This is a genomic window from Iodobacter sp. BJB302 (assembly GCF_002735645.1).
GTDB lineage: Bacteria > Pseudomonadota > Gammaproteobacteria > Burkholderiales > Chitinibacteraceae > Iodobacter.
Genome location: NZ_PDZG01000037.1, coordinates 1 through 50,406, shown reverse-complemented (window position 1 = coordinate 50,406; position 50,406 = coordinate 1). Strand labels below are relative to the sequence as shown.

The following is a 50,406-nucleotide window of genomic DNA, read 5'->3' as shown; positions in this document are numbered from 1 at the left end:
GCAAGCATTTTGCTTAAAATGGCATCTTTACGAGCCTTGGGAATACGCGACATGATAAGTAACCAGCCCCCTGAGTAAGTTAGAATCCCTGAAAAGGGAGTATCTCAACTATCCTGACACAGGGGGTTCCTGCTCCCCCAAACATGAGCGAGGCAAAAAATAGTTCAATGGGTTGATTTAAACTGGGGACTAAGAAGCTTAAAATTTCAATTCCGATACTCATGCTGCTACCTCAATTTTAGTTAATTTTTCTACGCGCTTTTTGCTTTCTTCTTCAAAAATATTAGCAAAATCAATGATTAGGCTTTGTTCTTCTTCATCCAATGCTTCCCAAGTTTTTCCATTTTGAGCGCAATTAATAATAATCATTCCCACTCGGCCGCCTTCCTCAGCAAGATAGCCTTTGTCCTCTTCTTCTAACTCTTCTGGAGTTTTTTCAAGAACCTGCAAAAAACCTTCTGCTGCAAATATATAATTACTCATTTCTCGTGTTCTTTTTGCAAGCGCATCTAGCTCTGATTTAAGTTTAGGCGTGGAAATAGAAAGCTCTTTGAGCATTTCTTCTTCTTCAGAATTTAATTCAGACAGTTTTTTTGCCGTTTCAAGTCTGCGGTGCAATACTTTCTCTTTTGAATATTCTTTGTTTGAATTGGTCCATTTATGTTCAAGTTCAGACAGATTGTGCCCCCAAGCAATAACCATTTCTTCAAATACAAAGGGAATGAGTTTTTTCTGATGGCGGTCATAAATAATATTGTCCAAATAAATCACTTCTTCATCTGAAAGTACAGGCTTTTCAGCAAGCAGCTTTGCTCCTGCTTTGATTAAGAAAATATCATCTAGGCTGATTTCATCAAAATGTTGGGCTGCAGATAATGTTTTTTCTACGCTATCTAATAGCTTTTGAGTAGCACGTAGGCGTAAGTAATGTTCGAAGTCAGCAATTGAGTCTGTATCTATAATTTTTTTAATAGCGCTTTGAACTAATACATAGTCATTAAGCATAGCTGCTAATTGAATAGCTTTAGCCCCCTCGGATCCTTGTTGTACATGCTGTGCAGCCTCCTCGAAAGCTTCTTTATGTGCTTGTGCTTCTTGAGTTTCTTTCTCGCTAAAAAACGCCTCCTTAAGTTTACGAGCAAGAGAAATTGCCCAATTAATTGCTTCTTCTACTTTTTTTAGGATAGGCGAATTTTCCAGCATAAGTAATGCTGTTAAACCTTTTTCGATAGCTAAAATTGTAGCTTTAAGCCAAGGAATCGGTACTGCATTTGCAATTTTGGATAAAAGTGGTGTTATCTTTTGTATATAAGGTTTAACTATCGCCCATGTTTCTTTGACTTTAGCTACAAAGCTTTCAGCTTTATCTGCCATCCAGCTCACTGCTTCTACAGCTACTTCTTTTGTTTTTTTCCATGCCGTATTTACAATCTTAGTTGTGGTTGAAACGACACTTTTAGCTATAGAAAATAAACTCGAAATAAAGCCCATAATGATATATTCCTTTTAATTAGTTAATGCCGAGTAATTTTTTGCTGGCTATGGCATCGCCTATTGATTGGCGACGGGTACCTCCACAGGCAACTTCGGCATTTGCATTGCGTATTTGTTTGATTGCAGATTCAAGATGCTCAATTGATAGTTTTGCATCCAGGCCTAATGATTCAGCTGCGAGTAATGCTTTGGGCAGTGATAAGCGCATGCAGGTGCGGATTTCTCTTCCTGAAAAGCCATCAGATAATTCACTGCAATTTTCAATTAACAGCCCCCGTTCACCTGCGATAGGGATGCCTTTTACAAGCATCCGATCCCACATTCGTTTTCGGGCTGCGAAATCAGGTAAATCAAATTTGATATGGTGGCTAATTCGGCTACGAAATGCCTCATCATAATTTTTTGCAAAATTTGTGGCAAAAATAGCGATGCCATCAAATCGTTCTAATTCGATAAGAAGTGTAGATCGCATGGCATTCACTTCGTTATCGACCCCTTGTGTTACAGAGGAGAGGCGTTTGCCAAGGAGAGTATCTGCCTCATCAAAAAAAATGACTGCACTACTTTCTCGAGCAGCTTCAAATGCAGCTTGAATATTTTTTGCAGTATCTCCCATAAATTTACTTTCTAACTCAGCAATGCCAAGTTGAATAAATGGTAAATCTAGGGTGCCTGCAAGGGCTTCGGCTGCAAGTGTTTTACCTGTGCCTGGTGGTCCATAAAAATTCAATATGGTACTCATGCCAAGTGGGTCGACCGACGAAAATCCCCAGTCACTATAAATTGTTTTATGAAAACGCAGTTTCGCTAGGCACTCATCAAATTGAGTTTTTGTTGATTCTGCAAGAATAACGTCCTTGTCTAATTTAAAATTAGCTTTCCTTGTTTGATAGTTGGACGTATTTGTTTTTTTTTGTTCTTCTTTTAATTTACCTCTGAAAGGTGCTTGAAGGCCACTTGAGTCACTCGATTCATATTTCATTTTTTTTCCATTGTGATTGTGTCTTTCACAGCATCCCTCTTAACCTTCTCAATATACTTCCCCAAGCCCACTGTCGAAATCACACCAACTACAAATACAATTGCAAATGCGGCTAAGCTTTCAAGTGAGGAGTTGTTGTTGCCCATGCTATTTCCTTTATATGTTTAAATTTGCGAAGGCTAAATATTTAAGCCGTTGTGAAATATTGTTTTACTTCATTTTCTAAAGCCAGTAGCAATTCGCTAGAACTGATGATTCATACGTGCGGAATCCAATATCTAATGAGCGGCAGTATCTGATTAGCATGGCTAATGTGGCTGCTGATAATTAAGCCGCCATTTTCTAATTGCTTGATGGTTTATTGTTGCGGCAGCAGTTTTCTACGCAAAAAGTAATAGGCCATTTGCGGGGCAACGGCAAGTAGGACTTCGGTTTTGTCGCTGCTATATCAAATGTCTTCATTACTTTCTATTTCTGCTTTTATTATTTCGGTCTGTATTTTGAATTTAGCCCTTTTTCAAGAAGCTTAACAATTTCGCAGCAAGCAAGGGTGGATTAATTATTAGCCCTTCTTGGCTAATATTTTTTTGTAAACTTCAAAACATTCGTTGATGTGGGAATTACCTAGATATTTCATTGCACCAAAGCCAATCGCTGCATTTGCCACCGAGCCAATAAAGGGAACGAATTTTAGTGCTTGTTTAGCGGCCGTACGACCGGCAACTTTTTTCATTACTTGGGTAATCAGTGTTTTGGTTATTGTTTGCCCAACTAATGCTGTACCATTCTTTTTGATTATTTGATATATAAGATGCTTAGTCGCTGGGCTGTATCCTTCAATTTGTTCTTGTGATAACCCAAATTTTCGATTAATGGCAGGAATAAGTTCAAGCATAATGGCGACATCTGCAGCGATATCAACTCCCGGCATTGGAACAGCGGAGGATACTGCGGAAAGTGATGCTCGGTTGGTGACCATTGAATGACATTCTGTTTTGATAGCTTCTAACTCTGACATCGTGAAGGCCATGCCGGTATCAGCCCTAGAAAAAGTGCTATCCCTACCATAAGCATTATTAGAATGATTGGTTGTATTTTCTGTAGAATTTACAAGCGTTAAATTTTCAATTGAAGATTCCCATACAATGTTGCATGCAGGGCAGGACAGTTTTAATGTTTTTGAGTTTAATGGAACACGGAGTTTTTGTTCGCAGCTGATACAGCCGATAATATGTTTGTTTTCATCCTTACTATCAACGCTTTTGATACCATTAAGCTTATATTTTTTAATATTATTACATGATGGGCATGAAACATTAATAAGTCCTGCGTTATAAGGAACACGCATTTTTTGATTGCATGATTCGCAATAAATAATTACTTTGTTATTTTGCACTGGGGGTTCCTTTAAATTGGGTATTTCGATTTATTTACAGCGGGTACTGTAAAAGTTCATTGACTAGTTTTTGGTGAAGCCAAGTAGGCGTTACTATTTTTAGGTGTGGGATCCAATAGCGGATCAGTGGCAAGATTTGTTGGCTATGGCCGATTTGGCTGCTGATGATAAGGCCGCCGGTTTCCATTTCTTTGACTATTTCTTGCTCTGGCAATAGTTTGCGGCGCAGGAAGTAGTAGGCGGCTTGTGGGGCGACGGTGAGTAAGACTTCGGTTTTTTCTTGGCTATACCAAATATCATCACTTAATTCTATTTCTTGCTGGATGTCTTTTTGCGGAGTGAATGTTTCTGTGCTGATGTGTAGTTGGCTGATTTTGCTGAGGGTAAATGTTTTTAGCTGCTGATTTTCGCTGGCGGCTAAATACCAAATGCCTTTGCTATTTACGAGGCGATAGGGCGCAAGGGTTCTGGCTTTGCCAGCGTATTGCAAATGGCAGAGCGATTTTTGGCGTATGGCTTGATCTAATTGATTGAAATGCTGGTCATTAGATTGCTCGTATTGATGGCCTTTAACCAAGATGCTGCTTTGCGCCAGGGTATCGAGCAGTGCGGTGAGAAAACGTTGGCTGGTATTTGGGAATAGATTTTCTACGCCCATTAATTTGGCAAAGCTGTTTAAATCTTTGCTGGTAAATTTGCCTTTGTATTCTGCCGCAAGTTGATAGCGGTCATCTTTTAGGCGATTTACAATTCCACCTAGGCGATTTAAATCGCGATAAATGGTACGCTCGCTGACATTAAATTCATTGGCTAAGTCTTGCCTGCTAAATGTTTCACCTTGGTTTAATTTTAATAAAATTGCAGCAATTCTAAATGCAAGTGTGTCGTGCTCTGTTACTTTCATTGTTTGGGTATGCTTTATTTATTTTTAATTATTTAGCGCCGCGATGTTACACAGCTTTCGGTATATGCGCCATGCTTATGGCTTATTTCATTTGGGTATTTAAGCATAGGGTACTGACAGGGTGTGGCAGTTCATTATGCTATTTGACTAAATTTCGCATTTAACTTGCAAATTAGAGTTGTTATGATTGTGTTTTTTAAGCTCAGCCGTTCGAGTTCAGACGCCGCTGGCGTAGTGGTATTTGTGGGGGGTAATAGGTTTCAATTAGCCCGTGCAAGCAGTTGCCCTAAGCCAAGAAGTTTTACCTGCAAACCCCTCATGGAGAAACGATGCGAAGCCCTGCTCAGCTTGCTCAGGATCAGTTGGAAGCCTACAACGCGAAGGATTTGGATGCTTTTTGTGCCTGCTATAGCCCTGATGTGCAGGTTTGGCATTTGCCGGCCACTGCTCCTAGTGTGCAGGGATTAGAGCAGTTTCGTGCGCGCTATGCGGCATCTTCATTCGCCAATCCGCAGCAGCGGGCGGAGGTAAGCCAGCGCATGGTGTCGGGCAATAAGGTGGTAGATCACGAGTGGGTGCACGGGCGTGGTGAGCAGCCAGAGTCGGTGATTGTGGTGTATCACTGCGCACAGGGGTTGATCGAGCAGGTGTTCTTTTTTACGGCTTGATTCGCTGCCAATATGGCGGTTGCGCTGAAATAAAAAAATGCCTCAGTTTTTTTGAACTGAGGCATTTTTGATAGCAGGCGTCAATAACGCTTACTACTCTACTGCAGGCTGTTGCCAGGGCAGCGGTACATTGATGCCATTGAGCGTGAAAGCGCCTTTTTCCAGCGAAGCTTTGGCAGAGAGCAGGCCGTTTTCGCTGCGGATCAGGTTTTGATCGGTCAGCTTATTGATTTGGCCTTCTACAAATTGCCCTGCCAGATAATCTAGATCGTCTGCTGCTACGCCGCTATCCGGGCCACCGAACATATTGCGGGCTTGCCACATCACCATGGTTTCGATCACTTTGCGTGGTACAGAGAAATCGGCTCTGGCGTGAAGCTTACTTACAAATTCGACTGGTTTATCCAAGTCTTCAGGCTTAAAGCCTTTGAGGCCTACTTCGGTGGTAAAGCGGATTGAGCCGTCAGGCAGTTTAACGTCAAACTTTTTAATAGCCAGCAGCGGGTCGTGCGTCAGCAGCGGCATACCGTGGGTTTTAACCAGCTTAACCAGCTCGGCTGAGAACTCATCGCGCTTCAGTTGTTTTTTCTGGAGGGCAGTAAATTCATCCGCCAGCTTTGCAAGCGTCGGGCCGTGTAAATGGCTGGCAGTGGCTTGCAGCTCGGCAGGACCATAAGGCTGATCGTCGAGGATTAAGCGGGCAAGGTTGATATTGGCGCCGCCGTTAATAAACTCGCCTTCTTCTGCAATATTGCCAGCGTACTTCAGGTTTTCTAATTTAAGCTTAATCGGGGTGTCTTCCGATAGCTGCATATCAAAACCTGCCAGATTGGCATTGGTTGTACCCAGCATCACGCCGGTTTTACCACGCACATGATCAAAGCCAAAGGTTAAATCATGAAAGGCAAAGGAGAGCTTGCCCTTGGCCTCCCCGGATAAACCAGGGGCATTGGCAATGAGTTTTACGCTGTTGAAATCACCACCGTAATTAAGTGTGGCATCAAAGCCTTTCCATTTGGCTTTTACGCCAGAAATAGCTTCTTCATAATCAAAGCTCGGTACTTTTACAGATATAACGCCATCGTCATTAAAGCCAATTCTGTTTTCAATATGAATCGGTTTTTGTGTGCCAAAGAATTGGGTTAAAAACTTTTGTGTTTCCGGCGAGAAAACGAATTCAGATTCAACCACTGCTTTATATGGGCGCAGATTAAAGCTGCTTAGCAGTGGGAAGGGGCCGTGCTTAATATGCTGGGTATAAGTCACTTCAAATTTAGGCAGCTCAGTGCCTGCACGCTCAATAAAAAAGCGATAAAGCTCAGGGTTAAGCAATAGCGTGGTTTTTTCGTTTGAGCTAAACCAGCCAGGCTGATATTCACGATTTTTTACAATAAAGTAGGGCAGGCTGCTTAGCCATTCATGCTGCTTTTGCAGTGTTTTTTCAGCGGCTTTTCCAGCTACATAGGCACCGCCAATATAGGCTGTGGACAGGATGGCGGCTGTGATTGCACTACCCAGTAATACTTTACGTTTCACCATTGTCTCCGACATTCAATATCGTGCCTCACGCATCAAAAAGGCGTTTCAGATGCAAGCTTGGCAGAAAAACGGGCGCTTGTGGCGCCCGTTAAGATTGGATTTTATATCCGTTGCGCGAGTTCTACAGCTTTACCAATGTAGTTGCTTGGTGTCAGCTCTTTGAGGCGGGCTTTTTCCAGCTCGGGAATTTCTAAACCATCAATAAATACAGCCAGTGCTTCGCGGGTCATACCGCTCTTGCCACGGGTAAGCTCTTTTAGCTGCTCGTAAGCATTAGGCACGGCATAACGGCGCATAACAGTCTGGATTGGCTCGGCCAGCACTTCCCAGTTGGCGTTCAAATCATCCAGCATGGCCTGACGATTGACTTCCAGTTTGTTCAGGCCTTTTAAGCAGGCACTGTAAGCCAGCAGGCTATAGCCTAAACCAACGCCCATATTACGCAATACGGTAGAGTCGGTAAGGTCACGTTGCCAGCGGCTGACTGGCAGCTTTTGCGAAAGATGAGTCAGCATCGCATTGGCCATGCCCAGATTGCCTTCGGAGTTTTCGAAGTCAATAGGGTTTACTTTATGCGGCATTGTGGAAGAGCCAATTTCGTTCTTATTGACGCGCTGTTTAAAGAAGCCCAGCGAGATATAACCCCAGATATCGCGGTTCATATCAATAAGAATGGTGTTGGTACGGGTAAACGTGTCGTACAGCTCGCTCATGTAATCATGAGATTCGATTTGCGTGCTGTAGGCGTTAAAGCTGATGCCAAGGCTTTCTACAAAACGGCGGCAGAAGTTTTCCCAATCAAAATCAGGGTAGGCCGAGATGTGGGCATTGTAGTTACCAACCGCGCCATTGATTTTGCCCAGCAGTTCAATTTTTTCGATTCGAACAAGCTGACGCTCAAGGCGGTAGGCCACATTGGCCATTTCTTTACCCATGGTGGTCGGTGTCGCTGGCTGGCCGTGGGTACGGCTCATCATTGGCGCATCGGCTAAATCGTGGGCCAGCTCTTTGAGCTTACTGACCATTTCTTTGAGCTTTGGCAGCATCACCGCGTCGCGCGCGCCTTTTAACATCAGGGCGTGGCTCAGGTTATTGATGTCTTCCGAAGTACAAGCAAAATGGATGAATTCGTTGGCGGCGCTGACTTCGGCGTTGCCCGACAAGCGTTCTTTCATCCAGTATTCCACGGCTTTTACATCGTGGTTAGTGGTGCGCTCGATGGTTTTCACTTCCAGCGCGTGCTCTGGTGAAAACTGGGCGACAACCGCATCGAGTTCAGCGATGGTGGCTGCAGAGAAAGGCTTAATCTCTTCAATGGCCGCTTCTGCGGCAAGGGCTTTTAGCCAGGCAATTTCAACGGCCACGCGGCTTTTAACCAGTGCGTATTCGCTAAAATGTGGACGTAAATCGGCGAGCTGTTTTTCATAACGACCGTCGAGCGGGGATAGGGCGGTAAGGGCTGAAAGTTCCATTCTAAGCCAAGTCTCACGTCTACAAAAATCAAGGCCCTAATTTTACCACAGCCCACGCCCGCTGCTCTTGCCAAACTGCATTGGCCAGACAAATGAAATGGTAAAAAAAACGATGCAGCCGCCGTTTTATAGCGGGGGCAGAGCCGAAATATTCATTGCCCTGGCTGGGCGGTTATTAATATCCTACTTTAATGTTAAGTATTTGATCAGTTTAGTGAAATTTTACCAAAGTATTTATCTTGTGTTGTTTGCAACGCCAGAACAAATAAGGATGACAGCAGAGGCTGAGTCTTGTAAGAATATCACTATAAATAAATCCAATAAGAGGATGGGGCGATGAATACTGAAATTACAGCAGACTGGCAAAATTGGATTGTTGAAAATCTGGCGAGGGGCTGCGTACCACAATCACTGGTCGAGGTGATGGCAGGAAAAGGTTTTGACCCGATTTTTGCCAATGCAATTGTTTTTCATTTTTCTAATTTGTCAGCGCAAGCGACAGCACCGGTGCCTGCCGCAGCTTATGTGCCTGAGCGCCCCCGCTTTCCGATGGAAGGCGGGGTGATTCAAACACATGACCGTGTCGTCCGGGTCAGTGCCAGAGTGAATAAGCCGGTTGTGGCGATTCTGGATGATGTTTTATCGCTGGATGAATGCGATGAGCTGGTGCGCTTATCCAAGAGCAAATTAAAGCGCTCGACGATTGTTGATCCGCAAACCGGGGCTGAAGAGGTGATCGATGATCGCAGCAGCTACGGTACTTTTTTTACGGTGAATGAAAATGAGTTTATTGCCCGGCTGGATCGCCGCATTGCTGAAGTCATGCACTGGCCGATTGAAAACGGCGAAGGCATGCAAATTTTAAATTACAAAATCGGCGGCGAATATAAGCCGCACTTTGATTATTTCCCTGTTGCCGATAAAGGCAGCCAGGTGCATTTAAAAAATGGCGGCCAGCGTGTATCCACTCTTGTGATGTATTTAAATGATGTGGATGAAGGCGGTGAAACGATTTTCCCTGAGCTGGGGCTTGCTGTTGCGCCTAAAAAAGGCTCGGCCGTTTATTTTGAATACTGTAATAGCCAAAGCCAGACCGACCCACTGACTTTACACGGCGGTAATCCGGTCAGAAAGGGCGAAAAGTGGATTGCCACTAAATGGATGCGCCAGGGGCGGTTTGGTTGATGCAGGCCGGGTTAGACGGTTTATTCGCGGGTTTGCGCGGATAAATCGGCGTAACCCGACATGCTCTGATGAAAAAAAACAGCAATCAGTGCGCCACACAACACTCGTCAGAGCCACCCTCGCACCATAGGTATCTACACAAATTGATGACAGTACTTCAGTGCTGCAGTCTCCCCCTTTGTCAAAGGGGGCTGAAGGGGGGGGCGAGAGGGATTTGCCTTTGGTTTTTGGCTAATTTCAGCCCAACACCAACTGCAAATCAGCCCCCCTTTTTACAAAGGGGGGAAGTGCGCTGACTTGTGTAGATACATATGCCCTAGCTCTGATCTGCCCGCCGTAAATTCAGCGTTTCACCTTGTTCGGTAATCGCTTTGAGCTGCTCCAGCCAGGGCTGAATATCAATCCCCCGTTCTGCCAGCCACGCATCGTTGTAATAAGAATGCGCGTAGCGCTCGCCACTGTCGCAAAGCAGGGTCACTATGCTGCCGCTTTGTCCTGCAGCTTTCATTTCTAAAGCCAGAGCCAGCACGCCTGATAAATTACAGCCCGTGGAGCCGCCCACTCTGCGGCCTAGTTTTTCTGACAGCCAGCGTGTTGCGGCAATAGACAGCGCATCGGGCACTTGAATCATGCTGTCTATCACAGAAGGGAGAAAAGACGCTTCAACTTTAGGGCGGCCAATGCCTTCAATTAAAGAACCGCAATGCAGGCTTAAGCTGCGGTCCTTGCTGCAAAAGGCATCAAAAAATACCGAGTTATCCGGGTCCACACAGGCAATTTTGGTGCTGTGTTGGCGATAACGCACATAGCGCCCAAGGGTGGCGGATGTGCCGCCCGTGCCACAGCTGGCAACAATCCATTGCGGAATCGGATGGGGCTCTAATGCCATCTGAGCAAAAATAGATTCGGCAATATTGTTATTGGCCCGCCAATCGGTGGCGCGCTCTGCGTAAGTAAACTGATCCATAAAGTGGCCGCCGGTTTCTGCGGCAAGCCGGAGCGATTCACTGTGTAAGGTGGTTGGATCATCAACCAGATGACAGCGCCCGCCATAAAAAGTAATAGCTGCAATTTTTTCGGGGCTGGTGGAGGCAGGCATAACCGCAATAAAGGGCAGGCCTAATAGCCGTGCAAAGTATGCTTCTGAAATTGCGGTTGAGCCGCTGGATGCTTCAATGACCGTGCTTTTGGCATGGATCCAGCCATTAGCAAGGGCATATAAAAATAATGAGCGGGCTAAGCGATGCTTTAAACTGCCCGTTGGATGGCTGGATTCATCTTTTAAATAGAAATCGATGCTAGGAAAGCCCGGTAAATCGAGCGGGATTAAATGGGTATCTGCAGAGCGGTTAAAATCGGCTTCAATCGTGCGAATAGCACGGGCAACCCAAGTGCGGCTATCAGTCATATGCGTCATTACTTTGGTGCGAAAGATATCAGAGCATTTCATGGGGGGCGCTCTGGTTCAAGCAAATAATGCGGGCTGGCCAAAGTAAATTTTAAAGGGGATGCGGGGCAGGCATAAAAAAAGGCACCAGCGGTGCCTTTTGTACTGAATTGTGAGCTTATTTTTTAGCTGGCTGACTGGCTTTCATGGCTGCTTTAGATGCCGCTGCAGCGGCAGGTTTTTCGGCCTTGGCCGGGGCTGCTGTAGCTGCTGCTTTACCGCCAACAGAAATCTCGCCTTTTACTTTGTTGTAAACACCATCTTTAATGCCGGGTACTTTTTTAAGGTCTTCAGCGCTCTTAAAGGGGCCATTTTTGCTGCGGTATTCAATAATTGCTTTTGCTTTGGCAGGGCCAAAACCATTCACCGCTTCCAGTTGTTCCTGGCTGGCAGTGTTAATATCTACCGCAGCAAGCGTCATACCGTGCAGTGCAAATGCACCGAGTAATGCGATTAGCCATTTCTTCATGAGATTCCCTTTATTTAAGATAAACAGACGGGCTCAGTGCCTCGGCGAGGCAGTGCAGCTTTAATATAGCACGCCCTGTGTGTTTTTCGTGTCAGATTAGGTTCAGCTTATGGTTGCCATCACATCAGAACAAGCCGTTGGGCATTATGAGAATTTTCCTGTTGCGTCTTTGGTTTTGCCCCGCAAATATCGTAAGGCCGTTGCGGCTGTTTATCACTTTGCCCGTCATGCCGATGATTTGGCCGATGAGGGCGATGCCACGCCTGAAGAGCGTATCAGTGCGCTGGGGCAGTGCCGTGCCGAATTAGATTTGATTGCTGCAGGGAAAACACCCGTGACGGCGCGCTATCAGGCGCTGGCGCTTGCCACGCATCAGTACCAAATCCCTGTTCAGCTTTATCACGATCTGCTGGATGCGTTTACGCAAGATGTAACCAAGCATCGCTTTGCCGATTTTGGTGAGCTGATGTATTACTGCCGCCGCTCAGCCAATCCGGTCGGGCGTATTTTGTTGTATATCTTTGGCCTGGCTACGCCGCGAAATCTGGCTTTATCAGACGGTATTTGCAGCGCCTTACAGCTGATTAATTTTTGGCAGGATGCTGAAAAAGACTGGGCCAATGGCCGTGTTTATTTTCCACAAGCTGATTTAGAACGTTTTGGGGTGAGTGAAGCGCAAATTGCTGCAGGGGAAGTGGATGCCAATTGGCGGCGCTTAATGGCGTTTCAGGTGCGGCGCAGCCAGAAAATGCTGCACGCAGGCGCGCCGCTGGGCAAAATTTTACCTGGCCGGATCGGGCTGGAGATCCGCCTGACTATCCTGGGCGGTGATGCGATTTTAGAGAAATTAAAATTACAGCCTGATGTGTTCCGTCACCGGCCCGTATTAACTTGGCAAGACTGGCCACGTTTGTTGTGGCGGGCGATCAGGGCGAAGTAGAGTTTTAAACGACACAGCTGCTATACAGAACTTTGCAAGCAAGGTGTGGGCGATGTTCAGATTGTGTTTAGTGTTTTTTTTGCTTACAGCCTGTAGAGCCGGTGAGGCCACTCAATTCTTAATCAATGGGGTAGTGATTAAGGTAAAGGACGGCGATTCGCTGGTGATCCGCGATGATCACAATCAGGAGCATCAGCTGCGTCTGGCTTTTATTGATGCGCCCGAATACAGCCAGCCCTTTGGCAACGAGGCTAGGCGTAATCTGGATAGCAGGGTATATCGCAAGCGAGTTCAGGCGCAGGTAATGGATAGCGATCGTTATCAGCGCAAAGTGGTGGTCTTGCATCAGGGAAGTACAGATATTAATAGTGAACAAATTAAGGCGGGCTTTGCCTGGCATTACCAGCACTTTGCCAAGGGAAAACAAAGTAGCGCCGATTTTGAGCGCTACCAAAGTTTAGAGCAGCAAGCCAGACTGGCCAAAATAGGGCTTTGGCAAGATCCCCGTCCCCTGCCGCCTTGGGATTATCGCAAGGCGAACAAGGGGAATTAAAAGGGGCTTACATCTCCAGCGCAATTAATTCCTGCACGGTTTGGCGGCGGCGGATTTGGGTGATTTGATCGCCATCAACCAGCACTTCGGGGATGAGTGGCCGCGAATTGTAATTGGATGACATGCTTGCGCCGTATGCGCCGGTGTCGTGAAACACCAGCAAATCGCCTATTTCACAATGTGGTAAATCTTGGGTGGTGACTTCCCCGCCTTCAATCTGGGTAAATACATCGCCAGATTCGCATAAAGGCCCTGCCACAACGGTGGGGCGAAGCGCGCCGCCGCGTGGTGTGCCATCGGGTGCATAGCTGCTGATACGGTGATAGCTGCCATACATCGCCGGGCGGGCCAGATCATTAAAACCCGCATCAACCAAGGCAAAAAAGTTGCTGCCCACTTGCTTTTGCGCGCGCAGCTCTGAAATTAAGCAACCCGATTGCGCCACTAAAAAGCGGCCGGGTTCGATTTCCATACTGATCTTGTGGCCCAAATGCGTTTCAATCTCTTGACGCGCCTTATCCCAAATATGGAAATAATGATCGGTATCGACAATCGCATCCCCTGCTTGGTAGGGAATCGATAAGCCGCCGCCGATAGAAATTGCGGATAAATCCTGAGCGCAAGTGTTTACCTGGGTAATCATGGCATCGCAGACGCTTTGCAAATGATCGTAATCGACGCCCGAGCCAATATGCATATGCAGACCAATCAGCTTGAGCTTGTATTGGGCGATCAGTGCCAGGCTGGCCGCAAGATGTTCAAACCAAATACCGTGCTTACTTTGCTCGCCACCGGTATTGGTTTTACGGCTGTGGCCGTGGCCAAACCCCGGGTTGATACGCAGCCAGACCGGATGGCCAGGGTGCGCCTGCCCCAGTTGCTCCAGCATTTGGGGCGAGCCACAGTTCACCGGGATATTGAGCTCCACCACGCGCGCCAGTGATTTTTTGTCTAAGAGATCGGCGGTAAAAACAATCGGCGCATGTTTGGCCGTGCTGTCTGGCACAAAGCCTGCCGCCAGCGCACGCTCGACTTCGCCCAGCGAAACCGAATCTACCAGTACGCCTTCTTCACGCATGAGTTTGAGTAAATGGATATTGCTGGAGGCTTTTTGCGCAAAGCGAATCACATCAAATTGGCGCAGGCGGGAAATTTGTGTCCGGATGGTTGCCGCATCATAGGCCCAGCAAGGGGTAGAAAACTGGTCGGCAATCCGGGCAATCTGGCAATTTGATATCATGGCTTGGCACAGTAAGTAGATATAATGGACTTATAATTTAGCAAGGTATTCGTTTGGAATACAGGGCATTTCATAAGTAAATGCCGGATTCAACCTGAGTTTCACTGGAAATGAACCAAGTATGCTTATGAATCCGAAAATCGACCTTTTTGACCAGAAAATACTCCAGCTTTTGCAGACGGATGCGCGGATGTCACACGCAGAAATAGGGCGGCAAGTGCACTTAAGCCAGCCTGCGGTTTCTGAGCGGATTAAAAGGCTGGAGAGCAGTAATGTGATTCGCGGCTATCGGGCTGATATTAACCCTAAGGCGCTGGGCTATCAGATTACCGCCATGATCAGGCTGTCTACCCAGCAGGGCAGGCCCTATGCGCAATTTGTGGCGGACTGCCCGGAGATTATTGATTGCTATACGGTCACCGGGGAGGATGGCGCGGTGATGCGGGTGCTGGCCACCGATGTAGAGCACTTGCAGCGCATAATTAATGATCTGAATGCTTTTGGCTCAACCTCTACTGCCATCGTTTTAACCACCCATGTGGTGGGGAAAACGATTTCTATTGTTTAGGGCAGGCACGTTTTGCTGCCCACTCTGTCAAATTGAATGGCATGGGCATCACGCAGGTACGATATGCCGCTCTGCCCGTTTATTTGGATGCAGCAGGCGCACTGGCCGTGGTGCTGGCTGGCTTTTCAGGCAGATAAAGGCCACCTTTAAAACCGCAGGCTGTAAGAGTGGTAATGGTCAATAGTAATAACAGCGCACGTATCATTTTGGCTACTAGTCAGTATTTAGTGGCAGAATCGCAATTCTAACATGCAGGGAATAGATTGAATGACCGAGTCCGAGTTTCTTGACCTCAGCGATAGCGTATTCGCAAAAATCGAAGCGGCACTGGATGAGAGCGGGCTGGATACAGATACCTTGCTCTCTGGCAATGTATTAGAAATTGAGTTTGAAGATCGCAGTAAAATTATTGTAAACCGCCACGCCGCCAACCAGGAGCTGTGGATTGCCGCGCGCTCAGGGGGCTATCACTACCGTTTGCTGGATGGCGTGTGGCAAAGCACCCGTGAGGCTGGTGAGTTTTTTGCTGATTTAAGTAAAGCAATCAGCGCCCATGCCCAGGAAGATTTTAGCTTTTGATGATTGAGCCAGCGTGGCTGTCGGGCTTGTTTGCCTCGGCTTTTTTATCGGCTACCTTGCTGCCGGGTAATTCTGAAGCAGCCCTTCTGGCCTATCTGCACTTTAATTCCCAAGGATTAATTCCTGCCTTGCTGGTGGTGACGGCCGGTAATACGCTGGGCGGATTACTTACGGTATGGATGGGCCGCCGTTTGCCTGCCGCACCCAAAGGAAAGGCCGTTGCCTGGGCAGAGCGAATTGGCCCGGTGAGTTTACTGCTGACCTGGCTGCCGGTGGTGGGTGATGTTTTATGTGGTGTAGCCGGCTGGCTGCGCTGGCCATGGCGGCAGGTTGTGCTGTGGATGTTATTAGGTAAAGCCGCACGCTATCTGGTGCTGGCGGGTGCAGCAAGCTGGCTGATAGGAGCTTAATTTGTCCCGACGTTTATTGGCATTGATTCTGGCGGCAAGCCTGGTTTCTGCACCCTTGCAGGCCGATGTGCAGTTGCCCAATTTGGGTGAGTCTTCGCAAGAAGGCTTAAGCCCTTTGCAGGAGCGCCAGATTGGTGAATCGGCCATGCGCGAGCTGCGGCGCAGCGGTGCCATGAGCGAAGACCCGGAGCTGGTTGCTTATTTGCGCCAGCTTGGCGGGCGCTTACTGGATGCCAGTGGCGAAACCGAAACCAATTTTGTTTTCTTTCCCATGCTCGATCGCAGCGTTAACGCCTTTGCTATTCCTGGTGGCCTTGTGGGCGTGCATACCGGCCTGATAGTGCTGTCCCAGCATGAATCAGAGCTTGCATCTGTGCTGTCGCACGAAATTGCTCACGTCACCCAGCATCACTTTGCCCGCCTTTTAGAAGGGCAAAAAATGGCCCCTTGGGTGACGCTGGCGGCTTTAGGCTTAGCGATTGTGGCTGCCAGTGCGGGCAAGGGCGATGTAGCGATGGCGGGCCTGATGGGCAGCCAAGCCTATATGATTCAGCGCCAGCTTGATTACACCTATATGTTTGAGCAGGAAGCAGACCGGCTTGGCATGCAGACCTTGCAAAAGGCGGGGTTTGATCAGGCGGCCATGCCGACATTTTTTGACCGCATGCAAAAAAACTCACGGCTGGGGGAGGGGAATGCTCCTGAGTTTTTACGCACCCACCCCGTGACGTATAAGCGGATCAGCGACGCGCAAGCCCGTTTAAAAGATAAGCCTTACCAGCAGTTTAAAGATTCCTTAGACTTCTTATTTGTGCGCGAAAAAGCGCGATTCTTGCAGATGGATGAGCAAGACGCGCTGAATTACTATCGAAAAACCCTGGCAGAAAAAAAATACGCTCATCTGCCATCACACCTTTATGGCCTGGCTTTGGCGCAATTAGCGGCCTTTGATGCCAATGGCGCATGGGTTTATTTGCAGCAATCCAAACAAGCCTTAGGCAAAACGCATTCCTCATTAGAATATCTGGCTGGCAGCATCCGCCTTGCACAAAAGCGCCCTGATGATGCTTTGCAAATATTTAAAGAAGCCAGCAAACGCTTCCCCGCCAGCCGGGCCCTTGTTTATGGCGAAATCGACGCGCTGATTGCCAACCAGCAATTGGGCGACGCTTTGGCCAGTGCCCAGTACGCCAGCGAGCTTTATCCTTCAGACGCATATCTCTGGCAGCGTATTTCCAAAATTCAAAATGCACGGGGGGATGCGGTACGCCAGCATCAGGCTCAGGCCGAGTACTACACCCGTCTTGGTGAATACACCGCAGCGATTGAGCAGCTGCAGCAGGCGCAAAATGCCGGTGCTGGCGATTTTTATCTTTTATCGGCGATTGAGGCGCGTTTAAAAGAGCTGAAGCAATTGCAGCTGCCGCTTAAATAAGCAGGCAGATAAAGCGCTGACGCAAAGGTTTTTCACACCAAGCGTGGCTTACCCTCTGTATGTGTAATGCAGCGGGGAGGTATTTCTGGCGGTAATTTTTTACCGGAGCCCTTATTTCAACTGCCCCACCTTAAAACGCAGTATTTCTAAATAAACTTCAGGATCGGGCGGGGTATTGTTTCTTTGGGCTTGCCACATCATTTCACCCAAGCCATCCATCATGGCGTGCAGGGCGGTGTGTTCCAGCGATAATCTTTCACAGAGTTGCTGATATAAAGCTTTAACGCCAGCGGGCTGATCGATCGAGATTTGTTCTTCAATGGCAAGGTGCATACTGATATGCAAAAAAGGATTGGTTTCGCCATATTCGGGCGGCCAGTCTTTATCTAAGTATTCTTCAGATAGAATCGGCTGGTATTCGGGGTGATGCAGCAAGATGCCCGCAATTATTTTTTCGATATCGGCCAGCGGCGCATTCGCCTGATGTTTCTGCCATGCTTGAATAAAAAAGCGGCGGGCTTCATCGCGGGATGGGTTAAATAGCATGTGTTCTCAACTAAGGATAAATAATGAGCAATATCGGTGATTTTAGCGTGCAAGGTATGGCTGGGGAAACGGTTGATTTGGCTCAGTATGCCGGTTCGGTGGTTTTGGTGGTGAATGTAGCGAGCCAATGTGGCTTTACGCCGCAGTATGAAGGCTTGCAAGCCCTTTATGAGCAATATAAAGACCGTGGTTTTGTGGTGCTGGGTTTTCCGTGTAATCAGTTTGGTGCGCAGGAGCCGGGCAGTGAAGCGGAAATCCTGGATTTTTGTACCACTAAATTCAATGTGAGCTTTCCTCTGTTTGCCAAGGTGGATGTGAATGGAGAAAACGCGGCTCCGCTCTTTACTTGGCTAAAAAGTGAAAAGCCTGGTTTGTTGGGGATTGAGGCAATCAAGTGGAATTTCAGTAAATTTTTACTGGATAAGCAAGGTAAGGTGGCAGATCGCTTTGCTCCGATGACAAAACCCGAAGAACTCAGTGCTGAGATTGAAAAGCTGCTGTAAGACTGTAATCTATTCATAATGAATTTGGCTTCACATTGATAGATAAGGGCTTTTACGGTACAATGTGGCTCAATTTTGTGCGAGCGGGATAGCTGGGGCTATCCCGTTTTGCCATCCTCAGAAATATCCGAACTCAATCTTGTGGGCGCAATGCCCAGGAGCCGCCTGTGTCAAAACCAGCCCTTCTTGCGCTTGCCGACGGCACCCTCTTTCATGGTATTTCCATCGGATGCGATGGCTCAACCATTGGTGAGGTCGTGTTCAATACGGCGATGACCGGTTATCAGGAAATCCTGACCGATCCATCGTATACCAAGCAAATGGTCACTCTGACCTACCCACATATCGGTAACTACGGCGTAAGCCCGGAAGACGTTGAGTCACATTCCGTGTTTGCCGCAGGCCTGATCATTCGTGATTTGCCACTTTTACATTCTAATTTCCGCTCTGATATGAGTCTTGGCGATTACCTCGTTAAGAATAATGTTGTGGCGATTGCAGATATTGATACGCGTAAGCTCACTCGTATTTTGCGCAGCAAAGGTGCTCAGCCAGGTTGTATTGTTACTGGTGACAATATTGATGCGGCGGCTGCTGTTGAAAAAGCCAGGTCTTTTGGCTCAATGGCAGGGCAAGATCTGGCTAAAGTGGTGAGCTGTAAAGAATCTTTTGCATGGACAACAGGTGAATGGAAGCTGGGCACGGGTTACACCGCGCAAACAAATCCAGAATTCCACGTTGTTGCCTACGATTTTGGCGTGAAGTACAACATTTTGCGCATGCTGGCTGAACGCGGCTGTAAATTAACCGTTGTGCCTGCTCAAACGCCTGCCAGCGAAGTATTGGCTCTGAAGCCCGATGGCGTGTTTTTATCGAATGGCCCGGGAGATCCTGAGCCTTGCGATTACGCGATCAGCGCGATTAAAGAAATTCTGGCGACTCATTTACCCGTGTTTGGTATTTGCCTTGGCCATCAGTTACTGGGCCTTGCCAGTGGCGCTAAAACCAGCAAGATGAAGTTTGGCCACCACGGTGCAAATCATCCTGTGCAGGATTTAGCCAGCAAGCATGTGATGATCACCAGCCAGAATCATGGCTTTCAGGTGGATGAAACCAGCTTGCCAGCCAATGTAACGGTGACACATCGCTCACTGTTTGATGGCACAGTGCAAGGGATTGCCTTGACTGACAAACCTGCGTTTTCTTTCCAGGGGCACCCGGAAGCAAGCCCGGGGCCAACCGATGTAGCTTATCTGTTCGATAAATTTATTGGTTTGATGCGAGAGCAAAAAGCAGCGGTTTAAGGGGCGTACTGTGTGGCTTCTGGCCGCACAGCCTAGCGAATAGTGGTTTGAGGGTAGAGCAATGCCAAAACGTACAGATTTAAAAAGCATCTTAATCATTGGTGCTGGCCCGATTGTGATCGGCCAGGCTTGTGAGTTCGACTATTCCGGAGCGCAGGCATGTAAGGCGCTGCGTGAAGAGGGTTACCGCGTTATTTTGGTGAACAGCAACCCTGCCACCATCATGACTGACCCGAATATGGCGGACGTGACTTACATCGAGCCAATTACCTGGCAGATGGTTGAAAAAATTATTGAGAAAGAGCGCCCGGATGCGCTGCTGCCAACCATGGGTGGCCAGACGGCTCTGAATTGCGCGCTCGATCTGTGGCGCAATGGCGTACTGGAAAAGTACAGCGTAGAAATGATTGGCGCCAAGCCGGATGCCATCGATAAAGCGGAAGATCGCGGTAAGTTTAAAGATGCAATGACCAAAATTGGCCTGTCTACGCCAAAATCGGGCATTGCTCACAATATGGAACAAGCGCTGGCTGTGCAGGCCTCGGTTGGGTTTCCTACACTGATTCGCCCTTCGTTTACCATGGGTGGATCGGGCGGCGGTATTGCTTATAACCGCGAAGAATTCCTGGAAATCTGTGATCGTGGTTTTGAAGCTTCGCCTACCAATGAGTTGCTTATCGAGCAATCGGTTCTGGGCTGGAAAGAGTACGAGATGGAAGTGGTGCGTGACCGCGCCGACAACTGCATTATCATCTGTTCAATCGAAAACTTTGACCCAATGGGTGTGCATACCGGTGATTCGATCACCGTGGCCCCCGCGCAAACGCTGACCGATAAAGAATACCAAATCATGCGTAACGCCTCTTTGGCGGTGTTGCGTGAGATTGGCGTGGATACGGGTGGTTCAAACGTTCAGTTTGCTACTAACCCAGAAAATGGCGAGATGATCGTTATTGAAATGAATCCACGCGTAAGCCGCTCTTCAGCGCTGGCCTCAAAAGCAACGGGGTTCCCGATTGCCAAAGTGGCTGCCAAGCTGGCTGTAGGCTTTACCTTGGATGAATTACAAAACGAAATCACCGGTGGCAAAACACCTGCTTCTTTCGAGCCATCGATTGATTACGTTGTGACCAAAATCCCGCGTTTTGCTTTCGAGAAATTCCCGCAAGCCAATGACAAGCTGACCACGCAAATGAAGTCGGTTGGTGAAGTGATGGCGATTGGCCGCAGCGTTCAGGAATCCATGCAAAAAGCCCTGCGTGGCTTAGAAACCGGCATGTCTGGTTTTGATGAAATGACCACTGACCGCAGCGTGATCGAAGCAGAAATTGCAACGCCAGGCCCGGAGCGTATCTGGTATGTGGCAGATGCATTCCGTGTAGGCATGAGCATGGCCGAGGTATTCAATCTGACTAAGATTGATCCTTGGTTCCTGCGTCAGATCGAAGACCTTGTTCAGGAAGAAAACGCGATTCGTGGTACGGCGCTTGAGTCAATTGACTACGCCACCATGCGCCGCTTAAAGCGCAAGGGTTTCTCGGATCGTCGCCTGGCTGCATTGCTGGATACCGATCAGGCCGCGGTGCGTAAAGCGCGTCATGCCCTGAAGATTCGCCCTGTGTACAAGCGTGTGGATACGTGTGCGGCTGAATTCTCTACCGATACTGCGTATATGTATTCCACATACGAAGAAGAGTGCGAAGCTGCGCCTACCGATAAACGCAAAATCATGATTCTGGGCGGCGGGCCAAACCGCATCGGCCAGGGGATTGAGTTTGATTATTGCTGCGTGCATGCCGCACTGGCGCTGCGTGAAGATGGTTTTGAAACCATTATGGTGAACTGTAATCCGGAAACCGTATCTACCGATTACGACACCTCGGATCGCCTGTATTTTGAGCCGCTGACACTTGAAGACGTGTTGGAAATCGTTAATATCGAAAAGCCGGAAGGCGTGATCGTGCAATACGGTGGCCAGACTCCGCTTAAATTAGCCCGTGCGCTGGAAGCAAACGGTGTGGCCATTATTGGTACTACGCCAGATATGATTGATGCCGCTGAAGATCGCGAGCGCTTCCAGAAATTATTGCAGGATTTAGGTCTGCGTCAGCCGCCTAACCGCACTGCGCGTAATGAGCGCGATGCACTGCTGCTGGCTGCTGAAATTGGCTACCCGCTGGTGGTTCGCCCTTCTTATGTATTGGGCGGTCGTGCGATGGAAATCGTGCATCAGCAGTCTGATTTAGAGCGCTATATGCGTGAGGCCGTGAAGGTATCGAATGACAGCCCGGTGCTGCTCGACCGCTTCCTTAACGACGCTATTGAAGTGGATGTGGATGCGATTTGTGATGGCACCGATGTCCTGATTGGCGGCATTATGGAGCACATCGAACAAGCTGGCGTGCACTCGGGCGACTCGGCCTGCTCTTTGCCTCCGTTTAGTTTGTCGAAAGAAATTCAGGATGAGCTACGCCGCCAGACTGTTTTGATGGCAAAAGGCCTGAATGTGGTGGGTCTGATGAATGTGCAGTTCGCTATTCAGGGCAAAGGCGATGCTGCCATCGTGTTTGTACTTGAAGTCAATCCGCGTGCATCACGCACTGTGCCTTATGTATCTAAGGCAACAAGCCTGCCATTAGCTAAAATTGCCGCACGTTGTATGGCAGGGCAGAGCCTTTCATCGCAAGGCGTGACGCGTGAGGTTATTCCTCCGTACTTCTCGGTTAAAGAAGCGGTATTTCCGTTTATTAAATTCCCGGGCGTAGATTCTATTCTTGGCCCGGAAATGAAATCGACCGGTGAAGTGATGGGTGTAGGTGATACATTTGCGGAAGCTTTTGTAAAATCGCAACTCGCTGCAGGGGTGGCATTGCCAACACAGGGTAATGTGTTTGTATCCGTGAAAGATGGTGACAAGTCAGGTGCTTTAGAGTGTGCCAGGGTGCTGACAGACCTGGGCTTTAAAGTTTTTGCGACCAAGGGTACAGCTGCAGCCATCGGTGAAGCAGGCGTTGTTGTTCAGAGTGTGAATAAAGTAACTGAAGGGCGTCCGCATATTGTGGACATGATCAAAAATGGTGAAATTTCCATGATTGTGAATACTGTCGACGAACGTCGCCAGGCCATTCAGGATTCTTACTCGATTCGCCATGAAGCCATGAAGGCCCGCTTACCCGTGTTTACAACGATTGCAGGCGCAAAAGCGGCGTGTATTGGTATGCGTGATTTGGGTGAAATGCGGGTTTATGATCTGCAGGGCTTGCATCGTACGATCAAACACTGATAATTTACGCCCTAAGGTTCGTGGATGATGTTCTACCTTAGTCAGATATCACCCGCTGGAACTTAAGTAAAAGCCGCCGTCCACTCGTGACGGCGGCTCTTCTTTTTGGATGGAGACTGTAAAGAAATGATAAAAATTCCGCTCACCGTACAAGGTGCGGTAAAACTGAAAGCCGAACTGCAAAATCTGAAGAGCGTAGAACGTCCTTCCGTGATTGCAGCGATTGCCGAGGCACGTTCGCACGGTGATTTGTCGGAAAACGCTGAATATGATGCAGCGAAAGAAAAGCAAGGCTTTGTTGAGGGCCGTATCGCTGAATTGGAAAGCAAGCTTTCCAATGCCCAGCTGATCGAGCCTGCCAGCCTTGCAGAAACTGCCGAAGGCCGCGTGGTATTTGGCGCAACGGTTGATCTTGAAGATCTTGAAACCAGCAATAAAGTGACCTACCAGATTGTGGGTGATGATGAGGCTGAAATTAAAGAATTTAAAATCTCCGTATCCAGCCCAATCGCCCGTGCTTTGATCGGTAAGTATGCCGGTGATGTTGCCGAGGTCGTTGCCCCGGGCGGGATTCGTGAGTATGAAGTACTCGACGTTAAATATATTTAAAAGCTCTGGCGCAAGCTGTACCTTGCACTGATCGTATGCCGGAAATGGCTTAAAATCTTATTGCCAGCGTGGGTGATGGTTTTTTGTCATTTTGCCGGGTACTTCAGCTTGTTATGACGTTTTCAACTGACTATTAAATCTGGGAATGCAATGGGCTTAGGTTCAGGTTTAAAAAACCTTCTCACCGTACTGTGGATTGGCGGTATGTGGACCATAGGCGTTATCGCAGCTCCTGCTTTGTTTGCAGGCTTAGATAAAGCGACTGCAGGCATGGTGGCAGGAAAGCTGTTTCATGCGATTGGTTGGGTGGGGATTGTTGCAGGTGTGTATCTGGCCATTTGGTGTGTATGGCAGATGGGTATGCGAGGATTTCAGAGCAGTAAGTTCTGGCTGGTGGTGGGGATGCTGTTTTGCACCCTGATTAATCAGTTTGCTATCTTTCCCTTAATTGCCAGTTTAAAGCCTGCTGTAAGCACGGCCGCAGAAGGCGTGTTTGGCGGGGGATTAGCGCAATGGCATACTATTTCCAGCCTGATTTATCTGTTGCAAAGTGTGTTTGGTATAATTTACATCTGGTCAGATAGTGATCGCTAGGCACAAAAGATTAGGGCGACCTGAGTCGCCCTAACGTATGTAAAACCCGTTTATTTGGCTTTTTTTGCCTTGGGTAGTACGATTCGTGGCTTGTCGCTGTTCGATGCGCGGTAAACAATTAATAGCTTACCAATGTGTTGAACGGCGGACGCGCCTAACTCAGAGCAGATCTTTTGCATGTATTCTTCACGCAGGGCACGATCATCACCCAGAACGCGGATCTTAATGAGTTCATGTGCATCTAAATTAACAGCAATTTCGCGGATTACCGCGTCTGCCAGGCCATTATTCCCGATCATCACGACTGGATCGATATGATGAGCCAAGCTTTTCAGATGGCGACGCTGATCCGATGTGAGTTCCATTGTTTCAAATCCTTGACTAAACAGGCAATTTTACCTCATGGCTCGTAGCAATTCCAGTAATGCGTGGATGAAGGAACACGTCAACGATCATTATGTTCATCAGGCGAAAAAAGAGGGCTACCGTGCGCGCGCTGCTTATAAGCTGCTTGAGATTAATGAAAAAGATAAATTATTCAAACAAGGCCTGTGGGTGGCCGATCTGGGGGCCGCACCCGGAAGCTGGTCGCAAGTCGCCAGTCAGCATGTCGGTGAATCTGGTCGCGTTTTTGCGCTAGACTTACTGGATATGACGCCGATCAGGGGCGTGGACTTCATTCAGGGGGATTTCAGAGACGAAGAAGTGCTGGCTCAGTACACAGAATTACTGGCTGGCCGTCAGGTAGACCTTGTGATTTGCGATATGGCCCCCAATATAACGGGGAACGCGGTGATGGATCAGGCTCGCAGTATGTATTTATGTGAGCTTGCTTTGGAATTTGTTCGTGAACAATTGAAACCAAACGGGTATTTTCTGGTCAAGGTATTCCAGGGTTATGGTTTTACCGAGTACATGAATGCCATGCGTGAGACATTTACTAGTGTTGTAACCCGTAACCCTAAGGCTTCGCGTGATCGCAGCAATGAAACTTATTTGCTCGGCAGGCAAAAAAAAGCCTGAAACAGCTTATTGGATTTAAGTACCTGCAGCAGGCAGTGCTAAGCTTATGCAGACTGCCAGCCATAAACGCGTGGAATTTTTTCTTTCATCCCCTTGGGGATAATCAGGAGTAGCGCCGTGAACAATCTCGGCAAGAACATCGCCATCTGGCTCGTCATTGGTCTTGTATTGATGACAGTTTTTAATCAGTTTTCCCGCAAGCAAGAGGCGAGCGGGCAAGTGGCGTATTCACAATTTATGGCCGATGTAGAGGCTGATCGTATTGCGAGCGCAGAAATCGAGGGCAACCCGATTCGTGGTCAGATTATTAAAGGCAAGCGCAACGACGGCACGGCGTTTTCTACACTGGCTCCATTTGATTTTCGTATGGTTGATACGCTGATCAAACACAACGTGAAGTTTGCGGCCAAAGCAGAAGAAGAACCCAGCTTCCTGATGAATTTATTCATCAACTGGTTCCCTATGCTGCTCCTGATCGGTGTGTGGGTCTTCTTTATGCGCCAGATGCAAGGTGGCGGTAAAGGCGGTGCATTCAGTTTTGGTAAATCTAAGGCGCGTCTTTTAGACGAAGCGACCAATGTGATTACCTTTGCCGATGTAGCGGGCTGCGATGAAGCCAAGGCTGATGTATCAGAAATCGTTGATTACCTGCGCGACCCAAGCAAATATCAGAGCTTAGGTGGCCGTATGCCACGCGGTATCCTGCTGGTAGGCCCTCCGGGAACGGGTAAGACTCTGCTGGCTAAAGCGATTGCTGGTGAAGCCAAAGTGCCTTTCTTTAGTATTTCTGGTTCAGATTTCGTGGAAATGTTTGTGGGTGTGGGTGCTGCCCGCGTTCGCGATATGTTTGAAAATGCCAAGAAAAATGCACCATGCATTATCTTTATCGATGAAATTGATGCTGTGGGTCGTCAGCGCGGTGCTGGTATGGGCGGCGGTAATGACGAGCGCGAGCAAACGTTGAACCAGATGCTGGTTGAGATGGATGGTTTTGAAGGCAATTCCGGCATTATGGTGATTGCAGCAACCAATCGTCCTGATGTGCTTGATCCTGCTTTACTGCGCCCGGGCCGTTTCGATCGCCAGGTAATGGTGTCCTTGCCGGATATCCGTGGCCGTGAGCAGATTCTTGGCGTGCATATGCGCAAAGTGCCGATCTCTAACGATGTGGATGCACAAGTGATTGCCCGTGGTACGCCTGGTTTCTCTGGTGCTGACCTTGCCAATCTGGTGAATGAAGCGGCTTTGTTTGCAGCCCGCCGTGTAAAACGCTTGGTTGATATGGATGACTTTGAGTCGGCTAAAGATAAAATCATGATGGGTGCGGAACGTCGCACCATGGTGATGAGTGAAGAAGAAAAGCAAAACACTGCTTATCACGAATCAGGCCATGCTGTTGTGGCTAAGCTTTTACCTAAGTCTGATCCCGTGCATAAAGTCACCATCATTCCACGCGGCCGTGCGCTGGGTGTAACCATGCAGCTGCCAGAAGCTGATCGCTATGCTTATGATCGTGGCTATCTGATGGACCGTATTGCCATCCTGTTTGGTGGCCGTATCGCCGAAGAATTGTTTATGAATCAGATGACCACAGGCGCATCGAATGACTTTGAGCGTGCAACTTCTTTAGCACGCGATATGGTGACTCGTTACGGCATGACTGATGCTTTAGGCCCGATGGTTTATGGTGAAAACGAAGGGGAAGTATTCTTGGGGCGCTCGGTAACGACGCACAAGAATATGTCTGAAGCGACCATGCAGCAGGTTGATGCTGAAATTCGCCGCATTATTGATGAGCAATACGGCTTAGCCCGTCGCCTGCTGGAAGATAATCGCGATAAAGTTGAAGCGATGACTGTAGCCCTGCTGGAGTGGGAAACCATCGATGCAGAGCAGATTGAAGACATCATGCAAGGGCGTACTCCAAAGCCACCTAAGGCTTTGCCTGTAAAGCCTAATGCACCCAGCGGCGGTGATCGCCCAAGTGGTGAAGCACCTGCAACTCCTGTGATTACAACTCCGGCAACAGAAGCATAATTGGGTTGTAAATAAAATGGGCGGCCTTACGGGCCGCCTTTTTTATGCCAGCACTGCTGAAAGCGGCTATTTAAAAAGACTGATTTCGAGGAATAAGATGAAAGCGTTGCAATGCGGGCGTTTTAGTTTGGAGCTGAAACGGCCCTTGGTTATGGGTATTTTAAATGTCACACCTGATTCTTTTTCTGATGGCGGGCATTACAGGCAAATTGATGCGGCTTTAGCCCATGCAGAAAAACTACTGCGTGACGGCGCCGATATCTTGGATATCGGCGGTGAATCGACGAGGCCAGGTGCGGCTTTTGTTCATGCAGAAGAGGAAATGATCCGGGTTATTCCGGTAATTAAATCGCTGCAAAGCTTGAACGTCCCTTTGTCCATTGATACACGTAAATCCGCTGTTATGCGCGCTGCTTTAGACGCAGGGGTGGATCTGGTGAATGATATTGCCGCGCTGGAAGATGAAGGAGCTTTGCAGCTGCTTGCGCAAAGTAATGCGGCAATTTGCCTGATGCATATGCAGGGAGATCCGCGCAATATGCAGGCAACACCCTGCTATCAGGATGTGGTGGCAGAGGTGCTGTCCTATCTGGCGGCAAGGCGGGATGCTGCATTAGCTGCAGGAATATCACACAACCGGCTGCTGCTGGATCCGGGGTTTGGTTTTGGTAAAACGCTGGAGCATAATATCGCGCTCTTTAAATCTTTACCGCAGCTGAAAGAGCGTTTGGCAACACCATTATTGATCGGTGTTTCACGTAAAAGCATGCTGGGGCAAATTACGGGGCAGTCTGTGGCTGACAGAATGCCAGGCAGTATCGCAGCTGCACTGATGGCCGCTCAAGCAGGCTCTGCAGTTATTCGCGTCCATGATGTTCGGGAAACAGTGGATGCTTTAAAAATTTTGCATGCCTTACAATAATTGCCAGTTGGTAGTTTGTTGTTGAGCAATACTCTTCTTCTCAGAATGAGTAAAAATGCATATTAATGATGATTGGGGTGAAGAATGGGTCGCAAGTATTTTGGAACAGATGGCGTACGTGGTTTAGTGGGTGAATACCCAATTACCCCTGATTTTGCAATGAAGCTGGGTTATGCCGCAGGGAAAGTACTTGCTGCTGAGAGTAAGCGTGGCAATGGTGATCATGCTGCTGTGCTGATCGGAAAAGACACCCGTGTGTCAGGTTATATGCTGGAAGCCGCCTTGCAGGCGGGCTTAAATGCCGCTGGTGTGGATGTTTACCTCACAGGCCCTCTGCCTACCCCTGGCATCGCCTATTTAACACGCGCCTTGCGTTTGTCCGCTGGTGTTGTGATTTCTGCATCGCACAATCCTTATCACGATAATGGCATCAAGTTTTTTGGCGCTGGTGGCAAAAAACTTGCGGATGATGTGGAGTTGGCCATTGAAGCGGCGATTGATGAAGTACAGCCCTGTGTTTCACCTAAGAAAATTGGTAAATCCTGGCGTGTGGATGATGCCGCAGGCCGTTATATCGAGTTTTGCAAATCTACTTTTCCAAATGAGCTGGATCTGCGCGGCTTAAAGCTGGTGGTCGATTGCGCCCATGGTGCAACTTACGATATCGCTCCTCATGTATTTCATGAGCTGGGCGCTGAAGTCATTAAAATTGGCGTGACGCCTAATGGCTACAATATTAATGAAGAAGTGGGTGCTACTCACCCGGAAACCGCGCGTAAAGCCGTTTTGTCCGAAGGTGCAGATTTTGGTATTTCACTCGATGGCGATGGTGATCGCCTGATTATGATTGACCGGGATGGCACTATTGTTGATGGTGACCAGCTTCTTTATGCGCTGGCTTGTTACCGCCAGGATAAAGGCACTTTAGGGGCAGGGGTGGTTGGCACGCTCATGACCAATTTAGGCGTAGAAAATGGCCTGAAAGCACGCGGTATCGGATTTGAGCGCGCTAAAGTGGGCGATCGTTATGTGCTGGAAAAACTATTGGCAAATAACTGGCTGGTGGGCGGAGAAGGCTCCGGGCATTTACTCTGCCTTGATAAGCATTCCACTGGGGATGGTATTGTCTCTGCCCTGCAAGTGCTGCAAGCCTTAAAAGAAAGTGGCAAGACTCTGGCTCAGTACTGCCACGATCTGGTGCTATCAACGCAAGTGCTTAAAAATGTCCGTATTGCTAAAGGTTTTGATTGTCATGCTTCAGAATTAATTAAGGCTGAAGTTGTAAAAGCAGAAGCAGCAATGGGTGAAGAAGGGCGGGTCTTGCTGCGTCCTTCAGGTACCGAGCCCGTTGTGCGGGTGATGGTAGAGCATACCGATGCGGCAATTGCCCGTGATTGGGCAGAGCGAATTGCAAAGGTTGTGAGCAGTGAGGCCACTGCAGAATAAACAGCAGGGGCAGATTAGTCCGCAGGATTAAGGGCGGACTTTTATTCTCTTGAAATGTAAGGGAATTCTTTTAATGATTTGTCATGGCAATTAAACAATTCTGTAACTTAATCCTTTTAGAATCGTATTAGTTAATGGCCTGCAACAGGGTTATCTGTTGTCACAACAATCTGAGAGAATGATCTTATGAAATTAGCCCGCCTGATTTTGGTATCCAGTGCTTTAGTTTTTGCTATGGGCACAGTGAATGCTGCAGATACACCTGCTATTCCGGCTTTAAGTGGTGATGCATTAGCTGCTGCAGTAAAAGGCAACTTGGATAACGATTTGGTTCTGCAGAAATTTAATTTGAAAGTGAAGGGCAAAGAAGCCGATGTAACGATTGAAGGCAGCGTTGATGAAGGTGAACAAATGGCGCGTGCAGGCAATGTTGCAGAACAGGTTAAAGGTGTGCGTTACGTATTTAATAATATTGTTCCAAAAAACTAAGCACATCTTACTTAACAAAAAAAGCAGCCTTGGCTGCTTTTTTTGTTATTAAACTCAGGTGCTTCAATAAAATACAGGCTTGCGCATATAAATAAGCATAAAAAAAGGCAAGCTTATGCCTGCCTTTTTGCCGGGGAAATTCAATTAACCAAATTTACCCGTAATATAATCTTCTGTTGCTTTCACTTTTGGAGTGGTAAAGATCGTATCTGTTTCACCTACTTCAATCAGCTCGCCTAAATACATATAGGCAGTAATGTCTGAAACACGTGCTGCCTGCTGCATATTATGCGTCACCATTGCAATGGTGTAATCCTGTTTTAATTCATGAACCAGCTCTTCAACGTGTGCCGTAGAGATTGGATCGAGCGCAGATGTTGGCTCATCCAGTAATAAAATTTCCGGCTTAACTGCAATCGCACGGGCAATACACAAACGTTGTTGCTGACCACCAGAAAGGCTTAAGCCCGATTGCTTGAGTTTATCTTTGGCTTCATTCCAGAGCGCTGCTTTTTGCAATGCCCATTCAACCCGGTCGTCCATTTCTGATTTTGGCAGTGTTTCATATAATTTCACGCCAAAAGCAATATTGTCATAAATAGACATTGGGAATGGTGTGGGCTTTTGAAATACCATCCCAACCTTGGCACGCAGCATATTCAAATCAACGTCGTTTTCTAAAATGTTCTTGCCATTCAGGATGATTTCACCCTCTGCACGCAGCTTTGGATAAAGATCGTACATACGATTAAATGTGCGCAGCAAGGTTGATTTACCACAACCAGAAGGGCCAATAAACGCAGTAACTTTACCTTCCTGAATATCCAGATTTACATTTTTTAAGGCGTGGAAGTTGCCGTAATAAAAGTTAAGATTTTTAATCGCAAGTTTTGCGGGATTTTTAGTAATCATGATTAAGCTGTTCCGTATTGATTTATTAGTTTTGTTTCGGTTCGCGCAGCATGACGCGCGCAATAATGTTTAAACCGAGTACAAACAGGCCAATTAATAAAGCACCTGTCCAGGCTAATTGATGCCATTCATCATACGGGCTCATCGCAAACTGGAAGATGACTACCGGTAAATTAGACATCGGCTGGTTCATATTGGAATAGAACTGGTTATTCAGTGCAGTAAAGAGCAGTGGCGCTGTTTCACCTAAAATACGGGCAATCGCAAGTAAAACTCCTGTTGCAACACCCGCTTTTGCAGCACGTAAGGTTACAAACAAAACCATTTTCCATTGCGGTGCGCCCAGCGCGTATGCGGCTTCACGCATTGCGGTTGGCACCAAACGCAGCATGTTTTCTGTGGTTCTGAGTACTACTGGAATCACCAGAATGGCCAGGGCCAAAGAGCCTGCCCAGCCAGAGAAATGCTGAGCGTGAGCCACATACATTTCAAAAATAAACAAACCAATTACAATGGATGGCGCAGAAAGCAGAATGTCGTTAATAAACCGGGTGGTGGGGGCCAGCCAGCCTTTGTTTCCAAATTCGGCTAAATAGGTTCCGGCCAGAATGCCAACCGGTGTTCCAATAGTCACACCAATAATCGACATTTGCAAACTACCCAAAATTGCATTGGATAAACCACCCGCGCTGCCTGGTGCCGGAGTTGTCTGGGTAAAGGTCGCCAAGGTTAAGCCGGGAAGGCCGTTTTTAAATAGCGTAAACATAATCCAGAATAACCAGAATAAGCCAAAGGCCATGGCAATAATGGAAAGGGTTAAGCTCAGGTAATTGATTGCGCGGCGGCGGTTATAAATATTCATAGTGTGCCTCACGAGTTTGCGCCTTCATTACGCTGTAAGCGCAGCAGTAATAATTTGGAAAGAACGAGTACCACAAAGGTAATAAAGAAAAGCAGTAAACCTAATTCAATCAGCGATGAAACATAAAGCTCGCCATTAGCTTCGGTAAATTCATTGGCCAGAGTGGCTGAAATGGTGGTGGCAGGATCAAATAATGAGCTCATTTTTGCCTGTGAATTACCAATTACAAAGGTAATGGCCATTGTCTCGCCTAATGCCCGGCCTAAGCCCAGCATAACGCCGCCAATAATCCCATTTTTTGTAAAAGGTACAACCACATTCCAAACGACTTCCCATGTGGTTGAGCCAAGGCCATATGCAGATTCTTTAAGCATAGGCGGCACAACTTCAAACACATCGCGCATAACAGATGTGATATATGGAATGACCATGATTGATAGAATCAGGCTGGCAGTAAACATACCGATACCCATCGGTGCGCCTACAAATAATTCGCCAATAAAGGGCCAGTTGGCCGTTGTTTCTGTGAGCCATGGCTGCACATGATCAGCAAACAATGGGGCAAATACAAATAAACCCCACATGCCATAAATAATGGAGGGGACACCGGCAAGTAATTCAATGGCAATACCCAGAGGACGGCGCAGCCAGGTGGGAGATAATTCAGTCAGGAAAATTGCAATACCAAAGCTCACCGGAACCGCAATAATTAAAGCAATAAAAGAAGAAATTAAAGTGCCGCGAATAGACGGCCAGGCACCGAATTCTTCTGTAACCGGATTCCAGCTTTCAGAGGTAAGAAAGCTTAAGCCAAAGTGTTTGATGCTGGGCATTGCACCATATAACAAAGAAAGAATAATACCGCTTAATAAAGCAAGTACAAAAAAAGCAAAGAAACGCGTACTACCGACGAACAGAGCATCTTGCAAGCGCTGCTGTTTCATTCGTTGATTTTGATTCGGCATTAAAATCTCCATTCCACCGAGGCTTCACAACAACACAACAGGAGCATCATGGCTCCTGTTGTGTTTAGACATGCAACAACACGGTTGTCACAGTAATGGCGGGCTTATTTCCAAATTGGAGCAGAGCCATCAGTGATTTGAGCTTTCCAGTTTGCCTTGATCAGATTAACAACGCTGTCTGGCATAGGGATGTAATCTAAATCAAGGGCTACTTTGTCTGCATCGTTACCATAAGCCCAATCAAAGAACTTCAGTACTTCAAGTGCCTGAGCCGGCTTGTCTTGTTTTTTATGCATCAAAATAAATGTTGGATTGGCGATAGGCCATGATGTTTTGCCTGCCGAGTTTGTAGTCAGCAGGTACATACCAGGGGCGTTTTTCCAGTCTGCACCTGCAGCCGCTGCAATAAAGGCATCTTCTGAAGGCTGAACAAAAGCGCCGTCACGGTTTTGCAGCTGAGTGTGAGCAAGCTTGTTTTGTTTTGCGTAAGCAAACTCAACATAACCAATCGCACCTTTGATGCGTTGTACGTAGTTGGAAACGCCTTCATTGCCCTTGCCGCCAACACCAACCGGCCATTGCAGGGAGGTATTTGCGCCAACTTTTTCTTTCCATTCTGCTGAAACTTTGGACAGGTAGTCAGCAAATACAAACGTTGTGCCTGAGCCGTCTGAACGGCGTACAACAGTGATGTTTTGCTCTGGCAGTGTAACGCCTGAATTCAGCGCAACAATCGCAGGGTCATTCCACTTCTTGATTTTGCCGAGGAAAATATCTGTCAGTACTTGTGGGGTAAGCTTCAGCTGGCCTGGCTGAACGCCTGGAATATTTACGACAGGTACAACACCACCGATCACGGTTGGAAATTGCAGCAGGCCCTGTTTATTTAATTCTTCTGGTTTTAATGGCATATCGGAAGCGCCAAAATCAACTGTTTTGGCTTGAATTTGCTTGATACCACCACCCGAACCAATCGACTGATAGTTCAGCCCGGTGCCCGTCTTCGCTTTGTACATTTCCGCCCATTTTGCGTACAACGGATACGGGAAGGTCGCACCTGCGCCAGTAATGTCTGCCGCGATAGCATGTGTGAACAGGCCGGCAGTAAGGCCGATAGTGACAATTAGTTTGCGTGCAAGTGCCATTACTAGAAACTCCGAAGGCTAAAACGTTTGGACGAAAAGAATAGTGCCTATGCTAGCTGCTGATTGTTGCTGAAATATTACAAGTCACTCAGTGTGGGTGAGCTTGTCCTGAAAATCAATGAACCGGCAGGGCTCGGTTTGACTGGGGGTAGGCGTGGGAATACAATCTGGGACTTTTGAAACAGGTGCTTCTCGTCGTATGACAAGACAGCTTGTAATTGGTAACTGGAAGATGCACGGCAGTATTGGTAAGGTTCGTTCGGTATTACCCGAGCTGGCACGCGCCAAGCTGGGACCCAATGTTGCGGTATGCATTCCTTACCCATACGTCATGTTGGCCAAGAGTCTGCTGAAAGATAGTCAGGTTCAGGTTGGAGCTCAGGACGTCAGCGAGTATCATGTTGGGGCTTACACAGGTGCAGTTTCTGCATCGATGCTGGCCGATATAGGTTGTGAGCTGGTGATTGTCGGGCACTCTGAGCGCCGTCGTTATTTTGGTGAGAGTAGTGAAAATGCCGCTCGTAAACTGCGTGCTTGTCTGGATGCGGGTCTTTTTCCCGTTTATTGCGTGGGTGAAGATGCTGAAGAGCGTGCCAGTGGGCGGCACAAAGAAATTATTGCGGCAGAGTTAGCCGTATTACGTGGTTTGCCGATTGGTCTTTACGCCGTTGCTTACGAGCCATCATGGGCTGTAGGTACGGGTGTCATTGCGACATCAGAGCAAATCGCTGAAATGCACGCATTTATCAAAGAGACCCTAGAGCCTCGCACCCGTGTGTTGTATGGCGGTAGTGTAAAAGGCAGCAATGCTGAAGAAGTTCTGGCGGTAGATGGGGTGGATGGTGTGCTTGTTGGCGGAGCCGCTTTATCAGCGTCCGAGTTTTTAGACATCTGCATGGCTGCGCGCTAGTCAGGGAATATAAAACCCGCTAGAATGCGCGCCGCATAGAAATGAGAAATTAATGGAACTTATTAAATCACTCGTGCTCATTTTGAACGTGGTTTCTGCGATTGCTACCATCGTTTTGGTGTTGATGCAGCACGGTAAAGGTGCCGATATGGGCGCTGCTTTTGGCAGTGGTTCAGCAGGCAGCCTGTTTGGCTCGTCGGGTTCGGCTAACTTTTTAAGCCGCACTACTGCAGTGACAGCAACACTGTTTTTTGCAAGCTGCCTTGCATTAGTTTTACTGGTAAGCCCGGCTAAAAAGTCAGATTTGGGTGTGATGAGCACACAAAAACCTGCGGTACAGCAGCCAGCTCAGCCGAGTAAAATTCCTGAGTAAGCCGTAATACTTCTGGAAGATTAATTTGTTTTTAATGCCGACATGGTGAAATTGGTAGACACGCTATCTTGAGGGGGTAGTGACTTCGGTTGTGAGAGTTCGAGTCTCTCTGTCGGCACCAGATACAAAACGCCCGCGCAATGTGGGCGAATACAACATATAAAAATATCCTTAACTTTCAAATCTGGGGAGTGCCATGCTCGCTAACTATTTCCCCATCCTGATGTTTCTGGCTGTAGGACTCTTGGTGGGCGTTGCCCCGCTTGTTCTTGGCTGGGGGGTGGGCAAGATTCTCGGGACCAACCGGCCTGATCCTGAAAAACGCTCACCTTACGAGTGTGGCTTCGAAGCTTTCGAAGACGCGCGCATGCAGTTTGATGTTCGCTACTACCTCGTTGCTATCCTGTTTATCTTGTTCGATCTCGAAGTGGCCTTCCTTGTGCCATGGGCTGTTGTGCTCAAAGAGCTCGGCATGTTCGGCTTCCTTACAATGATGATTTTCCTGACCGTGCTGGTTGTGGGCTTTATCTTTGAATGGAAGAAGGGCGCACTGGAATGGGAGTAATAAATATGGATGCTCAATCCTTAGCAAGCGTGCAGTCTGCAGACAAAGGTTTTGTGACGACTTCACTCGATACCGTGATCAACTGGACACGCACTGGCTCTTTGTGGCCAATGACGTTTGGTCTGGCTTGCTGCGCGGTAGAAATGATGCAAGCAGGCGCGGCGCGTTATGACCTTGATCGTTTTGGTATCGTTTTTCGCCCAAGCCCACGCCAATCTGATTTGATGATTGTTGCGGGCACGCTTTGCAATAAGATGGCACCAGCGCTACGTAAGGTTTATGACCAAATGCCAGAGCCACGTTGGGTGATCTCGATGGGTTCCTGTGCTAACGGTGGTGGTTACTACCATTATTCTTACTCTGTCGTTCGTGGTTGTGACCGGATTGTGCCTGTAGACATCTACGTGCCGGGCTGTCCGCCAACTGCCGAAGCTTTGCTTTACGGCATTATTCAGCTACAGAATAAGATTAAGCGTACTAACACGATTGCGCGTTCAGGTGTATTGGCGAGTGAGAGGGTAAACAGTGGATCGTAAACTTAGCGTCCTGATGGACAGCCTGAAGGCCGTTCTGGGTGAGGCAGGTGGCACTAATATTGCCAGACTGGTCTGTGCTCTGGATGAAATCACGATTGAAGTGCCGGTTGCTGTGTGGCCTGAAGTTGCTCTGGTCTTACGTGATAATGCCGCACTGCATTTTGAATCCTGTATTGATGTTTGTGGGGTTGATTACAGCGCTTATAAAGATGCTGTTTGGGAAGGGCACCGTTTTGCTGCGGTGTATCACTTCTTATCCTACAAACACAATGTCCGTCTGCGTGTTCGTGTGTTTTGCACGGATGATGATTTCCCTGTCGTGCCTTCCATGGTTTCTGTCTGGCCTGGTCTTAACTGGTTTGAGCGTGAAGCGTTCGACTTGTTCGGGATTATGTTCCAGGGACACCCTGATTTGCGCCGCATCCTGACTGATTATGGTTTCGTTGGTCATCCTTTCCGCAAGGATTTTCCGCTTTCTGGCTATGTAGAAATGCGTTACGACCCTGAGCAGGGCCGCGTAATTTACCAGCCTGTCACTATCGATCCGCGAGAAACAACGCCGCGTATCATCCGCGAGGAGAATTACGGTGGCTGCTGAAATCCGTAACTACACGCTGAATTTTGGACCGCAGCACCCTGCGGCGCACGGTGTTTTGCGCCTGGTGCTTGAGTTAGACGGTGAAGTGGTCGAACGTGCTGATCCGCACATCGGTCTGCTGCACCGCGGTACTGAAAAATTAGCTGAATCAAAAACCTATATTCAATCCCTGCCTTATATGGATCGGCTCGATTACGTGTCGATGATGTGTAATGAGCACGCCTATTGCATGGCGATTGAAAAAATGACCGGCATTGAAGTGCCGCTTCGTGCTCAGTATATCCGTGTGATGTTTGATGAAATCACCCGTATTCTGAATCACCTGATGTGGATTGGTGCGCACGGCATTGACTGTGGTGCGATGACCATCTTCTTGTACGCCTTCCGTGAGCGTGAAGACCTGATGGACTGCTACGAGGCAGTGTCAGGTGCGCGTATGCATGCGGCCTACTATCGCCCGGGCGGTGTTTACCGTGATCTGCCTGATCAAATGCCGCAGTACCAGGCTTCTAAGGTACGTAACGCCGCTGCAATCAAAAAGTTAAATGGCAACCGTGAAGGCTCTTTGCTCGATTTTATCGAAGACTTCACTAACCGCTTCCCAACTTATGTGGATGAATATGAAACCCTGCTGACAGATAACCGTATCTGGAAACAGCGTACCGTGGGTATCGGCATCATTACCCCTGAACGTGCTCTGGCATTGGGGCTAACTGGTCCTATGCTGCGTGGCTCGGGTGTGGAGTGGGATCTGCGTAAGAAACAGCCGTACGAAGTTTACGGTGCGCTGGACTTTGATATTCCGGTTGGTAAAAATGGCGACTGCTACGACCGCTATCTGGTTCGCGTTGAAGAAATGCGCCAGTCCAACCGTATTATCAAGCAGTGCGTGGCATGGCTGAAAGCAAATCCTGGCCCTGTGATTGTAGATAATCATAAAGTGGCATCGCCTTCACGCGGCGGTATGAAAGCCAATATGGAAGAGCTGATCCACCACTTCAAACTGTTTACCGAAGGAATGCATGTTCCGGAAGGCGAAGCTTACGCCGCTGTTGAGCATCCTAAGGGTGAGTTTGGTATCTACATGGTGTCCGATGGTGCCAATAAACCTTACCGCCTGAAAATTCGTGCACCAGGCTTTGCACACTTGGCATCTTTGGATGAAATGGCGCGTGGCCATATGTTGTCCGACGTGGTGGCTATTATCGGAACACAGGACGTTGTATTCGGGGAGATTGATCGCTGATGTTAACTACTCAATCCCTAGCATTGATTGATCGTGAAGTAGCGAAATACCCTGAGGAGCAAAAGCGCTCTGCCGTGATGGGCGCGCTGCGTATTGCTCAGACCGAGCATCGCTACCTCAACAATGACATGATCGAATTTGTAGCGAACTATCTTGGCATTGCGCCAATGATGGCTTACGAAGTGGCTACTTTCTACAATATGTACGATTTAAAGCCGGTAGGTAAGCACAAGATCACTGTGTGTACCAATCTGCCCTGTGCTCTTTCGGGCGGCTATACTGCGGCGCATTACATCAAGCAAAAGCTTGGCATTGGTTTTAATGAAACCACACCCGACGGCAAATTTACGCTGAAGGAAGGGGAGTGCATGGGCGCCTGTGGTTACGCGCCGGTGATGCTGGTGAATAACCACGCCATGTGCAGTCATATGACGCCTGAGGCGATTGATAAGAAACTGGCGGAGCTCGAATAATGACCGTCTATGCAACTGGTGTCATTTTTGATGACGTCAATTTTGAAGATCCAAACTGCTGGCGCATTGACGAATATGTTAAGCGTGGTGGCTATGCTGCGCTGAAGAAAATCTTGAGTGAAAATATCACTCAGGATGAAATCATTGCGCAAATGAAAACTTCCGGCCTGCGTGGCCGTGGCGGTGCGGGTTTCCCTACCGGCTTGAAGTGGTCATTTATGCCACGCAGCTTCCCAGGGCAAAAATACCTTGTTTGTAATACCGACGAGGGCGAGCCAGGTACCTTTAAGGATTTAGACATTATTGTGTCTAATCCGCATGCGCTGATCGAAGGCATGATTATTGGTGCTTACGCCATGGGCATTACCGTAGGTTACAACTATATCCACGGTGAAGTGTTTGAAGCTTACGAGCGCTTTGAAGAAGCACTTGAAGAAGCACGCAAGGCAGGCTTTTTGGGCGATAAAATTCTGGGTTCAGAATTTAGCTTTGAGCTGCATGCGCATCATGGTTATGGTGCTTACATCTGCGGTGAAGAAACGGCGCTGCTTGAATCGCTGGAAGGCAAAAAAGGCCAGCCACGCTTTAAGCCGCCTTTTCCTGCCAGCTATGGCCTCTACGGCAAGCCAACTACAATTAATAATACGGAGACGTTTGCCTCCGTACCATACATTATCCGCGAAGGCGGTCAGAAATTCCTTGAGCTAGGTAAACCTAATAACGGTGGAACCAAGTTATTTTCGGTTTCTGGCCATGTTAACCGCCCTGGAAACTACGAAGTGCCGCTGGGCATGCCGTTTTCTGAGCTGCTGGAATTATGCGGCGGCATGCGTGATGGTAAAAAACTCAAAGCGGTTATTCCGGGTGGATCATCCTCGCCGGTCTTGCCTGCTGACATCATGATGCAATGCACCATGGACTACGATTCGATCGCTAAAGCGGGCTCGATGCTGGGTTCAGGCGCGGTGATCGTGATGGACGAAACAGTCAGTATGGTGCAGGCGCTGGAGCGTTTGTCTTACTTCTACTTCGAAGAATCGTGTGGCCAATGTACACCGTGCCGCGAAGGCACCGGTTGGTTGTATCGCATTGTTCATCGTATCGCACAGGGCCATGGCGTTCCGGAAGACTTGGAACTCCTGGACAGTGTCGGTAATAACATCGCAGGGCGAACCATTTGTGCCCTCGGCGACGCAGCTGTTTTCCCGGTGCGCGGAATGCTAAAACACTTCCGTAGCGAATTCGAATACCTTATCGAACACAAGACTGCATTGCAGGCTTGGGTTTGATTCAATAGCCATTGAGTAGAGCATGCTGGAAATTGAAATCGACGGTAAGAAACTGACAGTACCTGGCGGTAGCACGGTAATGGACGCAGCCAATTCGGTTGGCGTGCATATCCCGCATTTTTGCTATCACAAAAAGCTGTCTATAGCCGCAAACTGCCGTATGTGCCTTGTTCAGGTTGAGAAAGCGCCTAAGCCTTTACCTGCCTGTGCAACCCCCGTCACGGACGGGATGAAAGTCTGGACCCACTCTGATCAGGCCGTGAAGGCGCAGCAGGGGGTGATGGAATTCTTACTGATTAACCACCCGCTGGATTGCCCGATTTGCGATCAGGGTGGCGAATGTCAGCTGCAGGATCTGGCGGTAGGCTACGGCCAGTCTGGCTCCCGCTATACAGAAGAAAAACGCGTTGTTGCCAATAAAGACCTTGGCCCGCTGATTTCTACTGATATGACCCGCTGCATTCATTGCAGCCGCTGCGTTCGCTTCACCGAAGAAATTGCCGGTTTCCAGGAACTGGGTATGGCAGGCCGCGGCGAATTTACCGAAGTCATGTCCTTTATTGGCAAGACAGTTAAATCGGAAATTTCCGGCAATGTGATTGATCTGTGCCCTGTTGGCGCACTGACCAGCAAGCCGTTCCGCTACTCAGCACGCACATGGGAATTATCCCGTCGTAAGTCTGTCAGCCCGCATGATGGCCTGGGTTCCAACCTTGTTGTGCAAGTCAAAAACAACAAGGTAATGCGTGTTCTGCCGCTGGAAAACGAAGCCATTAATGAGTGCTGGCTGGCCGACCGTGATCGCTTCTCTTATGAGGCCTTAAACAGCGCTGAGCGTCTGCAAAAGCCGATGATTAAGCAGGGCGGCGTATGGCAGGTGACTGACTGGCAAACTGCGCTTGAATATGTAGCAAACGGCCTGAAGCAAGTGGTGTCAGACCACGGTGCTGCATCTGTTGCTGCCGTGGCCACACCAAACAGCACAGTTGAAGAGCTATTTATGCTGCGTAAACTGATGGCAGGTTTGGGCGTAGAAAACGTCGAGACCCGCTTACGCAACGCAGACTTCAGCCTTAATACTGCAGGTGCAACCTGGTTGGGGCAATCTATTGCTGAGCTGGCTGCATCTGAAGCCGTGCTGGTGATTGGTTCAACATTGCGTCAGGAGCAGCCTTTGCTTGCTCAGCGCCTGCGTCAATCGGTAAAGAAAGGCCTGAAGCTTTCCTTAGTGAATGTGCATAGCGATGATTTGCTGACTAAAGTAGCCGCGCAATCTGTTGTCCGCCCTGATCAGCTGGTGGAAGGCGTGCTGGCCGTGATTAAGGCTGTTGTTGAAGCTGACACCAGCAAGGCCGCTCCTGCACATATCGATTTGGCTGGCGTTGAAGTGACTGACGCAGCCCGCACGATTGCTGCAACGCTGACTGGTAAATCTGCTGTATTGCTGGGCAATATCGCAACGCACAATCCACGCGCTGCTGAGTTACACGCTGCAGCTGCCGCATTGGCTGAGCTGACTGGCGCAACACTGGGCGTAATGAGCGAAGCGGCAAATACCGTGGGCGCTCAGCTGATCGGTGCAACCGTTGGCGGCAATGTCTTCTCGAGTGAGCCTGCACCGAAAAAAGCATATGTCCTTTTAAATGCTGAAACCGAGTTTGATACGCATAACGGCGCGCAGGCTTTGGCAGCAGTAAAAGCGGCTGAAATGGTTGTAGTGATGTCGGCATTTAATAGCTGCGCGCTGGATTTTGCTGATGTGATTCTGCCGGTTTCACCGTTCTCAGAAACCTCCGGCACTTTCGTCAATATGGAAGGCAAACCACAAAGCTTTAACGGCGTGGTGCGTCCTCTGGGCGAGACACGTCCGGCCTGGAAAGTATTCCGCGTCTTGGGCAATGTGCTTGGCTTTAATGGCTTTGATTACGAATCGTCTGAACAGATTCGTGATGAGGCCCTGCCAGGTGATACTGTTGCCCGCCTGAATAACGCCGCCGCAGCTGCTGTGGTAGTTAAAGCTCAGGCTGTTTCCGGCCTGGTTCGCTTAGGCGAAGTGGCAATGTATCAGGCGGATGCGCTGGTACGCCGCGCCCCAAGCTTGCAAGCCACACTGGCCGCTCCGGCTCTGAAAGCCAATGCAGCCACACTGGCGGCTTTAGGTCTGGCGATCAATGATCTGGCACGGGTAGAGCAGGGCGGTCAATCGGTATCGCTGTTTGCTGAGCTGGATGCTGGGCTTGCCGACAATGTGATTCGTGTGCCTGCATCGCATTCCGCAACGCGTGAGCTTGCTGGCATGTTCGACAGTCTCTCGGTTTCTAAAGCTTAAAGGGCGCCCAATATGGAAATGTTACAAGGGTTGTTCGGCACAGAGATCGCGTTTGTCCTCTGGACCTTACTGAAGATCGTTTGCATCGTTGCGCCTTTAATGGGCGCAGTGGCTTACCTGACTTTAGCTGAACGTAAAGTGATCGGTTATATGCAGATCCGTATCGGCCCGAACCGGGTTGGTCCGTTTGGTCTGCTGCAACCGATTGCCGACGGTGTAAAGCTGCTGCTGAAAGAAATTATTTCTCCATCTGCTGCCAGCACTGGTCTGTTTTTTTTAGCGCCGATTATGGTTCTGGTACCGGCACTGGCGGCTTGGGCCGTGGTGCCGTTTTATCCTGGCTATGTTTTATCGGATGTGAATGTCGGCTTGCTCTACGTCATGGCCATCACTTCGATGGGCGTTTATGGCGTGATTCTGGCGGGCTGGGCATCTAATTCCAAATATGCGTTCTTGGGTGCAATGCGCGCTGCGGCTCAGGTGATTTCTTATGAGCTGGCAATGGGCTTTGCTCTGGTCGGTGTGATGATGGTTTCGGGTAGCTTAAATATGACCGAAATTGTGAATCAGCAAAGCCAGGGTGTAGCGGGTGGCTCGATTCTGTCGTGGAATCTGATTCCCTTAATGCCGCTGTTCGTTGTGTACTTTATTTCTGGTGTGGCTGAAACCAACCGCGCGCCATTTGACGTAACCGAAGGCGAATCAGAAATTGTTGCGGGCCACATGGTTGAATACTCGGGCATGAGCTTTGCGCTGTTCTTCTTGGCCGAATACGCCAATATGATTCTGATCTCAGCAATGACATCGATCATGTTCCTTGGCGGCTGGTTAAGCCCGTTCCCGGCAAGCTGGGGCATTCTGGGCGCGCCATCGGTACTGTGGTGGGTATTAAAAGTAGCCTTTATGCTGTTCTGCTTCTTGTGGTTCCGCGCTACTTTCCCCCGCTATCGTTACGATCAGCTTATGCGTTTGGGTTGGAAAATTTTCATCCCGGTCACCTTGATTTGGATTGTGGTAGTGGGCGCTTGGATGCAGACGCCGCTGTCCCTCTGGAAATAAACAGGATCCGCTATGGAAAAGATTGCTTATTTCTTTAAAACGTTCTTGCTTGTGGAACTGGTAAAAGGCCTGATGCTTACCGGCCGCCATATGTTCCAGACCAAGATCACAGTACAGTTCCCTGAGGAAAAAACACCGTACAGCCCGCGTTTTCGCGGCCTGCACGCACAGCGCCGCTATGCCAATGGCGAAGAGCGTTGTATCGCCTGTAAGCTTTGCGAAGCAGTTTGCCCGGCTCAGGCGATTGTGATTGAGTCAGACAAGCGTGAGGACGGCACACGCCGCACTACTCGTTATGACATCGATCTGACTAAATGTATTTTCTGTGGTTTTTGTGAGGAAGCTTGCCCGGTGGATGCCATCGTGGAAACGCATATCCTTGAATATCACGGCGAAAAACGGGGCGACCTCTACTACACCAAGCCAATGTTGCTGGCAGTTGGTGATAAGTACGAGAGCGAAATTGCTGAACGTAAAGCGCAAGACGCTAAGTACCGCTAAGGGTATCCGATGACAATTGCTCTATTTAGTTTCTTCGCACTGGTGCTGCTGGTGTCTGCACTTGGCGTAGTCAGTACCAAAAATCCGGTACAAGCCGCTTTACTGCTGATTTTGTCTTTCTTTACCGCAGCCATGCTGTGGATGCTGATGAAGGCAGAATTCCTGGCTGTTTCCCTTGTGCTGATTTATGTGGGGGCAGTCATGGTGCTGTTCCTGTTTGTGGTGATGATGCTGGACATTAATTTCGAGGAGCTGCGTAAAGGCTTCTGGAAGTTTGCTCCTGTCGCAGGTGTTGTTGCAGGCACCATGCTGGTGGAAATGGTCTTGGTCATTACCCATGGCGCAAGCCAGCTGGAAGGCGCTGCGCTGGTTGAGCGTCCTGCTGGCTATAGCAATGTGCATGAATTAGGCCGCTTAATTTACACCCAGTATTTCCTGCCTTTCCAGTTAGCTTCAGTGATTCTGCTGGTGGGTATGATTGCCGCCATTGCTCTGACTCTGCGTAAACGTAAAAGCAGCAAATACATCAATCCTGGTGAGCAGGTTCGTGTTAAAGCCAGTGATCGTCTGCGTATCGTCAAGATGGCAGCCACCGTTAAAGAGCTGGCAGAAGTTCCTGCCAGCGATGATAAACCAGCAGCCTAAGTGCCCAAGGAAAAGTTTTTATGCTTGAGTTGACGCATTATCTTGTGCTGGCGGCTTGTTTATTTGCCATCAGTATTTTCGGTATCTTTATGAACCGTAAAAACTTAATCGTGCTGCTTATGGCGATTGAGTTGATGTTGCTTGCGGTGAATATGAATTTCATTGCTTTCTCGCAGTTCCTCGGCGATTCAGCAGGGCAGATTTTCGTGTTCTTTATCTTGACGGTGGCTGCGGCTGAAGCCGCAATTGGGCTGGCGATCCTGATTGTGTTATTCCGCAATCTGCGATCGATCAACGTCGAAGATCTCGACAGCCTGAAGGGTTAAGGGGACAGGGTTATATATGGATATGAAAACGATTTATCTCTTAATCCCGCTGGCGCCTCTGTTTGGCGCGCTGGTTGCAGGCTTGTTTGGCTGGGCAATCGGGCGGCGTGCATCGCATATCGTCACGATTGGTGGTGTTGCTGCTTCGTTCCTGATGTCGGCTTATGTTTTAAACCATCTGGTGTCAGGTGGCGATAACTTTAACGGTACGGTTTATACATGGCTGACTGTTAATGGTGTTGATTTCAATGTTGGTTTCCTGGTTGATAAGCTCACCGCAATGATGATGTGCGTGGTGACCTTTGTATCTCTGATGGTGCATATCTATACCATCGGTTATATGTCGGAAGACCCAGGTTATCAGCGTTTCTTCAGCTATATCTCGCTGTTTACCTTCTCGATGCTGATGCTGGTGATGGCGAATAACTTCGTTCAGCTCTTCTTCGGCTGGGAAGCGGTAGGTTTGGTTTCTTACCTCTTGATTGGTTTTTGGTTCAAAAAGCCAACGGCCACTTTCGCCAATATGAAGGCTTTCCTGATCAACCGTGTGGGTGACTTTGGTTTCCTCTTAGGAATTGGTCTGGTGCTGGCTTACTTTGGCTCGCTCGATTACGCCGATGTATTTGCAAAAGCACCTGCGCTGAAAGAAGCCACGATTAGCTTGTTCCCAAATGTGACCTGGTCCTTGTTGTCGGTGACTTGCATCTTGCTGTTTATCGGTGCGATGGGTAAATCGGCTCAGTTTCCGCTGCATGTCTGGTTGCCGGATTCGATGGAAGGCCCGACACCGATTTCTGCACTGATTCACGCGGCAACAATGGTGACGGCAGGTATCTTTATGGTGGCGCGTATGTCGCCATTGTTTGAGTTATCAGATACTGCGCTGAACTTTGTGATGGTGATTGGCTCAATTACCGCGCTGTTTATGGGTTTCCTCGGGATTATCCAGAACGATATCAAGCGCGTTGTGGCTTATTCCACTTTGTCACAGCTCGGTTATATGACGGTTGCTTTAGGTGCATCAGCTTACTCGGTGGCGGTATTTCACCTGATGACGCACGCATTCTTTAAAGCGCTGTTATTCCTTGCTGCAGGTTCTGTGATTATTGGTATGCACCACGATCAGGACATCCGCAATATGGGTGGCTTGAAGAAATACATGCCAATTACTTGGATTACCTCTTTGATTGGCTCACTGGCCCTGATCGGTACACCGTTCTTGTCTGGTTTCTATTCTAAAGATTCGATTATCGAAGCGGTGCACGCTTCAAACTTGCCAGGCGCTGGTTTTGCTTACTTCGCTGTTGTGGCAGGTGTGTTTGTAACGGCTTTCTACTCTTTCCGTATGTACTTCCTGGTGTTCCACGGTGAAGAGCGTTTCGGTAAGGCGCATGATCATCACGGCCACGATGCGCATGCACATGATGATGATCATCATGCTGATGAGCACCATCATGGTCTGGCTCCGGGGCAAAAACCGCATGAAACACCTTGGGTAGTGACTTTACCGCTGGTGATGCTGGCTATTCCGTCGCTGGTGATTGGTTACTTTGCGATCGATCCTATGCTTTACGGTGATTTCTTCAAGGGTGTGATTTTTGTAAATCATGAAGCTCACCCTGCTATGGAAGTGATGAAAGAAGAATTCCATGGTGCAATCGGCATGGGTATTCACTCTCTGACCACCTTGCCATTCTGGCTGGCCTTAGCAGGTGTCGCGGTGTCCTGGTACTTCTATCTTGTGAAGCCAAGTATTCCTGCTGCGCTGGAACGCTTCTTTACATCGGTGGGCATCAAGAAACTGCTGGATGAGAAGTACTACATGGATCACCTGTATATCAATGGCTTTGCAGCAGGTGGCCGTGTATTGGGTACTTTATTCTGGAAAGTAGGTGATACCTTCATCATCGACGGCTTGCTTGTTAATGGCACGGCTAAGCTGGTGGGGCTGTTTTCAGCGTTGGCGCGTAAATTGCAATCTGGTTATATCTACCACTACGCTTTTGCCATGATTATCGGTGCAATTGGCCTGATGACGTGGTGGATTGCTGGCCTGCTGGCCTAATAAGATGGCCGGCGTACAGCCGGGGATCGGGGGGCTTTGCCCCCCTCGGATTAAATAACAAGTAGGTTGACTATGACGGGTAATCTTCTAAGCCTCGCGATCTGGCTGCCGATCGTGGCAGGCCTTGCAGTACTCGCGACAGGCGGGGACAAAAACGCTAAAGCGGCGCGCTGGCTGGCGCTGGCTGGCGCTTTGCTGAGTTTCTTGGTAACCATTCCGCTGTATACGCAGTTTGAGTCTTTGCACGGCGGTATGCAGTTTGAAGAAATGATCCCTTGGATCACTTCATTTAATATCAACTACCATCTTGGGGTTGATGGCATTTCGATGCTGTTTGTGATTTTAAATAGCTTTGTTACCCTGATGGTTGTACTGGCGGGCTGGCAGGTTATTGAAAAACGCACCGCGCAATATATGGCCGCTTTCCTGATTATGTCGGGCCTGATCAATGGCGCATTTGCTGCGCTTGATGCGATCTTGTTCTACGTGTTCTTTGAAGCGATGCTGATTCCTATGTACCTGATTATTGGTATCTGGGGCGGCCCGCGCCGTGTGTATGCATCGATTAAATTCTTTCTTTACACCCTGCTTGGTTCTTTGCTGACACTGGTTGGTTTTATCTACCTGTATCAGCAAACGGGCGGTAGTTTTGAAATTGCCGATTTCCAGCGCCTGCCGCTGGGAATGACCGCTCAGACTTTAGTATTGATTGCCTTCTTCTTTGCCTTTGCTGTGAAAGTACCAATGTGGCCGGTTCACACATGGTTGCCGGATGCTCACGTTGAAGCGCCTACAGGCGGTTCGATGGTACTGGCGGCGATTACCCTGAAACTGGGTGCTTATGGCTTCTTACGGTTTGCCCTGCCGATTGCGCCGGATGCCGCACGCGAATACGCATGGGTGTTTGTAGCATTGTCTCTGGTGGCTGTGATTTACATTGGTTTGGTGGCACTTGTGCAAACCGATATGAAAAAGCTGGTGGCTTATTCTTCGATCTCGCATATGGGTTTTGTCACGCTGGGCTTCTTTATGTTTGCCGGCGGCACGCAAATGAACCAGTACGCGGTAGAAGGCGCATTACTGCAAATGATCTCGCACGGCTTTGTGTCTGCCGCAATGTTCTTCTGTATTGGTGTGATGTACGACCGTGTACACAGCCGCAAGATCGCCGATTACGGTGGCGTGGCGAATAAAATGCCAATTTTCGCCAGCTTTATGATGCTGTTTGCAATGGCGAACTCAGGTCTGCCGGGTACTTCTGGTTTTGCCGGTGAATTTATGGTGATTCTGGGGGCTGTACAAGTGAACTTCTGGTACGCCTTTGCGGGTGCTACAACGCTGATCTTTGGTGCTGCTTATACCCTGTGGATGTACAAGCGGGTGTTATTCGGTGAGGTTGCCAATGATCATGTTGAGCATCTGAAAGACGTAAATTCACGCGAATTTCTGATCCTTGCTGTATTAGCTGTAGCGGTATTGGGCATGGGCCTGTATCCGAAGCCATTTGCTGATGTGATGCATGTGTCTGTTAATGATTTGATCTGGCATGTATCACAAAGCAAATTGCACTGATTCGAGATAGTCGGGCATTCATTTTATGAATACCCGACTTTATCCAGAGGTAGAAACATACCTTCGGACCACCATACTATTATTTGATAGGGTTGAATAATGACCTGGACCAGCCTGAATGCTTGGGTGGCAATGCCGGAAATTTTCCTGCTGCTTGCCAGCTGTGCGGTACTACTGATTGATTTGTTTGTGTCGGATGCCAAGCGACACATTACTTATGTGTTGACGCTGCTTGTGTTGGCGGTAACCGCTTTCCTCGTTGTGAATGGCTATCAGGCCACTCCGCGTCTGGCATTTAATGGTTTGTTTATTAGTGATCCAATCGCTGATTTTGCCAAGATGGGCATGATCTTGGGCGTGGCACTGGTGCTGATTTATGGCCGTGATTACAGCATGGTGCGCGGTCTGTTCCGCGGCGAGCTGTTTACGCTGACTCTGTTTGCTCTGGCAGGCATGATGATCATGGCCTCCAGCGTTAATTTCTTAACGCTGTATATGGGCCTTGAGTTGCTGTCTTTGTCCTTGTACGCCCTCGTGGCATTGCAGCGTGATTCAGTGCAATCCACAGAAGCCGCGATGAAGTACTTTATTCTGGGTGCTTTAGCGTCTGGTATGTTGCTTTATGGTATGTCGATGATTTACGGCGCGACCGCTTCGCTGGATGTGTTTGTGATCGCCCATAAGATTGCCAGTGGTGAAGCAAACCGTATGCTGGCCGCTTTTGGTCTGGTATTCTTGGTGACCGGTATTGGCTTTAAATTGGGCGCAGTACCGTTTCATATGTGGGTGCCGGATGTTTATGAAGGCGCACCTACACCTGTAACCCAGCTGATTGGCTCTGCTCCTAAGCTGGCCGCCTTTGTATTTGTGATTCGCCTGCTGGCGCAAGGTATGGAAGGCTACGCTTTTGACTGGCGCGGCATGTTGGTGGTGTTGTCAGTACTCTCTATGGGTATTGGTAATCTGACGGCGATTGCCCAAACCAGCATGAAACGCATGATGGCTTACTCCACAATCTCGCATATGGGCTTCTTGCTCTTAGGTATTCTGGTTGCCAGCCCGATTGGTTACGCTGCATCGTTTTTCTACGCTATGGTTTATGTACTGACTGCCGCAGCCGGTTTCGGTATGGTGATGCTGCTGTCCCGTGAAGGTTTTGAAGCCGATAAGATTGATGATTTCAAAGGCCTGGCAGCACGCAGCCCATGGTTTGCCTGCATGATGATGTTTGTGATGTTCTCTATGGCAGGTATTCCGGTCTTTGTAGGTTTCTTTGCTAAGTTGTCGGTATTACAGGCTGTGGTTAACCTAGGCTATGTATGGCTAGCGGTGATTGCTGTGATGTTCTCGCTGGTTGGCGCGTTCTATTACCTGCGCGTTGTGAAGATCATGTATTTTGATGAAGCAACAGACAAAGCGCCGATTGAGGCAGGTTTTGATGCTAGGCTGGTGCTGTCTGTGAACTGCATTTTGTTACTGGTGATGGGGCTGATGCCTGATCGCCTGATGACGGTGCTTTCGCAAGCCGTTACTTCATCACTTACTGTGCCAATGTAATGAATAATGTGTACCTGCTCTGTGGATTGGCGCTGATTGCTGCCAATCTGCCGTTTTTCTTTGAGCGTATTATTTTTTGCATTCCGGCCAAAAAGGTTAAGGGCTTTCACTGGCGCATGTTAGAGCTGGTTTTGCTCTATCTTGCGCTGGGCTTGCTGGCAAGGGTACTGGAGGGACGACTCTCTCCGGTGCACGCGCAAAACTGGCCTTTCTTTGCCACGACCTTTGCGATGTTTATCGTATTTGCATGGCCTGGATTTGTCTGGCGCTATTTCTGGCGTAAACCTGGAATCTAATAAAAAAAGCCCAACATTGTTGAACTGACCCCAATTAGTTGGACAGTATAAAAGCTAGGCGCTCAAGGGCTGGGTTCTGTATTGCACAGGACTCAGCCCTTTTAACTTCAGTTTGATTCGGTCGTGGTTATAGTAATGGATGTAA

Annotated in this window: 52 protein-coding genes, 1 tRNA gene and 1 pseudogene; 36 read left to right on the top strand and 18 right to left on the bottom strand. The window is 48.5% G+C overall.

From position 1 onward, the window contains the following. Positions 1-219: 219 nt before the first annotated feature. The 5 genes from CSQ88_RS13105 to CSQ88_RS13090 all read right to left on the bottom strand — a co-directional run bounded on the left by CSQ88_RS13105 (position 220) and on the right by CSQ88_RS13090 (position 4,776). Positions 220-1,491 carry a hypothetical protein gene (locus CSQ88_RS13105; RefSeq protein ID WP_099398539.1) on the bottom strand — a complete coding sequence of 424 codons (1,272 nt, stop codon included), beginning with the start codon at positions 1,489-1,491 and terminating at the stop codon, positions 220-222. Positions 1,492-1,510: 19 nt separating this feature from the next. Beyond that, on the bottom strand, positions 1,511-2,476 hold the full coding sequence (locus CSQ88_RS13100) for an ATP-binding protein (RefSeq protein ID WP_099398538.1): 966 nt from the start codon (positions 2,474-2,476) through the stop codon (positions 1,511-1,513). Beyond that, entirely contained in the window at positions 2,473-2,622 is a 150-nt protein-coding gene (locus tag CSQ88_RS23005) for a hypothetical protein (RefSeq protein WP_180273653.1), read from the bottom strand. The genes CSQ88_RS13100 and CSQ88_RS23005 overlap by 4 nt, the downstream gene beginning before the upstream one ends. Before the next feature lie 416 nt (positions 2,623-3,038). Beyond that, positions 3,039-3,872, bottom strand: coding sequence for a hypothetical protein (locus CSQ88_RS23410; protein ID WP_257212593.1), 834 nt, complete (start codon positions 3,870-3,872; stop codon positions 3,039-3,041). 34 nt (positions 3,873-3,906) lie between these two features. Continuing rightward, the gene (locus CSQ88_RS13090; protein ID WP_099398537.1) at positions 3,907-4,776 is read right to left on the bottom strand and encodes a YafY family protein; all 870 of its coding nucleotides are present in this window, start codon (positions 4,774-4,776) and stop codon (positions 3,907-3,909) included. A 329-nt stretch (positions 4,777-5,105) separates the two neighbouring features. Between CSQ88_RS13090 and CSQ88_RS13085 the strand changes: the two genes are divergently transcribed. Continuing rightward, positions 5,106-5,444 (top strand): nuclear transport factor 2 family protein, encoded by a 339-nt coding sequence (locus CSQ88_RS13085; RefSeq protein WP_099398536.1) that lies wholly within the window; start codon positions 5,106-5,108, stop codon positions 5,442-5,444. A 93-nt stretch (positions 5,445-5,537) separates the two neighbouring features. Here the strand turns inward: CSQ88_RS13085 and CSQ88_RS13080 are convergent, their stop codons facing one another. Continuing rightward, positions 5,538-6,995, bottom strand: coding sequence for a YdgA family protein (locus CSQ88_RS13080; protein WP_099398535.1), 1,458 nt, complete (start codon positions 6,993-6,995; stop codon positions 5,538-5,540). An 89-nt stretch (positions 6,996-7,084) separates the two neighbouring features. After that, on the bottom strand, positions 7,085-8,455 hold the full coding sequence (purB, locus tag CSQ88_RS13075) for an adenylosuccinate lyase (RefSeq protein ID WP_099398534.1): 1,371 nt from the start codon (positions 8,453-8,455) through the stop codon (positions 7,085-7,087). A 336-nt stretch (positions 8,456-8,791) separates the two neighbouring features. On the opposite strand from purB, the gene CSQ88_RS13065 reads away from it, so the two are divergent. Next, positions 8,792-9,640 carry a 2OG-Fe(II) oxygenase gene (locus CSQ88_RS13065; RefSeq protein ID WP_099398532.1) on the top strand — a complete coding sequence of 283 codons (849 nt, stop codon included), beginning with the start codon at positions 8,792-8,794 and terminating at the stop codon, positions 9,638-9,640. A gap of 316 nt (positions 9,641-9,956) precedes the next feature. On the opposite strand, the gene CSQ88_RS13060 is transcribed toward CSQ88_RS13065, so the two are convergent. After that, positions 9,957-11,090: a PLP-dependent cysteine synthase family protein gene (locus tag CSQ88_RS13060; RefSeq protein WP_306475245.1), complete on the bottom strand. Its 1,134-nt coding sequence runs from the start codon at positions 11,088-11,090 to the stop codon at positions 9,957-9,959. Positions 11,091-11,205: 115 nt separating this feature from the next. Next, a complete protein-coding gene (locus CSQ88_RS13055) occupies positions 11,206-11,556 on the bottom strand; it encodes a helix-hairpin-helix domain-containing protein (protein WP_099398531.1) in 351 nt (116 codons plus the stop codon). Positions 11,557-11,665: 109 nt separating this feature from the next. Here CSQ88_RS13055 and hpnC point away from each other — a divergent pair, with 109 nt between their 5' ends. After that, positions 11,666-12,496, top strand: a complete 831-nt coding sequence (gene hpnC / locus CSQ88_RS13050; RefSeq protein WP_099398530.1) for a squalene synthase HpnC — start codon at positions 11,666-11,668, stop codon at positions 12,494-12,496. A 133-nt stretch (positions 12,497-12,629) separates the two neighbouring features. Beyond that, complete coding sequence (locus CSQ88_RS13045; RefSeq protein ID WP_180273652.1) at positions 12,630-13,049, top strand: thermonuclease family protein; 420 nt, start codon at positions 12,630-12,632, stop codon at positions 13,047-13,049. A 7-nt stretch (positions 13,050-13,056) separates the two neighbouring features. On the opposite strand, the gene lysA is transcribed toward CSQ88_RS13045, so the two are convergent. After that, positions 13,057-14,289 carry a diaminopimelate decarboxylase gene (lysA, locus tag CSQ88_RS13040; protein WP_099398528.1) on the bottom strand — a complete coding sequence of 411 codons (1,233 nt, stop codon included), beginning with the start codon at positions 14,287-14,289 and terminating at the stop codon, positions 13,057-13,059. Between the two features lie 121 nt (positions 14,290-14,410). Between lysA and CSQ88_RS13035 the strand changes: the two genes are divergently transcribed. Beyond that, entirely contained in the window at positions 14,411-14,857 is a 447-nt protein-coding gene (locus CSQ88_RS13035; RefSeq protein WP_099398527.1) for an Lrp/AsnC family transcriptional regulator, read from the top strand. 157 nt (positions 14,858-15,014) lie between these two features. Here the strand turns inward: CSQ88_RS13035 and CSQ88_RS23680 are convergent. Continuing rightward, positions 15,015-15,062, bottom strand: a pseudogene (locus CSQ88_RS23680) (hypothetical protein); the annotation flags it as partial. A 62-nt stretch (positions 15,063-15,124) separates the two neighbouring features. Between CSQ88_RS23680 and cyaY the strand changes: the two are divergent. The 3 genes from cyaY to CSQ88_RS13020 are packed head-to-tail and all read left to right on the top strand — an operon-like array spanning position 15,125 to position 17,281. Continuing rightward, the gene (gene cyaY, locus CSQ88_RS13030; RefSeq protein WP_099398526.1) at positions 15,125-15,436 is read left to right on the top strand and encodes an iron donor protein CyaY; all 312 of its coding nucleotides are present in this window, start codon (positions 15,125-15,127) and stop codon (positions 15,434-15,436) included. After that, entirely contained in the window at positions 15,436-15,846 is a 411-nt protein-coding gene (locus CSQ88_RS13025) for a YqaA family protein (RefSeq protein ID WP_099398525.1), read from the top strand. The genes cyaY and CSQ88_RS13025 overlap by 1 nt, the downstream gene beginning before the upstream one ends. Before the next feature lies 1 nt (position 15,847). Continuing rightward, positions 15,848-17,281 (top strand): M48 family metalloprotease, encoded by a 1,434-nt coding sequence (locus CSQ88_RS13020; protein ID WP_099398524.1) that lies wholly within the window; start codon positions 15,848-15,850, stop codon positions 17,279-17,281. A 111-nt stretch (positions 17,282-17,392) separates the two neighbouring features. Here CSQ88_RS13020 and CSQ88_RS13015 read toward each other — a convergent pair whose 3' ends face one another. Continuing rightward, entirely contained in the window at positions 17,393-17,827 is a 435-nt protein-coding gene (locus tag CSQ88_RS13015) for a DUF1841 family protein (RefSeq protein WP_099398523.1), read from the bottom strand. 23 nt (positions 17,828-17,850) lie between these two features. Here CSQ88_RS13015 and CSQ88_RS13010 point away from each other — a divergent pair, with 23 nt between their 5' ends. The 5 genes from CSQ88_RS13010 to CSQ88_RS12990 all read left to right on the top strand — a co-directional run bounded on the left by CSQ88_RS13010 (position 17,851) and on the right by CSQ88_RS12990 (position 24,120). After that, positions 17,851-18,330, top strand: a complete 480-nt coding sequence (locus tag CSQ88_RS13010) for a glutathione peroxidase (protein ID WP_099398522.1) — start codon at positions 17,851-17,853, stop codon at positions 18,328-18,330. 167 nt (positions 18,331-18,497) lie between these two features. Continuing rightward, positions 18,498-19,634 carry a glutamine-hydrolyzing carbamoyl-phosphate synthase small subunit gene (carA, locus tag CSQ88_RS13005; protein WP_099398521.1) on the top strand — a complete coding sequence of 379 codons (1,137 nt, stop codon included), beginning with the start codon at positions 18,498-18,500 and terminating at the stop codon, positions 19,632-19,634. A gap of 61 nt (positions 19,635-19,695) precedes the next feature. Further along, a complete protein-coding gene (gene carB, locus CSQ88_RS13000; protein ID WP_099398520.1) occupies positions 19,696-22,917 on the top strand; it encodes a carbamoyl-phosphate synthase large subunit in 3,222 nt (1,073 codons plus the stop codon). Between the two features lie 126 nt (positions 22,918-23,043). Then, entirely contained in the window at positions 23,044-23,526 is a 483-nt protein-coding gene (greA, locus tag CSQ88_RS12995; protein WP_099398519.1) for a transcription elongation factor GreA, read from the top strand. Between the two features lie 150 nt (positions 23,527-23,676). Further along, positions 23,677-24,120 (top strand): DUF4149 domain-containing protein, encoded by a 444-nt coding sequence (locus CSQ88_RS12990; protein WP_099398518.1) that lies wholly within the window; start codon positions 23,677-23,679, stop codon positions 24,118-24,120. Between the two features lie 50 nt (positions 24,121-24,170). Here the strand turns inward: CSQ88_RS12990 and yhbY are convergent, their stop codons facing one another. Further along, a complete protein-coding gene (yhbY, locus tag CSQ88_RS12985; protein ID WP_099398517.1) occupies positions 24,171-24,485 on the bottom strand; it encodes a ribosome assembly RNA-binding protein YhbY in 315 nt (104 codons plus the stop codon). A gap of 37 nt (positions 24,486-24,522) precedes the next feature. On the opposite strand from yhbY, the gene rlmE reads away from it, so the two are divergent. From rlmE to CSQ88_RS12960, 5 genes are all read left to right on the top strand, one after another. Beyond that, positions 24,523-25,143: a 23S rRNA (uridine(2552)-2'-O)-methyltransferase RlmE gene (rlmE, locus tag CSQ88_RS12980; protein WP_099398516.1), complete on the top strand. Its 621-nt coding sequence runs from the start codon at positions 24,523-24,525 to the stop codon at positions 25,141-25,143. Positions 25,144-25,260: 117 nt separating this feature from the next. Beyond that, entirely contained in the window at positions 25,261-27,180 is a 1,920-nt protein-coding gene (gene ftsH / locus CSQ88_RS12975; protein ID WP_099398515.1) for an ATP-dependent zinc metalloprotease FtsH, read from the top strand. A gap of 97 nt (positions 27,181-27,277) precedes the next feature. Further along, positions 27,278-28,102: a dihydropteroate synthase gene (gene folP / locus CSQ88_RS12970; protein WP_099398543.1), complete on the top strand. Its 825-nt coding sequence runs from the start codon at positions 27,278-27,280 to the stop codon at positions 28,100-28,102. Between the two features lie 84 nt (positions 28,103-28,186). Beyond that, positions 28,187-29,548, top strand: a complete 1,362-nt coding sequence (glmM, locus tag CSQ88_RS12965) for a phosphoglucosamine mutase (RefSeq protein ID WP_099398514.1) — start codon at positions 28,187-28,189, stop codon at positions 29,546-29,548. A gap of 186 nt (positions 29,549-29,734) precedes the next feature. Further along, positions 29,735-30,037, top strand: a complete 303-nt coding sequence (locus tag CSQ88_RS12960; RefSeq protein WP_257212592.1) for a BON domain-containing protein — start codon at positions 29,735-29,737, stop codon at positions 30,035-30,037. A 144-nt stretch (positions 30,038-30,181) separates the two neighbouring features. Here CSQ88_RS12960 and pstB read toward each other — a convergent pair whose 3' ends face one another. From pstB to pstS, 4 genes are all read right to left on the bottom strand, one after another. Next, a complete protein-coding gene (pstB, locus tag CSQ88_RS12955) occupies positions 30,182-30,949 on the bottom strand; it encodes a phosphate ABC transporter ATP-binding protein PstB (protein ID WP_180273651.1) in 768 nt (255 codons plus the stop codon). 25 nt (positions 30,950-30,974) lie between these two features. Beyond that, positions 30,975-31,811 carry a phosphate ABC transporter permease PstA gene (pstA, locus tag CSQ88_RS12950; RefSeq protein WP_099398513.1) on the bottom strand — a complete coding sequence of 279 codons (837 nt, stop codon included), beginning with the start codon at positions 31,809-31,811 and terminating at the stop codon, positions 30,975-30,977. A gap of 8 nt (positions 31,812-31,819) precedes the next feature. Continuing rightward, positions 31,820-32,776, bottom strand: coding sequence for a phosphate ABC transporter permease subunit PstC (gene pstC, locus CSQ88_RS12945; protein ID WP_099398540.1), 957 nt, complete (start codon positions 32,774-32,776; stop codon positions 31,820-31,822). Between the two features lie 104 nt (positions 32,777-32,880). Next, positions 32,881-33,921 carry a phosphate ABC transporter substrate-binding protein PstS gene (gene pstS, locus CSQ88_RS12940; RefSeq protein ID WP_099398512.1) on the bottom strand — a complete coding sequence of 347 codons (1,041 nt, stop codon included), beginning with the start codon at positions 33,919-33,921 and terminating at the stop codon, positions 32,881-32,883. Between the two features lie 199 nt (positions 33,922-34,120). Here pstS and tpiA point away from each other — a divergent pair, with 199 nt between their 5' ends. From tpiA to CSQ88_RS12850, 18 genes are all read left to right on the top strand, one after another. Beyond that, complete coding sequence (gene tpiA, locus CSQ88_RS12935; protein ID WP_099398511.1) at positions 34,121-34,831, top strand: triose-phosphate isomerase; 711 nt, start codon at positions 34,121-34,123, stop codon at positions 34,829-34,831. Positions 34,832-34,883: 52 nt separating this feature from the next. After that, positions 34,884-35,204 (top strand): preprotein translocase subunit SecG, encoded by a 321-nt coding sequence (gene secG / locus CSQ88_RS12930; protein ID WP_099398510.1) that lies wholly within the window; start codon positions 34,884-34,886, stop codon positions 35,202-35,204. A 36-nt stretch (positions 35,205-35,240) separates the two neighbouring features. Beyond that, positions 35,241-35,325 (top strand) — tRNA-Leu (locus CSQ88_RS12925). A 75-nt stretch (positions 35,326-35,400) separates the two neighbouring features. Beyond that, positions 35,401-35,769, top strand: coding sequence for an NADH-quinone oxidoreductase subunit A (locus tag CSQ88_RS12920; protein WP_099398509.1), 369 nt, complete (start codon positions 35,401-35,403; stop codon positions 35,767-35,769). A 5-nt stretch (positions 35,770-35,774) separates the two neighbouring features. Continuing rightward, positions 35,775-36,305, top strand: coding sequence for an NADH-quinone oxidoreductase subunit B family protein (locus tag CSQ88_RS12915; RefSeq protein ID WP_099398508.1), 531 nt, complete (start codon positions 35,775-35,777; stop codon positions 36,303-36,305). Positions 36,306-36,318: 13 nt separating this feature from the next. Continuing rightward, positions 36,319-36,903: an NADH-quinone oxidoreductase subunit C gene (locus tag CSQ88_RS12910; protein WP_099398507.1), complete on the top strand. Its 585-nt coding sequence runs from the start codon at positions 36,319-36,321 to the stop codon at positions 36,901-36,903. Continuing rightward, a complete protein-coding gene (locus CSQ88_RS12905; RefSeq protein WP_099398506.1) occupies positions 36,893-38,149 on the top strand; it encodes an NADH-quinone oxidoreductase subunit D in 1,257 nt (418 codons plus the stop codon). Before CSQ88_RS12910 ends, CSQ88_RS12905 begins: the two co-directional genes overlap by 11 nt. Beyond that, the gene (gene nuoE / locus CSQ88_RS12900; RefSeq protein ID WP_099398505.1) at positions 38,149-38,622 is read left to right on the top strand and encodes an NADH-quinone oxidoreductase subunit NuoE; all 474 of its coding nucleotides are present in this window, start codon (positions 38,149-38,151) and stop codon (positions 38,620-38,622) included. Before CSQ88_RS12905 ends, nuoE begins: the two co-directional genes overlap by 1 nt. Beyond that, positions 38,622-39,911 carry an NADH-quinone oxidoreductase subunit NuoF gene (gene nuoF / locus CSQ88_RS12895; RefSeq protein WP_099398504.1) on the top strand — a complete coding sequence of 430 codons (1,290 nt, stop codon included), beginning with the start codon at positions 38,622-38,624 and terminating at the stop codon, positions 39,909-39,911. The genes nuoE and nuoF overlap by 1 nt, the downstream gene beginning before the upstream one ends. 22 nt (positions 39,912-39,933) lie before the next feature. After that, on the top strand, positions 39,934-42,240 hold the full coding sequence (gene nuoG, locus CSQ88_RS12890) for an NADH-quinone oxidoreductase subunit NuoG (RefSeq protein ID WP_099398503.1): 2,307 nt from the start codon (positions 39,934-39,936) through the stop codon (positions 42,238-42,240). 12 nt (positions 42,241-42,252) lie between these two features. After that, positions 42,253-43,299: an NADH-quinone oxidoreductase subunit NuoH gene (nuoH, locus tag CSQ88_RS12885; protein ID WP_099398502.1), complete on the top strand. Its 1,047-nt coding sequence runs from the start codon at positions 42,253-42,255 to the stop codon at positions 43,297-43,299. 12 nt (positions 43,300-43,311) lie between these two features. Continuing rightward, positions 43,312-43,800 carry an NADH-quinone oxidoreductase subunit NuoI gene (nuoI, locus tag CSQ88_RS12880; protein WP_046352280.1) on the top strand — a complete coding sequence of 163 codons (489 nt, stop codon included), beginning with the start codon at positions 43,312-43,314 and terminating at the stop codon, positions 43,798-43,800. A 9-nt stretch (positions 43,801-43,809) separates the two neighbouring features. After that, a complete protein-coding gene (locus CSQ88_RS12875) occupies positions 43,810-44,445 on the top strand; it encodes an NADH-quinone oxidoreductase subunit J (protein ID WP_099398501.1) in 636 nt (211 codons plus the stop codon). A gap of 20 nt (positions 44,446-44,465) precedes the next feature. Then, positions 44,466-44,771 (top strand): NADH-quinone oxidoreductase subunit NuoK, encoded by a 306-nt coding sequence (gene nuoK / locus CSQ88_RS12870; protein WP_099398500.1) that lies wholly within the window; start codon positions 44,466-44,468, stop codon positions 44,769-44,771. A 16-nt stretch (positions 44,772-44,787) separates the two neighbouring features. After that, on the top strand, positions 44,788-46,836 hold the full coding sequence (gene nuoL, locus CSQ88_RS12865) for an NADH-quinone oxidoreductase subunit L (RefSeq protein ID WP_099398499.1): 2,049 nt from the start codon (positions 44,788-44,790) through the stop codon (positions 46,834-46,836). A gap of 72 nt (positions 46,837-46,908) precedes the next feature. Further along, a complete protein-coding gene (locus CSQ88_RS12860; protein WP_099398498.1) occupies positions 46,909-48,408 on the top strand; it encodes an NADH-quinone oxidoreductase subunit M in 1,500 nt (499 codons plus the stop codon). 99 nt (positions 48,409-48,507) lie between these two features. Beyond that, positions 48,508-49,965: an NADH-quinone oxidoreductase subunit NuoN gene (gene nuoN / locus CSQ88_RS12855; RefSeq protein WP_099398497.1), complete on the top strand. Its 1,458-nt coding sequence runs from the start codon at positions 48,508-48,510 to the stop codon at positions 49,963-49,965. After that, entirely contained in the window at positions 49,965-50,261 is a 297-nt protein-coding gene (locus tag CSQ88_RS12850) for a DUF2818 family protein (RefSeq protein WP_099398496.1), read from the top strand. The genes nuoN and CSQ88_RS12850 overlap by 1 nt, the downstream gene beginning before the upstream one ends. A 54-nt stretch (positions 50,262-50,315) precedes the next feature. Here the strand turns inward: CSQ88_RS12850 and CSQ88_RS12845 are convergent. Further along, positions 50,316-50,406 (bottom strand): IS3 family transposase (locus CSQ88_RS12845; protein WP_143449393.1); only part of this gene is annotated, 91 nt, incomplete at its 5' end.

Bases quoted from the DNA above. Each gene is read 5' to 3' on its own strand.
- CSQ88_RS13105 (WP_099398539.1), bottom strand. From the start codon at position 1,491: ATGGGCTTTATTTCGAGTTTATTTTCTATAGCTAAAAGTGTCGTTTCA.
- CSQ88_RS13100 (WP_099398538.1), bottom strand. From the start codon at position 2,476: ATGAAATATGAATCGAGTGACTCAAGTGGCCTTCAAGCACCTTTCAGA.
- CSQ88_RS23005 (WP_180273653.1), bottom strand. From the start codon at position 2,622: ATGGGCAACAACAACTCCTCACTTGAAAGCTTAGCCGCATTTGCAATT.
- CSQ88_RS13090 (WP_099398537.1), bottom strand. From the start codon at position 4,776: ATGAAAGTAACAGAGCACGACACACTTGCATTTAGAATTGCTGCAATT.
- CSQ88_RS13085 (WP_099398536.1), top strand. From the start codon at position 5,106: ATGCGAAGCCCTGCTCAGCTTGCTCAGGATCAGTTGGAAGCCTACAAC.
- CSQ88_RS13080 (WP_099398535.1), bottom strand. From the start codon at position 6,995: ATGTCGGAGACAATGGTGAAACGTAAAGTATTACTGGGTAGTGCAATC.
- purB (WP_099398534.1), bottom strand. From the start codon at position 8,455: ATGGAACTTTCAGCCCTTACCGCCCTATCCCCGCTCGACGGTCGTTAT.
- CSQ88_RS13065 (WP_099398532.1), top strand. From the start codon at position 8,792: ATGAATACTGAAATTACAGCAGACTGGCAAAATTGGATTGTTGAAAAT.
- CSQ88_RS13060 (WP_306475245.1), bottom strand. From the start codon at position 11,090: ATGAAATGCTCTGATATCTTTCGCACCAAAGTAATGACGCATATGACT.
- CSQ88_RS13055 (WP_099398531.1), bottom strand. From the start codon at position 11,556: ATGAAGAAATGGCTAATCGCATTACTCGGTGCATTTGCACTGCACGGT.
- hpnC (WP_099398530.1), top strand. From the start codon at position 11,666: ATGGTTGCCATCACATCAGAACAAGCCGTTGGGCATTATGAGAATTTT.
- lysA (WP_099398528.1), bottom strand. From the start codon at position 14,289: ATGATATCAAATTGCCAGATTGCCCGGATTGCCGACCAGTTTTCTACC.
- CSQ88_RS13035 (WP_099398527.1), top strand. From the start codon at position 14,411: ATGCTTATGAATCCGAAAATCGACCTTTTTGACCAGAAAATACTCCAG.
- cyaY (WP_099398526.1), top strand. From the start codon at position 15,125: ATGACCGAGTCCGAGTTTCTTGACCTCAGCGATAGCGTATTCGCAAAA.
- CSQ88_RS13025 (WP_099398525.1), top strand. From the start codon at position 15,436: ATGATTGAGCCAGCGTGGCTGTCGGGCTTGTTTGCCTCGGCTTTTTTA.
- CSQ88_RS13015 (WP_099398523.1), bottom strand. From the start codon at position 17,827: ATGCTATTTAACCCATCCCGCGATGAAGCCCGCCGCTTTTTTATTCAA.
- CSQ88_RS13010 (WP_099398522.1), top strand. From the start codon at position 17,851: ATGAGCAATATCGGTGATTTTAGCGTGCAAGGTATGGCTGGGGAAACG.
- carB (WP_099398520.1), top strand. From the start codon at position 19,696: ATGCCAAAACGTACAGATTTAAAAAGCATCTTAATCATTGGTGCTGGC.
- greA (WP_099398519.1), top strand. From the start codon at position 23,044: ATGATAAAAATTCCGCTCACCGTACAAGGTGCGGTAAAACTGAAAGCC.
- CSQ88_RS12990 (WP_099398518.1), top strand. From the start codon at position 23,677: ATGGGCTTAGGTTCAGGTTTAAAAAACCTTCTCACCGTACTGTGGATT.
- yhbY (WP_099398517.1), bottom strand. From the start codon at position 24,485: ATGGAACTCACATCGGATCAGCGTCGCCATCTGAAAAGCTTGGCTCAT.
- rlmE (WP_099398516.1), top strand. From the start codon at position 24,523: ATGGCTCGTAGCAATTCCAGTAATGCGTGGATGAAGGAACACGTCAAC.
- folP (WP_099398543.1), top strand. From the start codon at position 27,278: ATGAAAGCGTTGCAATGCGGGCGTTTTAGTTTGGAGCTGAAACGGCCC.
- glmM (WP_099398514.1), top strand. From the start codon at position 28,187: ATGGGTCGCAAGTATTTTGGAACAGATGGCGTACGTGGTTTAGTGGGT.
- CSQ88_RS12960 (WP_257212592.1), top strand. From the start codon at position 29,735: ATGAAATTAGCCCGCCTGATTTTGGTATCCAGTGCTTTAGTTTTTGCT.
- pstB (WP_180273651.1), bottom strand. From the start codon at position 30,949: ATGATTACTAAAAATCCCGCAAAACTTGCGATTAAAAATCTTAACTTT.
- pstA (WP_099398513.1), bottom strand. From the start codon at position 31,811: ATGAATATTTATAACCGCCGCCGCGCAATCAATTACCTGAGCTTAACC.
- pstC (WP_099398540.1), bottom strand. From the start codon at position 32,776: ATGCCGAATCAAAATCAACGAATGAAACAGCAGCGCTTGCAAGATGCT.
- pstS (WP_099398512.1), bottom strand. From the start codon at position 33,921: ATGGCACTTGCACGCAAACTAATTGTCACTATCGGCCTTACTGCCGGC.
- tpiA (WP_099398511.1), top strand. From the start codon at position 34,121: ATGACAAGACAGCTTGTAATTGGTAACTGGAAGATGCACGGCAGTATT.
- secG (WP_099398510.1), top strand. From the start codon at position 34,884: ATGGAACTTATTAAATCACTCGTGCTCATTTTGAACGTGGTTTCTGCG.
- CSQ88_RS12920 (WP_099398509.1), top strand. From the start codon at position 35,401: ATGCTCGCTAACTATTTCCCCATCCTGATGTTTCTGGCTGTAGGACTC.
- CSQ88_RS12915 (WP_099398508.1), top strand. From the start codon at position 35,775: ATGGATGCTCAATCCTTAGCAAGCGTGCAGTCTGCAGACAAAGGTTTT.
- CSQ88_RS12910 (WP_099398507.1), top strand. From the start codon at position 36,319: ATGGACAGCCTGAAGGCCGTTCTGGGTGAGGCAGGTGGCACTAATATT.
- nuoE (WP_099398505.1), top strand. From the start codon at position 38,149: ATGTTAACTACTCAATCCCTAGCATTGATTGATCGTGAAGTAGCGAAA.
- nuoF (WP_099398504.1), top strand. From the start codon at position 38,622: ATGACCGTCTATGCAACTGGTGTCATTTTTGATGACGTCAATTTTGAA.
- nuoG (WP_099398503.1), top strand. From the start codon at position 39,934: ATGCTGGAAATTGAAATCGACGGTAAGAAACTGACAGTACCTGGCGGT.
- nuoH (WP_099398502.1), top strand. From the start codon at position 42,253: ATGGAAATGTTACAAGGGTTGTTCGGCACAGAGATCGCGTTTGTCCTC.
- nuoI (WP_046352280.1), top strand. From the start codon at position 43,312: ATGGAAAAGATTGCTTATTTCTTTAAAACGTTCTTGCTTGTGGAACTG.
- CSQ88_RS12875 (WP_099398501.1), top strand. From the start codon at position 43,810: ATGACAATTGCTCTATTTAGTTTCTTCGCACTGGTGCTGCTGGTGTCT.
- nuoK (WP_099398500.1), top strand. From the start codon at position 44,466: ATGCTTGAGTTGACGCATTATCTTGTGCTGGCGGCTTGTTTATTTGCC.
- nuoL (WP_099398499.1), top strand. From the start codon at position 44,788: ATGGATATGAAAACGATTTATCTCTTAATCCCGCTGGCGCCTCTGTTT.
- CSQ88_RS12860 (WP_099398498.1), top strand. From the start codon at position 46,909: ATGACGGGTAATCTTCTAAGCCTCGCGATCTGGCTGCCGATCGTGGCA.
- nuoN (WP_099398497.1), top strand. From the start codon at position 48,508: ATGACCTGGACCAGCCTGAATGCTTGGGTGGCAATGCCGGAAATTTTC.
- CSQ88_RS12850 (WP_099398496.1), top strand. From the start codon at position 49,965: ATGAATAATGTGTACCTGCTCTGTGGATTGGCGCTGATTGCTGCCAAT.